Source organism: Ignavibacteriales bacterium (genome assembly GCA_026390595.1).
Lineage (GTDB): Bacteria > Bacteroidota > Ignavibacteria > UBA10030 > UBA10030 > UBA9647.
On sequence record JAPLFQ010000006.1, the window covers coordinates 57,672 to 115,342 of the forward strand.

Annotated in this window: 45 protein-coding genes and 2 tRNA genes (2 of these 47 cut by a window edge); 10 read left to right on the top strand and 37 right to left on the bottom strand. The window is 50.4% G+C overall.

All coding sequences use genetic code 11. The annotated features are described in order from the left end of the window. From NTU47_02145 to argF, 9 genes are all read right to left on the bottom strand, one after another. A protein-coding gene (locus NTU47_02145) for an NADH-quinone oxidoreductase subunit NuoF (protein ID MCX6132590.1) crosses the window boundary here: on the bottom strand, positions 1–666 show its beginning. It extends 1,092 nt beyond the left edge of the window; 666 of the gene's 1,758 nt are visible here — the first part of the coding sequence; it begins with the start codon at positions 664–666; its stop codon lies off the left edge, out of view. A gap of 8 nt (positions 667–674) precedes the next feature. Next, positions 675–1,181, bottom strand: coding sequence for an NADH-quinone oxidoreductase subunit NuoE (nuoE, locus tag NTU47_02150; protein ID MCX6132591.1), 507 nt, complete (start codon positions 1,179–1,181; stop codon positions 675–677). A gap of 10 nt (positions 1,182–1,191) precedes the next feature. Next, positions 1,192–1,683 (bottom strand): hypothetical protein, encoded by a 492-nt coding sequence (locus NTU47_02155; GenBank protein ID MCX6132592.1) that lies wholly within the window; start codon positions 1,681–1,683, stop codon positions 1,192–1,194. A gap of 251 nt (positions 1,684–1,934) precedes the next feature. Continuing rightward, positions 1,935–2,174, bottom strand: a complete 240-nt coding sequence (locus NTU47_02160) for a ferredoxin (protein ID MCX6132593.1) — start codon at positions 2,172–2,174, stop codon at positions 1,935–1,937. Between the two features lie 266 nt (positions 2,175–2,440). Next, positions 2,441–3,769: a PLP-dependent transferase gene (locus tag NTU47_02165; GenBank protein ID MCX6132594.1), complete on the bottom strand. Its 1,329-nt coding sequence runs from the start codon at positions 3,767–3,769 to the stop codon at positions 2,441–2,443. 8 nt (positions 3,770–3,777) lie between these two features. Next, positions 3,778–5,115 carry a cyclic 2,3-diphosphoglycerate synthase gene (locus NTU47_02170; protein MCX6132595.1) on the bottom strand — a complete coding sequence of 446 codons (1,338 nt, stop codon included), beginning with the start codon at positions 5,113–5,115 and terminating at the stop codon, positions 3,778–3,780. Positions 5,116–5,207: 92 nt separating this feature from the next. Next, a complete protein-coding gene (gene pyrB, locus NTU47_02175) occupies positions 5,208–6,125 on the bottom strand; it encodes an aspartate carbamoyltransferase (protein ID MCX6132596.1) in 918 nt (305 codons plus the stop codon). After that, positions 6,122–7,087 (bottom strand): carbamate kinase, encoded by a 966-nt coding sequence (gene arcC, locus NTU47_02180; GenBank protein ID MCX6132597.1) that lies wholly within the window; start codon positions 7,085–7,087, stop codon positions 6,122–6,124. Before arcC ends, pyrB begins: the two co-directional genes overlap by 4 nt. An 11-nt stretch (positions 7,088–7,098) precedes the next feature. Beyond that, positions 7,099–8,013: an ornithine carbamoyltransferase gene (argF, locus tag NTU47_02185; GenBank protein ID MCX6132598.1), complete on the bottom strand. Its 915-nt coding sequence runs from the start codon at positions 8,011–8,013 to the stop codon at positions 7,099–7,101. Between the two features lie 483 nt (positions 8,014–8,496). Between argF and NTU47_02190 the strand changes: the two genes are divergently transcribed. The 4 genes from NTU47_02190 (at position 8,497) to NTU47_02205 (ending at position 12,852) form a co-directional block, all read left to right on the top strand. Next, positions 8,497–8,570, top strand: a tRNA-His gene (locus tag NTU47_02190). Between the two features lie 103 nt (positions 8,571–8,673). Then, a tRNA-Glu gene (locus tag NTU47_02195) sits at positions 8,674–8,746 on the top strand. A 67-nt stretch (positions 8,747–8,813) separates the two neighbouring features. After that, positions 8,814–9,833 (top strand): site-specific integrase, encoded by a 1,020-nt coding sequence (locus NTU47_02200; GenBank protein ID MCX6132599.1) that lies wholly within the window; start codon positions 8,814–8,816, stop codon positions 9,831–9,833. 787 nt (positions 9,834–10,620) lie between these two features. Beyond that, positions 10,621–12,852 carry a T9SS type A sorting domain-containing protein gene (locus tag NTU47_02205; GenBank protein ID MCX6132600.1) on the top strand — a complete coding sequence of 744 codons (2,232 nt, stop codon included), beginning with the start codon at positions 10,621–10,623 and terminating at the stop codon, positions 12,850–12,852. Between the two features lie 479 nt (positions 12,853–13,331). Here the strand turns inward: NTU47_02205 and NTU47_02210 are convergent, their stop codons facing one another. The 4 genes from NTU47_02210 to NTU47_02225 form a co-directional block, all read right to left on the bottom strand. Then, positions 13,332–14,351, bottom strand: a complete 1,020-nt coding sequence (locus NTU47_02210; protein ID MCX6132601.1) for a tyrosine-type recombinase/integrase — start codon at positions 14,349–14,351, stop codon at positions 13,332–13,334. Positions 14,352–14,408: 57 nt separating this feature from the next. Next, on the bottom strand, positions 14,409–15,431 hold the full coding sequence (locus NTU47_02215) for an ATP-binding protein (protein ID MCX6132602.1): 1,023 nt from the start codon (positions 15,429–15,431) through the stop codon (positions 14,409–14,411). After that, positions 15,428–16,216, bottom strand: coding sequence for an AAA family ATPase (locus NTU47_02220; GenBank protein ID MCX6132603.1), 789 nt, complete (start codon positions 16,214–16,216; stop codon positions 15,428–15,430). The genes NTU47_02215 and NTU47_02220 overlap by 4 nt, the downstream gene beginning before the upstream one ends. 93 nt (positions 16,217–16,309) lie before the next feature. Next, on the bottom strand, positions 16,310–17,968 hold the full coding sequence (locus NTU47_02225; protein MCX6132604.1) for a metal-dependent hydrolase: 1,659 nt from the start codon (positions 17,966–17,968) through the stop codon (positions 16,310–16,312). A gap of 182 nt (positions 17,969–18,150) precedes the next feature. Here NTU47_02225 and NTU47_02230 point away from each other — a divergent pair, with 182 nt between their 5' ends. Then, positions 18,151–18,387 carry a ribbon-helix-helix domain-containing protein gene (locus NTU47_02230; protein ID MCX6132605.1) on the top strand — a complete coding sequence of 79 codons (237 nt, stop codon included), beginning with the start codon at positions 18,151–18,153 and terminating at the stop codon, positions 18,385–18,387. Between the two features lie 363 nt (positions 18,388–18,750). Here NTU47_02230 and NTU47_02235 read toward each other — a convergent pair whose 3' ends face one another. The 11 genes from NTU47_02235 to NTU47_02285 all read right to left on the bottom strand — a co-directional run bounded on the left by NTU47_02235 (position 18,751) and on the right by NTU47_02285 (position 34,414). Next, positions 18,751–19,290 carry a hypothetical protein gene (locus NTU47_02235; GenBank protein ID MCX6132606.1) on the bottom strand — a complete coding sequence of 180 codons (540 nt, stop codon included), beginning with the start codon at positions 19,288–19,290 and terminating at the stop codon, positions 18,751–18,753. 101 nt (positions 19,291–19,391) lie between these two features. Next, complete coding sequence (locus tag NTU47_02240; GenBank protein ID MCX6132607.1) at positions 19,392–20,495, bottom strand: DUF4373 domain-containing protein; 1,104 nt, start codon at positions 20,493–20,495, stop codon at positions 19,392–19,394. Between the two features lie 55 nt (positions 20,496–20,550). Then, positions 20,551–21,885 carry a hypothetical protein gene (locus tag NTU47_02245; GenBank protein ID MCX6132608.1) on the bottom strand — a complete coding sequence of 445 codons (1,335 nt, stop codon included), beginning with the start codon at positions 21,883–21,885 and terminating at the stop codon, positions 20,551–20,553. After that, positions 21,875–22,492 carry a TolC family protein gene (locus tag NTU47_02250; GenBank protein ID MCX6132609.1) on the bottom strand — a complete coding sequence of 206 codons (618 nt, stop codon included), beginning with the start codon at positions 22,490–22,492 and terminating at the stop codon, positions 21,875–21,877. Before NTU47_02250 ends, NTU47_02245 begins: the two co-directional genes overlap by 11 nt. 238 nt (positions 22,493–22,730) lie before the next feature. Beyond that, positions 22,731–23,744: a hypothetical protein gene (locus NTU47_02255; GenBank protein ID MCX6132610.1), complete on the bottom strand. Its 1,014-nt coding sequence runs from the start codon at positions 23,742–23,744 to the stop codon at positions 22,731–22,733. A 94-nt stretch (positions 23,745–23,838) separates the two neighbouring features. Further along, positions 23,839–24,225, bottom strand: a complete 387-nt coding sequence (locus tag NTU47_02260) for a hypothetical protein (protein ID MCX6132611.1) — start codon at positions 24,223–24,225, stop codon at positions 23,839–23,841. Beyond that, complete coding sequence (locus NTU47_02265) at positions 24,218–25,075, bottom strand: site-specific integrase (protein MCX6132612.1); 858 nt, start codon at positions 25,073–25,075, stop codon at positions 24,218–24,220. The genes NTU47_02260 and NTU47_02265 overlap by 8 nt, the downstream gene beginning before the upstream one ends. 876 nt (positions 25,076–25,951) lie before the next feature. Then, entirely contained in the window at positions 25,952–26,554 is a 603-nt protein-coding gene (locus NTU47_02270; protein ID MCX6132613.1) for a hypothetical protein, read from the bottom strand. Between the two features lie 39 nt (positions 26,555–26,593). Continuing rightward, the gene (locus tag NTU47_02275) at positions 26,594–29,809 is read right to left on the bottom strand and encodes a hypothetical protein (protein MCX6132614.1); all 3,216 of its coding nucleotides are present in this window, start codon (positions 29,807–29,809) and stop codon (positions 26,594–26,596) included. A gap of 12 nt (positions 29,810–29,821) precedes the next feature. Then, a complete protein-coding gene (locus tag NTU47_02280) occupies positions 29,822–32,530 on the bottom strand; it encodes a hypothetical protein (protein MCX6132615.1) in 2,709 nt (902 codons plus the stop codon). Positions 32,531–32,566: 36 nt separating this feature from the next. Then, positions 32,567–34,414: a VWA domain-containing protein gene (locus NTU47_02285; GenBank protein ID MCX6132616.1), complete on the bottom strand. Its 1,848-nt coding sequence runs from the start codon at positions 34,412–34,414 to the stop codon at positions 32,567–32,569. A gap of 1,047 nt (positions 34,415–35,461) precedes the next feature. Here NTU47_02285 and NTU47_02290 point away from each other — a divergent pair. After that, positions 35,462–36,310, top strand: a complete 849-nt coding sequence (locus NTU47_02290; GenBank protein MCX6132617.1) for a DNA/RNA non-specific endonuclease — start codon at positions 35,462–35,464, stop codon at positions 36,308–36,310. Between the two features lie 68 nt (positions 36,311–36,378). Here the strand turns inward: NTU47_02290 and NTU47_02295 are convergent, their stop codons facing one another. Beyond that, positions 36,379–37,365, bottom strand: a complete 987-nt coding sequence (locus NTU47_02295; protein MCX6132618.1) for a sigma 54-interacting transcriptional regulator — start codon at positions 37,363–37,365, stop codon at positions 36,379–36,381. Positions 37,366–38,051: 686 nt separating this feature from the next. On the opposite strand from NTU47_02295, the gene NTU47_02300 reads away from it, so the two are divergent. Next, a complete protein-coding gene (locus NTU47_02300; GenBank protein MCX6132619.1) occupies positions 38,052–38,255 on the top strand; it encodes a hypothetical protein in 204 nt (67 codons plus the stop codon). 741 nt (positions 38,256–38,996) lie between these two features. Here the strand turns inward: NTU47_02300 and NTU47_02305 are convergent. Both NTU47_02305 and NTU47_02310 read right to left on the bottom strand, forming a co-directional pair. Further along, the gene (locus NTU47_02305) at positions 38,997–40,049 is read right to left on the bottom strand and encodes a nucleotidyl transferase AbiEii/AbiGii toxin family protein (GenBank protein ID MCX6132620.1); all 1,053 of its coding nucleotides are present in this window, start codon (positions 40,047–40,049) and stop codon (positions 38,997–38,999) included. Beyond that, entirely contained in the window at positions 40,046–40,771 is a 726-nt protein-coding gene (locus NTU47_02310) for a hypothetical protein (protein ID MCX6132621.1), read from the bottom strand. The genes NTU47_02305 and NTU47_02310 overlap by 4 nt, the downstream gene beginning before the upstream one ends. 846 nt (positions 40,772–41,617) lie before the next feature. On the opposite strand from NTU47_02310, the gene NTU47_02315 reads away from it, so the two are divergent. Further along, on the top strand, positions 41,618–42,967 hold the full coding sequence (locus tag NTU47_02315; GenBank protein MCX6132622.1) for a hypothetical protein: 1,350 nt from the start codon (positions 41,618–41,620) through the stop codon (positions 42,965–42,967). 16 nt (positions 42,968–42,983) lie between these two features. On the opposite strand, the gene NTU47_02320 is transcribed toward NTU47_02315, so the two are convergent. From NTU47_02320 to NTU47_02360, 9 genes are all read right to left on the bottom strand, one after another. After that, entirely contained in the window at positions 42,984–43,844 is an 861-nt protein-coding gene (locus tag NTU47_02320; GenBank protein MCX6132623.1) for a hypothetical protein, read from the bottom strand. A 136-nt stretch (positions 43,845–43,980) separates the two neighbouring features. Then, entirely contained in the window at positions 43,981–44,679 is a 699-nt protein-coding gene (locus NTU47_02325) for a SprT family zinc-dependent metalloprotease (protein MCX6132624.1), read from the bottom strand. After that, a complete protein-coding gene (locus NTU47_02330) occupies positions 44,676–47,897 on the bottom strand; it encodes an HsdR family type I site-specific deoxyribonuclease (protein ID MCX6132625.1) in 3,222 nt (1,073 codons plus the stop codon). Before NTU47_02330 ends, NTU47_02325 begins: the two co-directional genes overlap by 4 nt. Before the next feature lie 2 nt (positions 47,898–47,899). Continuing rightward, positions 47,900–49,135 carry a restriction endonuclease subunit S gene (locus tag NTU47_02335; protein ID MCX6132626.1) on the bottom strand — a complete coding sequence of 412 codons (1,236 nt, stop codon included), beginning with the start codon at positions 49,133–49,135 and terminating at the stop codon, positions 47,900–47,902. Then, positions 49,113–49,436, bottom strand: a complete 324-nt coding sequence (locus tag NTU47_02340) for a hypothetical protein (protein ID MCX6132627.1) — start codon at positions 49,434–49,436, stop codon at positions 49,113–49,115. Before NTU47_02340 ends, NTU47_02335 begins: the two co-directional genes overlap by 23 nt. Before the next feature lie 145 nt (positions 49,437–49,581). Further along, complete coding sequence (locus NTU47_02345; GenBank protein ID MCX6132628.1) at positions 49,582–50,799, bottom strand: nucleotidyltransferase; 1,218 nt, start codon at positions 50,797–50,799, stop codon at positions 49,582–49,584. Next, positions 50,793–51,977 (bottom strand): SAVED domain-containing protein, encoded by a 1,185-nt coding sequence (locus NTU47_02350; protein ID MCX6132629.1) that lies wholly within the window; start codon positions 51,975–51,977, stop codon positions 50,793–50,795. Before NTU47_02350 ends, NTU47_02345 begins: the two co-directional genes overlap by 7 nt. Positions 51,978–51,982: 5 nt before the next feature. Further along, positions 51,983–53,515, bottom strand: coding sequence for a type I restriction-modification system subunit M (locus NTU47_02355; GenBank protein ID MCX6132630.1), 1,533 nt, complete (start codon positions 53,513–53,515; stop codon positions 51,983–51,985). An 8-nt stretch (positions 53,516–53,523) separates the two neighbouring features. Further along, on the bottom strand, positions 53,524–54,093 hold the full coding sequence (locus NTU47_02360; protein MCX6132631.1) for a restriction endonuclease subunit S: 570 nt from the start codon (positions 54,091–54,093) through the stop codon (positions 53,524–53,526). 320 nt (positions 54,094–54,413) lie between these two features. Here NTU47_02360 and NTU47_02365 point away from each other — a divergent pair, with 320 nt between their 5' ends. Together NTU47_02365 and NTU47_02370 are read left to right on the top strand one after the other, a co-directional pair. Next, on the top strand, positions 54,414–55,199 hold the full coding sequence (locus NTU47_02365) for a hypothetical protein (GenBank protein ID MCX6132632.1): 786 nt from the start codon (positions 54,414–54,416) through the stop codon (positions 55,197–55,199). Continuing rightward, a complete protein-coding gene (locus tag NTU47_02370; protein MCX6132633.1) occupies positions 55,196–56,395 on the top strand; it encodes a nucleotidyl transferase AbiEii/AbiGii toxin family protein in 1,200 nt (399 codons plus the stop codon). The genes NTU47_02365 and NTU47_02370 overlap by 4 nt, the downstream gene beginning before the upstream one ends. Positions 56,396–56,652: 257 nt before the next feature. Here the strand turns inward: NTU47_02370 and NTU47_02375 are convergent, their stop codons facing one another. After that, a protein-coding gene (locus tag NTU47_02375; GenBank protein MCX6132634.1) for a hypothetical protein crosses the window boundary here: on the bottom strand, positions 56,653–57,671 show its 3' portion. 445 nt of this gene lie beyond the right edge of the window; 1,019 of the gene's 1,464 nt are visible here — the last part of the coding sequence; its start codon lies off the right edge, out of view — the gene reads right to left on this strand; the stop codon is at positions 56,653–56,655.

Sequence of the window (57,671 nt, forward strand, 5' to 3'; positions counted from 1 at the left end):
ATATCCAAAATCGGCCCCGATGGCGTAGCCGGCGATGATCATTCCTTCCAGAACCGCATGAGGATCGCTCTCCAGGACTGAGCGGTCCATGAACGCTCCTGGATCTCCTTCATCGGCATTGCAGACGACATATTTCTTGCTGCAGGCTGCAGCCCTTGTAAGCTTCCACTTGGTTCCGGTCGGAAAGCCCGCGCCGCCGCGGCCTCGCAGGCCGGAGAGAACCACTTCGTTCACGACGCCGTCGGGCGTCATGCCCGTCAGCGCTTTCCTGATTGCCTGATAGCCGCCCTGCTCTCTATACTCGTCGATCGAGCCCGGGTCGATTTTGCCGCAGTTGCGCAGGACGATGCGTACCTGGTTTTCAAAGAACCCGACTTCCTTGCCCTCGCCGGACACAAGCCAATCGGCAATCGGACGGTCGTTCAGCACGTCTTCTTCGACAATCTTACCTACCCTGTCCGGCGTGACCTCGCCGTAGAGCCGCGGGCTTCCGTTTCCGTTGCCGATTTCGACGAGGACTTCGCGGTAGCACATCCCGACGCAGCCGGTCTCTTTGAGAAGAAATGCATCAGGGCGTTCCTTCAATTCTTCCTGGAATGCCTTATAGACCTTCTCACCGCCAGCGGAGATGCCGCATGTTCCCAATCCGATGGATACAGTTTTCATTCGAGACCTCATTCTTCGACTGCTTTGGAGACAGCGCCGACGCGGCGTTTTTCATCGCGAATCACTTTTCGTGTTTTTCCGGAGTCAAGCCGCCCGTGTGTCTCGCCGTTAATCGTAATGACGGGAGCAAGTGAGCAGCAACCAAGGCATGCTACCGAGAGAAGAGAAAAATTTCCGTCGTCGGTCGTTTCATCATACGTAATCTGGAGTTCATCCTGCACCGTGTCATAGACCGTCTTGGCACCGTTCACGTGACAGGCCGTCCCGTTGCAGATCTTGACCACATTCCTGCCGAGCGGCTTCGTCCGGAACTGTGCATAGAAGGTCACGACTCCGTAGATCTCAGCGGCGGGTATTCCGGTAACGTGGCTGATGTGGTCGATCGCTTTCTCTGAGACATATCCGTAGGTATTCTGGGCCGATTGCAGAAGCGGAATGAGGGCGCCTGCGTGGCCATCATACTTCCAGAGATCGAGATTGAAAGTTTTGAATTCGTCTATGAGCGGTTCTGCCATGGCTCAAACCTCAGAGTTGTTTCAGATTGATAACACGATCCTGTTTCAGCCGGAGGACGCCATCGATCGGGCGTATCTTTTCGTTGATTGTTCTGTCAATCGATTGAAACGTATTGCCGTTGACGGCCGCAATGACCTCGCCGCCATCCTCGTCCGAAGAACAGAAAGAAACCTCTTGCATTGAAGCGAGACGATCACGGACGAAAGCGAGCTTGCCATCTTCCACCTCGAGGAACACGAAGGAGTAGCACATGGCGGGGTTGCACAAGAACGTGCCGGATTCGTCAGAAAGTCCGATGACATGAATATCCTGGACGCCGCCGAGGCTGCGAATCTGTTCGAGCAGCGCGGTTGGGGGAGCGCTGAGTTTTGCGACAAGGTCGACATGACCATCGACTGCGTTCCAGCATTCCACGATGTCGGAGTTCTCGAGGAACTCGGCAGCCGGAACGAGTATTTCGGGATCCAAAAGCCGCGCAAGAAGAAGAGATCCAGGGCTCATGAGTGCGAACTCCTTTGCGATGTTTCGTGAGACTTTTGACCGAACGTCTAGAGGGGCGATGTAAGACAAACCGCAAAGGGCGCCACGGACCGCAAAGAAGTTATTCGGATCTTTTCATCCGCCCCAAAACTCAAATACTTGGCGCTCTTGTTTACCCCGACGCTCTTTGTCGGGGGCGGCCTTGCTTTCCCCGAACGATGTTGGTTCGGGGGAGGTTCATCGTTGTCTCTCAACTGGGATTTCAACAACCGCTAGAATGGCTCGCCGTCGTCTTTGATGCAGTTCATCGGGCAGAGTTCTATGGCCCGACGGATATCATCTTCCTCTCTCGGATCGGCAGGCTGCTGATAGAGATAGTAGTACGACGAGTCATTACTGTACATGAAATTCTGCAAGGCAAACGAGAAGCAAATCCCGCATCCATTGCATGCGCTTGTAACGAAGTACTTACCAGGTGCGTTTTCCTGAAGCCTGACCGCGATCGTCTGCATGCATCTCTCCTCCGGCTGAAAAGTCAAAACCCCTTGTGGCATCATAACTTGACAAGGATTGTGCCACGGAAATGGCGTTCCAGGGGTGTTGAACTGGCGAGTCCCTCGTCACATATCAACAGAAAACCAGAAGTATTCCTATTTCTGAAAGCAACATTCCAATATGTGGAAATGAACGGGGTGGAGTCGGGATTGGGAGGCCGTGAAATCAAATCGGCCTCCAACGGAGATTGGAAGCCGATTGTACGGTGGTCCTGGAAACATTGCTACATTTTTCTCAGTGCCTGTTCCAGATCTCGGATAATATCTTCCGCTTTCTCGAGCCCGATCGAAAGCCTTATTCCTCCCGGATCAATACCGCGCTTGAGCTGCTCTTCCGGCGGAATGCTGGAATGTGTCATTGATCCCGGATGCTCGATCAGTGTTCGGATGTTCCCCAGGCTGACTGCGAGTGTCATCGTGTACGAATTGTCGGCGATGTAATTCACCATTCGGTTCGCTTTGCGATGACGGTCAGCGGGAGACTTCCCCTTCGGTATGAAGTACATCAATACACCAGGAGAAAACTCTCCATCGTAGTTGCGCATCTGGTCCCGGGCGAGCGACCGTTGCCGGAACGAATCAAGGCCCGGGTAGCTTACCATGCCGATTCGCTTGTCGTCTTCCAGGAACTCTGCCACCTTCTGCGCCGTCTGGATCTGCTGCCTGAATCGGACGGCAAGAGAGGGCAATCCGTAGACAAGTATGGGCCATGCGCTTTTTGCGCTGAGCACTCCCCCGAAATCCTTCCGATAGAGAAGCAGCTGATCGTAACTCCATGAGGGTCCGAGCACGACACCTCCCATATCCGTGCCGAAACCGCAAATTCCTTTCGTCAATGACTCCACAACGAAGTCCATGCCGAGCGTTAAAGGGCGCTGGCAGTACGGTGTGGCGAACGTATTGTCAACGGCGGCATAGATCCTGTTCGGCTTACTCCGATTGCGATTGTGGCGTTTCGTAATCTCCGCGATGCCCTGAATGTCGATGAGGTCCATGGTGGGGTTCACTGGAGTCTCAAAATACAGCAACCGGGTGCGCGGCGAGATCGCGTTGCTGACGGCTTTCAGGTCCTTGAAATCGACCCATTTCACGTTGATGCCGTAGCGCGGAAACCAGTTCTTGAACAAAGAATATGTGCAGCCATACAACATCTGGTGTGCGATGATTTCGCTGCCGGTGCCGAGAAGAATGCCGCAGAGAGCAGACTCGGCAGCCATCCCTGTTGAATATGTCACGGCGCATTCCCCTTGCTCCGCAGTCTTGAGATTTTCCTCGAGCAGATCCTTGTTTGGCTCACCCAAACGGTCATAGATATAGATCGGGGCCTTCGACTCGACGTTCAGGTCCCCGGCATGATGTGCAAACTCAATGAATCCTTTCGCTCCGCGCTTCGTCGTGGAAAGGCGAAATGTGGACGAGGAGGAGATGGGCGGGATGACGTGATGACTATAGTCCCACTTCGGTGTGAACGATTCTCCCCAAATCAGGCGGGTTTCCGGCGCGTAGGAACCCTTCCTGACCTTTACTTTGCTGCCCGCCGTTTTCTTTGCCATGGTGCATTCTATCCTTTCAATGAAGCAACGAACTTGCCGAGGATCGACTTCAGATCAGGGGTTCCGATTTCTTCCAGTTCGTACGAAATCCGAACCGCCGGTTTGTTGAGTTTAACGATCCGCGCAAGGTTGATGGGAGTTCCGATGATGACCGTGTCACAAGGGACCTTGTTGATCGTCTCCTCGAGATCCTTCACCTGTTTCTCGCTGTATCCCATTGCCGGAAGCAGGATCCCGATGCCGGGATAGCTATCAAATGTCTTTTTGATTTCACCTGAGCAGTACGGCCTCGGGTCAATGATCTCCGACGCGCCGAATTTATGAGCTGCTACAGTACCTGCGCCGAACTTCATTTCGCCGTGGGTCAGTGTCGGTCCGTCTTCGATGACGAGCACTTTCTTTCCGGTGATAAGGCCGCTCTGATCCGCATAGATCGGGGACGCAGCTTCGATGATCTGTGTCGTCTTGTTGACCTTACGGATATTTTCGCGCAGAGTAAAGACCGCCTGCGGGTCGGCGGAATCAACTTTGTTGATGATAACAACATCCGCCATGCGCAGGTTGGTTTCGCTCGGATAGTAGGAGAGTTCGTTTCCGACACGGAGCGGATCGGCGACGACGATGGAAAGATCCGGTTTGTAAAACGATGTGTCGTTGTTGCCGCCGTCCCACACTATCACATCGGCTTCCTGCTCCGCGCTATCGAGTATCGCCTTATAATCCACCCCGGCGTAGATGATCGTTCCGTTGACGATATGCGGCTCATACTCTTCCATCTCCTCGATCGTGCATTGGTGCTTCTGAAGGTCTTCGATGGAAGCGTATCGCTGGACTTTCTGCTTCTCGAGGTCGCCGTAGGGCATCGGGTGTCGAACCGCTGCGACTTTGAGGCCGAGCTCGGCGAGCAGGCGGGAGACTTTTCGACATGTCTGGCTCTTGCCGCTTCCCGTGCGTACGGCGCAGATCGAAACCACCGGTTTCTTGCTTGGGATCATCGTTTGTGGTGCGCTCGGCAGCTTGAAATGCGCACCAGCCATCGAAGCGCGTGAAGCGAGGCTCATCACATGCTGGTAGGACACATCGCTGTAAGAAAACACGACTTCCTCAATCGCATGTCGCCTGATCAGGTCCTCCAGATCCTTCTCCTCATAGATTGGAATCCCGTCGGGATAGAGTTTGCCCGCGAGGGCAGCCGGGTATTTCCGTCCGGCGATGTTCGGGATTTGGGTTGCGGTGAATGCGACGACATTGTAGGGCTCATTGTCTCGATACATGACATTGAAATTGTGGAAATCGCGTCCAGCGGCACCGATAATGATAGTGTTGATGCGTTTCATTCCTGCCATACAAACTCCTTCTGTGATGTTGCCGTGTGTGATTGCGGTTGGAGAGTCGTAACAATTCCGTTGACGGCGGCGCATGCCTCGTCAAGACCATCTCATTCTTCATCGAAGAGCATCGTAAGCAGCGCCATCCTTACAAAGAGACCGTTTTGTGACTGACGGAAATACGCCGCGCGATGATCCCGGTCGACTGCAGCATCGATTTCCACCGAGCGCGGCAGCGGATGCATAATAATTGTGTTGGATCTTATCTGGTGCAGCATCGCGGGATTGATGTTGTATTGCGAGAGGGCGACATCCTGCCTCTTGAGGCGTTCACGATCGATGCGCGTTTGATACACCACGTCTACGGAGGGCAATACCTCGGCCGGGTCGGAGCTGAGCTGGTACCAGACGTCGCGTTCCTCAAGGTGGTCGATAATATCCTGCTTGATCTGAAGCTCAGGAGGAGCGAGGAAGTACAGTTTTACCCGTTCGAATTTGCTGAGCAGGTAGGCGAGAGATCGGACTGTCCTGCCGGTGTCCAGTGCGCCTATCAGAGCGACGGAAAGGCCGTTGAGCGTGTTGCACTCATTGTAGATTGTGTAGAGGTCGAGCAGTGCCTGTGTGGGGTGCTGGCCGCCTTCCCCGTCGCCGGCGTTGATAATGGGAATGGGGGAGACCGCTGCTGCTCGTTTTGCTCCTCCTTCTTCGTTATGCCGAAGCACGATGACGTCGCAGTAGTTGGCTATGATCCTGATGGTGTCCTCGAGCTGCTCTCCTTCCACCACGGAGGAGAACGCTTTCGCGGATTCGGTGGAGAGCACCCGACCGCCAAGACGGTACATTGCAGCTTCAAACGAAAAACGGGTTCGTGTCGATGGCTTGTAGAACAGCGTGGCCATGATGCGGTTTTCGTAATCGCGCGTGCCGCCGCGCTGAACGATCCGTTCCATCTGACGGGTTCGGCCGAACAGCTCCATCAGGTTCGGGACTGAAAACTGCTGCGATTCGATGACATGTTGTAGTTTCATTCTTCCTGCCCGTGATCTAGTGCTGCCGTGATATGCGTACCTGCTTTGCCGCGGACTGCTTCGACCAACTGGTCGCACGAGGTGATGAACACATCGCGCCCCCCATTGCGGACAAAACGAACGGCCGCTTCAACTTTTGGCCCCATGCTGCCGGCTGCAAACTGATTCTCGTTCAGATAGTGCTCCATGAGATCTGCAGTTGCCTGCCTCACAGCCCGTTGTGACGGCTGTTTATAATTGACGAACACCTGATCGACATCCGTGCTGATCACGAAACAGTCAATGCCAAGTCCGGTTGCGAGGAGGGACGATGCCCGGTCTTTGTCAATGACGCCCTCCACACCTGTCACAGAATGATCTTCGCCGACAAGGACAGGGATTCCGCCTCCGCCGAGCGCAATGACGATGATGCCGAGATCAAGAATCTGACGGATCACTTCCAGTTCGAGAATTTCGAGAGGCTGCGGTGATGGGACCACTCTCCGGTATCCGCGGGCGGCGTCTTCGACCATCGCCCAGCCGTGCTGCCTGATTTTTTCTTCGGCAGCCTTCTGTGTGTAAAATGGGCCTATCGGTTTGGTAGGGTTTGTGAAGGCGGGGTCATCGGGACTGACGCGTACCTGCGTCAGAATCGTCATCACAGGCATGAAAAAGCCGGCACGCCGGAGTTCACATTGGAGGCCCTGCTCGAGCATGTAGCCAATTTCACTCTGTGTGTTGGCGACGCAGACATCCAGAGGCTGGGTGTATACTTCGCCGGCTGCCCGTTCAGAGCGGAGAAGCGCGGCTCCGACCTGTGGACCGTTGCCATGCGTAATCACGACGCGCCAACCGTCAGCGACAAGCTGTGTTATTTTACGGGCCGTCTGATGAGCGTTTGCGAGCTGCTCTTCGATAGTTCCCCTCTCTCCGACCCGGATCAGAGAATTTCCGCCCACCGCAATCAACGCAGTTCGTGCCATACGTCCGTATCCTATTTCATCAGTTGAGCCATGACCGCCTTTTGCGCGTGCAGGCGGTTTTCCGCTTCCTGAAACACGACGGAGGCCGAGCTGTCGATTACTTCGTCAGTGACCTCGTCGCCGCGATGAGCAGGCAGGCAGTGCAGGAATATCGCGCCGCTCTTCGCTCTCGCCATCAACTGCTTGTTGACTTGGAAGGGCTGGAAGATCGCTTTGCGCGCCTCGGTTTCAGATTCCTGTCCCATGGACGCCCAGACGTCCGTGTAGATCACGTCCGCGTCCTTCACGCCTTCGGAGGCGTCGTGCACGACTTCAATGCGCGCGCCGGTTTCTTTTGCATCTTCGGTTGCGTACTGAAGTGCTACGGGACTTGGTTCATAGCCCTTCGGGCATGCAACTGTAACATGCGTCCCCAGCCGGGCTCCTGTGAACATCAGCGAGTGAGCGACATTGTTGCCGTCGCCGACGAAGCAGAGCTTCAGCCCCTTGAGTTCGCCTTTCAATTCCTGCATGGTGAGGTAGTCCGCAAGCGCCTGACATGGATGCGAATAGTCTGTCAGCCCGTTGATGATGGGGATGGAAGCGAACCGCGCCATATCGACGACGATCTGATGCGCGAACGTGCGGATCATGATTCCCTGGACCATGCGTTCGAGATTCTTGGCGACATCGTGGATCGACTCACGTTTGCCGAGACTGATTTCCATCGGCAAGAGGGAGATGGAAAATCCGCCGAGCTGATGGATTCCGACATCGAACGTCACGCGGGTGCGGAGCGAAGGCTTTTCAAAAATCATCGCGAGCGTTTTGCCTTTGAGAGCCGATGTATAGTTCTGCGGATGAGCTTTCATGTCAGCGGCGAGCTTGAGGGTCCCGAGGATTTCTTCCCGGCTGAAATCACGGATTGTCAGAAAGTCTTTTTTCATCGCTGTTTTGCTTCCTTGGATGTTTATGCACGAATGTTGATAATTATCGGAAGACCCTGACAACAATCGCAAGACGACTGGCGAACGATCGCGCGGGTACGAGCAGGATCTACATGCTCCGGAATGACATTCAGTGAGTATGGCTCAAGTTCTGTGCCACGCAGCCGAGTTCGGGATATGGAGGACTCTGGAACAGCCGGTGGAGTTTCGCATCAATACGTTGACAGAAGTTAACAATGGTTCCGGCAAGAAGGTAGGTCTTTCCAATAAAGGCCAACTATGTCGCATGTGTGAGAATCGCCGGGGTGATCGAGCTCGGGGTTTACCCGCGAAAATGCTATTGCCTTTCCATCGAAGTTTGCGTATTTTTATGAATGCGGAGCCTGTTATGAAAATAACGGGCTTTGCGCTCTCTGGGAAGGGGTGAAACGTCCGATTTTGGTCGCACATCGGGTTTTGAGAGCCTTCCTTAAGAAACACATGGCGGCCATAGTTCAGTAGGTTAGAACGCCAGGTTGTGGCCCTGGAGGTCGTGGGTTCGAAACCCACTGGTCGCCCAAGCGAATTGTCGATTTCGTGATTTTCGATTGTCGATTGATGTTGAAACCCATACCTGCGGGTATCAATCGAAAATCGATAATCTGCAATCGACATTTTTCTGCCCCCATCGTCTAGAGGCCTAGGACACGAGCTTTTCAAGCTCGGTACACGAGTTCGAATCTCGTTGGGGGTACAACACTTACAGCTGCTTTTCCCACCTGCTAACACTTCTGCTAACAGCAAATCCGCAGAGGTGTCCCATGCCCACCCTGTTCAAACGTTCGAACGGCATCTTCTACATTGTCACTGACGGAAAGAACGGCCGTCGCCGATGGATTAGTACCGGAGAACGCACAAGAGCCAGAGCGTCAAAACATCTGGAAACTTTTGAAGATAAGCCACGGCAGGCGAATCAACCCAAACGTCTCTCCACGTTCATCAGTGAGTTTCTCTCAAGGGTTTCGAGTTTCTACTCCACCGGCACGCTTGGAATATATCGGCACGCGCTCAAGTCCTTCCTCTCCACAGTCGGCGATCTTCAACTCGCGACAGTGTCCGCACAGCATATCGATCTGTTCCGGCAGCGCAGAATCAAACAAGTCTCTCCTATAACGCTGAATATCAACCTCAGAGCGCTTCGATCTGCCTTCTACTATGCCATTCGTTGGCAAATCCTGAGCTCTAATCCATTCACCAGAGTTCCTCTGTCACGGGTCCCCGAACGGGATCCGATATTCTTTTCGTCTGAAGATTTCAAACTGATCGTTGGTTCAATCAGGCAGGAGTGGTTCAGATCGATCGTGATATTGGCCGCGTGCACGGGAATGCGGAGAGGGGAGATTGTCAACCTTCGGTGGAAGGATGTCGACCTCTCACAGAAGGTAGTGAGAGTACATTCGAGTAGCACTTATCGTACGAAGAGTGGCAAAAGAAGAGTCATACCGTTGAACGTGATTGCACTACAGCTCTTAGAGCGGCTTGACCACAAGACATCCGAAGATTACGTGTTCACAATAGAGGGGAGAAGAGTAAGGGATCTGTACCTGAGCAGGAAGTTCAGCCAACATGTCCACCGTCTGGGATTTCCAATTGGCTATCACTTTCACAGTCTCCGGCATTCGTTTGCGAGTTGGTTGGTCCAGAACGGAGCCCCGATCTATGAAGTTCAAAAGCTAATGGGGCATTCGACAATTCAGGTTACCGAGATCTATGCCCACCTTGCGCCCAGTCAGTTGCACAACACCGTCGAGCGTCTTTCACAACAATTAACGATGAGTTAGTTCACAATCAGTAATTTGCTCAGGGCCCATGCGGCTCCATGTTCATCTCGCAGATGAAAACGTGCCGATCATCTCAGGGAGCTTTCTTATGCTAAATACTGTTGTCGCACTCTGATGCGCGTGAATATAGAACTTCCGGTTCTCTGAACTGCGGGTGAAAAAGCTGGAAATGCAGATGCCCGCTTTGTCTGAACCAAACAGGTTGAAGTAGGGAATCGGTAAGCCGCTGTTTCACTCGCAGAAAAGCCCTGAATCCTCGGGCTATTTCTCTAGCTTCCCAACTGCTCAGTCTAGCGAGGTGTGAGAATTCCCGCCCTTGTCTCGGGCTTCTTGGCTTGCAAGTGGCTGAATTCTATGACGAATCCCTGAAGAAGGTTGGTCAAAACAATCCAACTACCTAGCGAGGCCGTGTTTCCCTCGTGCCCACAAACAAGGTACAACTCCTTGCGCCCCCCTCCCCCGCATTGTTTCTGAGTCAATCCTGCAGTACGTTGGCAGGCAGCACCGTGGCATGCCTCTGAAAACCGAGTATGCGCTATGAGGCGAAAATGATCTGTCTAAGAGCCAAGGGAATAGAGATATCAATGAGTTACAATTGCACTTCTCTGTTTCATCAAAGGGGACGCAGATGAAAAGCACATTCAGATTACTCTTTTTGTTGTGTTGCCTATTCACCAGTTCGAATCCGTCGTATTCACAATGGGTGCAAACAAATGGACCTAATGGGGGTCCAATTTTTTCTATGGCTAGTAGCGGTAATACTATTGTTGCGGCCACTGAGGGGGGTATGTTTCTTTCAACGAACGATGGGGCAAACTGGAAAAACGTCAATAGCGATCACATTTTTTATTCGGTAGTTATCAGCGGCACGGATATTTTCGCTGGAGTTCCGTCGGGTGGAGGCGTATTTCTTTCAACCAACAACGGAACAAGTTGGACTCAGGTAATTGCGAACGCCAATGTTGCCTCTCTTACCGTGAGCGGTACGAATATCTATGCGGTTACTGGTGGTCGTGTTATTCGTTCAACCAATAACGGGGCTACTTGGTCACAAATTAGCAATGGCCTTCCTCTAACAAGCAGTGTTACCGCTCTAACTTCAATGGGTTCAAGTATTTTTGCGGGCGCTTCTGATGGCAGTGGCTATCTTTTGGCGAATAATGGAACAGACTGGAATCAAGTGACTAGTGGCTTTCCCAAGAATCTCTTTTCGCTTTGTACTAGCGGTTCAAATCTGTTTGCGGGAACTAATGAAGGTGTGTATCTTTCAACAAATAATGGCACCAATTGGACACCGGTTATTAATGGTTTGGTTGTGCCGGTAGATGGTATCTATTATATTCCGCGAGTGTTCTCCCTTGCCGTTGTTGGTAATAGTCTATTTGCAGGTACATGGGATGGCGGTGTTTATGTCTCAACGAACAATGGAACCAACTGGACACAACTCAATAATGGCTTGATTGATACTCATGTCCGTTCGCTTTGCGTCAACGGCACAAATGTCTATGCTGGCACTAATGTAGGCATGTTTCTTTCAACCAACAACGGAACAAATTGGACAGAACTGAATACAGGGCTGACGAACTCTGGTGTTCGTGCGCTAGTTGCTAACGGTGCAAATATTCATGCAGGTGCTCTTGGGGGCATGTATCTTTCAACCAATAAAGGGACAAGTTGGACGCTCGAGCTGGGTAATGCTGATATTACATCTTTTTCTACTCTCGGTGAAAATATTGTTGCCGGAGAAAGGAAGAAAGGAGTGTATCTGTCAACGAACAATGGATCAAGTTGGATGCAAATTAATAATGGCTTGACTAATACGAACGTTTATTCTCTTGCTGCTAGCGGTTCAAATCTGTTTGCGGGAACTAATGATGGTATATATCTTTCAACAAATAATGGAACAAGCTGGACACAAGTCAATAATAATCTAGGTGGGACAAGTGTTTCTGCCCTAGTTGCTAATGGCATAAGTATTTTTGCCGCTACTGATGGGGGTCTATTTACTTCAACGAACAATGGGGGAAATTGGAAACAAATCACTAATGGCTTACCCAGTGTTTGGGTTACTGCTCTTTCTTGCGTCGGTACAAATCTATTTGCCGGTACTCCTGATGGTATATATCTTTCAACAAATAGTGGAACAAGCTGGACACAGGTAAATAATGGATTCACGGATTTTGGTAGTATCATTACTTTAGCTATGTACGATACAAATCTATTTGCCGGAACCACTGGAGGTGTATTTCTTTCAACGAACTATGGAGCGAACTGGACAAAGGTCAATAGTGGTTTGGTAAGGACATGGGTTTCTGCGCTAGTTGCCAATGGCATGAATATTTTTGCCGGTACTGTTGGGGGTACAGGCGGTGGTGGAAGTGGAGTATGGCGACGACCATTTTCAGATTTTGGGATCACCGGTGTTGAAATTGTGTCGGCACCTCAAGCACCAACGCTTGCGTCACCGGCCGACAGCGCAATCAACCTGCAGTTGACCACGTCGTTGAGCTGGAATGCCGCCACCGGTGCTACCGGATATCACCTGCAGGCGTCGACATCCTCATCCTTTGCATCGACCGTGGTCGATGACACGACACTCACGACCACATCGAGATCGGTCAGTGCGCTGGCTTTGAGTACGACATACTACTGGCGGGTCCGCTCGAAGAACGCCGCAGGATTCAGCGGCTTCTCTAACGCCAGGAGCTTCAAGACGATCCGTACCACCGCAGTCGAAAAGCTCGATGGCTCAATTCCTACAGACTTTGTATTGAGCCAGAACTATCCGAACCCTTTTAACCCCACCACGATCATCCAATTTGCATTGCCGAACGGCTGTTATGTTTCATTGAGAGTGTTTGACTTGTTGGGGAAGGAAGTGGCGATCTTGCTATCAGAGGAGCTTGGACCGGGGTATTTCTCGGTTCGATGGCAGCCCGATGTTCCGAGCGGGACATACATCTATCGCTTGCAAGCTGGACAACTCGTGGAGACGAAAAAAATGACCCTCCTGCGTTGAGGCCGAGGACCAGGGGCCATATGGATGTAAGACTTCGGTAGGATTTCGAATCACGTACACAAAAAATCCCCATCAACACTGGGGATTTTCTTTTGGCGTTTTAGCTCCTGAATCTAGCGAGTTTAGCAATTCTGCCCTCTGAGCACAGAGAAACACCAGTTCCAATTTGGCTGCCGACTTGGACTTGCAGTTCAAAACTCCCTCCTGATAACACGATTGACGACACAGCAATAGTGAGCCTTCCAGCCTGCGCAGAGCCGAACCAGCGGCATAGAACTGTTGAACGCCTGACACCCCGACTGACATTGAGCTAGTCGGCAAATGTTCCGAGATGCGAAAGATCAATGTGTCGCGAACGTGGCAGGATTGGTGTACAAGTGTGAACCTGGCTTTGAGCAATGACTTGCGGCTGCTGATCCGTGCATGCTAACAGATTTGTTAGCAGCAACTTGGAAAGGCCCCTCTCCTCTACATTAAGATCAGTTCGTGAGCTTGTCGACATCGGGCAGTTGTAGCTTGCCCACGCTCTCTCGCAGGTATTCGTTTGACAAGTGTCCGTAGATCTCGGTCACAGCTACTGAACTGTGACCGAGGAGCTCCTTTACGACGGAGATGGGAACATTGGCCATGAGCATCCAAGAGGCGTATGAGTGGCGGAGCGAATGAAAATGCAGTTGTTCTGGCAACTCGCACTTCCGCACAAGACTCTTGAATCGACGGGAAATTGCATGCGCGCTCAGTGGAGCTTGCTGTTTGTCTGAGAAGACATAGCCCGTAGGTTTCCTCAGCGGCATGAAGATATTGTAGATATCAGCTGACATTGGGATTGTCCTCGGTTTGTAGCCCTTCACCACGAAATTGCATCGATTTCTGATCCGGATCGAACGCCGATCGAAGTCAAGATCTTCCCAACACAGGTTCACGAGTTCGCCCCGCCGCATTCCGGTTGAAGCGCCAAACAAGAGAAGGCGTCGAAACCCCACATCTTCGACCACAGAACACAGCTTGATGAACTCTTTCAAGGTGAGGAAGCAAGGATCCTTTGCGGGTACTCTGAGCAACTTGCACTTCCTTGCTGGATTCTCATCGATTAGTCGCCAGTCTACGGCAAGTTGAAAGGCTGCCCGAAGCGTGCGGAGATTGATGTTGACGGTGACAGGGGAGGCCTTGCGTAGCCGCGCTTGCTTGAATTGCTCAATGTCCAACGGAGTGATGGCTCTGAGCGGGAGGTTTCCGAGGGTCTCGAGCAGATGCTTGAATGCACGAGTATAAAGACTGCCAGTGCCAATGGAGAGATTTGCCAGAGAATACTGTTCAATGCGCTGCATAAAACCCGAGAGATTCGTACGCCTTGGCCTATCGAGGTGTGGTGCGAGCGAAGCGAAAAGCTCTCGGGCCTTCTCAAGATCCTTCGTTCCAAGGGAAATCCACCTGCTGCGGCCTTTTTCCCGATAGGCTGTATAATAAATACCATTGCTCCTTTTGAAGAATGATGCCATGACTCGTGTCGATCCCTCCCAGCAGTGACATCCACTTTCACTTTACATGCTGTATCGTCATCTGTATTTCTGAGGCCTGAAAAGGAAGAACGCTCTGAACACTCGGAAGATGAGGTACGCGAAAAATCCGAGTGTCGAGAAGTAGATGTAGAATTCTCTGTTGTCTGTGCCGATTGAAAAGATTTTGAAGATGGTGAAGATGCTGATGCCGAAAACATAGATGGGCCCCATGTTGAAGTAATGCCCCTCATCGACCTGACGGAGTTTGCGTATCTCCTGGGTGTCGAGGTACTTCTCTTTGGAGCCATGCCAAAGCATGTTCTTGATGTGGAACGGATTACCATTGGAAGCTTTGAGGATCTCTCTTCGATAGAGCTCTGGATCGATGATGTGTAGAGTATAGTTCTCGAAAAAGTAGTTGATGAGCTGAATGGAAACAGCCTCCGGCAGTGGTTCCAAGTCGATCTTGGTGAAGGATGCCCAGATACGTTTGAATTGGAAGTTCTCCTTCATCTGGACGACAGCTGCACAGACAAGGGCAACGTTTAGAATAGTTTCCAGAAACTTCTGCTGTGTTGGGGAGATCCTGTCCAAGTTGTCAAAGAAGATCAAATAGGGCTTCTGCGATTGGGAGATGCCCTCGAAAATCAAAGCTTGGAGTTTGTTGCTGCCAAGCCCAGAGAGCTGCTTTTTGGCTGTTGCCCAATCTGTCCGCTCGCCATCCAGTTCTACGTGAAGGTCCCCGAGATAGAAGAGGTCTTCGGCGATTTCCTTGATGCAATCGCCCAGCGGGCTTGAGTGTTCTATGAAGAGCATCTTGTATTGATCCGGTTTGATGCGAACACCCAGATTGCCACGCAGCTGCGCCATGATATTCGCTGAGAAATCGATGCGCCTGGTGTGGCCGGTAAGGATCCATTTCGCTTCAAGCATAAGTCGGCTCTTACCAATACCCTTGTCTCCTGCGAGCAGCGTGTGACGGCCTTTTGAGAGGTTCTTGACAAGGAGATAAAGTTCCTCTGTTCTTCCAAAGAAGGTCAGATCCTGACGAAGGTCAGATGGAAGGACTAAATCTTTCACGGCTTCACCCCGTGAAAGACCAGCCCAGTCTTTCGCATATAGAGCTGGCACCGAGGGGCTGTGGATCCAAATCGGTTCTTACTAGCGTAAAGGATGCGATGATGTTCCTGATCCTCCTGCACATCCAAATGGAATACAACATCGACTGCGTGCTCGAGGAGCTTTGGGCCAGCCGTGGTTCTGTTCTTGGTGACCTGTCCGACAATGATGAGAACGATATTCTGCTGCTGCGCTAGCCGCCGTAGGACATAGATGCACTTTCGTATCTGCATTGAACTTCCCGGCAGTGAGGTCATCGTATCAGAATAAATGGTCTGTATTGAATCGACAACGAGCATCCTTATCTTCGTCTGATTGACATGAGAAAGGACTGCACTCATGTTCGATTCGAAAAGGACAAAGATGTTTGGTGAGGTTATCCTCAGGCGGTCTGCACGAAGCTTCAGCTGCTGGACAGACTCTTCGCCGGTGACATAGAGCGATGGGATGTTCATCTTCTTCAACACCTGCATCAAGAGAGTTGATTTGCCGGCTCCCGGCTGACCTGTAAGCAGAACAGTGCTTCCGGGAACGAAGCCATCACCGAGCAGCAGGTCGAGCTGTTCAATCCTTGTCCTGATTCTTGGGACGCTGAAGGATTCGATCTTAGGGAGCGCTATGGGTCGTACGCCGTCCTTCGATATCACGGCCACTTGTTTGCGGAGAGAATTCCAGCGTCCGCAATCGGGACAGGTGATCTGGAAGTTTGGGAAAAAGGAGTTGCAGGAAGAGCAAGAATAAGACATGGTTTTGGACCTCCCCTCGGTCCCCTCCTAAATAGGAGGGGATGTGGACCTGCCCCTGCCCCGTCCTAAAAAAAGGAGGGGATGCGGGGCCTGTCAGTTCATTCGCTTGATTATGAATGTGACCTGGGTTTTGTTGTTGTGAGGAATCTGACGGATGTCCATCAGGAGACCGTTCACGGTTGAGTGAATTTCGGATTGCTTCTCGGCGGCATTTGCCTTTGATCTTAGTTGTCGATTGGTCAGGGACAGCTTGCGGATTTCCAGTGCGGTCCTGGACTGGGTGGCTGACCGGGATGCAAGAAGCTGCGACAGGGTTGTCTTGCTCTTGTGCCACTTCAGTTCCGAAACAGTAAGCACGCGATCAGATGTAAACCCTCCTTTTGAAAGCTCTGTTCGTTGAGCGTGTTCTGTCGAATCAATTCTTGCAGCCTGTTCCGCATTGACGATCTTCTGATTGACTTCTGAGAGGAAGGTCAACTTCTGGCTCTCCAGCGATTGTATCTTGCCTTCGTTGAGGCTGATCTGATCCTGGAAGAACTGCGCAAGGTCCTTTCTTGCAAGGATCTCTTTGTCCCTCACGGTGTCCCCCCTCGTTTTGCAAAATTGTATGGATTCCTTCGGATCGAGCGTGACTGAGATCTGGGTATAGTTCTCAAGCCTCGGCAAGGTCAAACCAGGCGATGATTGACTCTCCTGGTTCTTGCCTGGGAGAATTGATTTCACGGTCAGGATCCCTTTTGTGATGAACACGTACTCGAGATTGAACGTGAGAATATCCCGGTACCTGGCATAGCTGAACTTGACAGTTCCGCCGCCCCCCGTTACAGGACTGAATATTCTGATGTTCTCTGGCAAGGATACCTTGTCTGTTGTGGCAAGATCACCGAAGAGGTAGTTCTCGACTGACGTATCGATATAGGCAGTGATCTGGGAGAGAAGTTGGTTGCTTAGATCGATGCTTCGCACTGTCGAACGGACAGGAGTGCCCCTTTCGCACAGTATCTTATCTGCGACAAAGTCGGCTTCGAAGTCCTTCCCTAGCGTGTGCAGGTCTCCATCAGCTCCTTTGAAAATCAACGTGGAGGGATTGAGGGCTCCTATGACCTCAACAGTGCCGCTGAAGGGATGCTTGGTGAGCATGTTGTAGGCAGTGGCGTTGGCAAACACAAGGTTATCCCGGGAGAATTCATTGTAGTCCCGCACAGCTGACTCGATGTTCTTCTGTGTCGACCTTATGAAGCGCTCATATCCTTGGTGTGCAATCAAGAACACGGGAATGCAGCCGAGGAGGAAGAAGATTCCCAGCATCCGATCCATTTTAGAGCCGGTTTGCAGCCGGTAACGATGGGGATTGTTGACCTCCAGTGGGAACACACATTTAGAGCTTGAGAGCGGATAGAAGAGCTTCACGCCGTGAACGGTCATCGTATCCAGAAAAGGATGTGAGGAGTAACCCGCAAGAATGCAGACAAAGATGTCTGCATTCACCAGCCGGATAGGCAGAAGCAAGACCGCAAGACCGACCATGAAAGCAACCGAATGAGTGAGCGTGCGGTGGCCAAATCGTCGCTCAAGAAATCTGGACAAAGAAGGAACAACCCTGCCTGGATAACTTGCTGCTGTGTCAATGTCGGGCAATGTCGAAGCGATCGCTATGATAAAGGCGTTGGATGCACTGAGCGCGACACCCGTCGTCGTAAGCAAGAGCAAATACAGGAACTCGGCGAATGTGATATGTGTGGGGGTGGTCATAGAAGAGTATTAAGTATGTGAGTAGTGGAGTAGGAAGTATTTGAGTAGCAAGTATATGAGTGGTTGAGTTTGAAAAACATGAGGGTGCTAGGCCTTTGATTTGGAGTGAGACGTAGTCAAACTTGACAACGATGCGGTTGGTGGCTATATTACAGTGTAATACACCCCGGAGAGGACTATTTATGAGACAAAGCAAAGTCGTGACCGTCTCGATTCCACCGAAGCTTCTGAAGCAGGCGGAGAGACTGGCGCAGAAAGAGCAACGGACGAAGAGTGAAGTCGTGCGTGACGCACTGCGGTTGTATCTGAACCTGCAGAACGACAAAGGATTTCGTCTTGCAGTACGAGAGCGCGCAAGGGCGCTGCAGCTGCAAACTGAAGATGACGTTGAACGCATCGTTGACAAAGTGCGGAAATAGCTTCTCATGGCATCCCTATCGTTGGCGTTGCAAGAGTTTTCGCAGAAGCGCCGACCTGGTCCGTAGTATGCTGTTACGCTTCTGAAGGTCAGACGGGAACGTCTGACCGACCAATCTTGCCTCCGTTCGTCACTCTCGCTTAGAGCACTCTGTTGGGAAAGTCTGCATTGCACAAGCCGAGTGACTCTGTTCTGTTTGCTCAACGTGATTGGATAGCACTCTGATCACCCGCTCCAAGTCACGTTGCGTGACGATGGACTCCCCGCCTAATTGCTCGAGCTCGAGTGTCCTTGACCAGGAACAGAGAATCCTTTGAATCGCTTGGTGGGGAATAGTGTTTGACATGGGCTTTCTCCGAGATGGTCAGTCCCGCTCTTCCGGCGAACGGTATTCGAGCTTGAGATGCTGAAAGATTTCCTCTTCACTTTGAACAGATATGAGGGTGCCGCTGCTCGTGAGGAGGCCGCTCCCGTCAGCTTTCAAGTGCATTTGAAGTTCCAGCGCCTTGCGGGCCAGTTTGATGTTGTGTTGACGACTCCCCGTGCGAATGAGGAGCAAGGTCCACCAAGTTTGCTCGGTGGAAATGTAGAGGTCGATGGGGATTGTGTCACCGTCGATTGATTTGAGAAAACGTTTGATCTTTGAGCCGTTGGCATCGAGTTCCATGTCGTGACTCAGGCAAAGCTGGGATAGCTGCTTATCGAGCTGGTCCTCTTGATAGGGACCTCCGAAGAGGGTCTCATCCTCCATTTGGATGAACCTCGGGATCATAAGGAGATCGATGTCGTTGACAGCTATCTTCTGTCGCCGAAGCGAGCCGACGATTTCGATGCGAGCGCAGGTGGCGGAGATCTGGGCGATGAAGTCGTTGGCGATGTCAAGAGCGAAGGTGTTGGGGAACATGGGTCGATTCCTCTCTGATTTTGATGATGGGCGTTACGTGTAACGCCCTTACGGCTTAGATCCGCCCGCGCATCGGGGGATCGGGCGAATGCGATTCGCCCTTACGGAGGGTGATTATCACGGACGCGGCGGCGGAGCAGGGATGCCACGCTGTTCTCCTCGTCAGCGGTGAGCAGCTGGACCCAGGGGTGAGTGCCATCGCCGTTGCCATGGAGGCAGGTCCACATCCAGCCGAATGGATTGGTGATTCGAGTTTTCGCACTGGCTTTGAGCATCAAGTGCACTGCACGCAGTACGAGTTCGGCATAGTGAGTCTTCTCGCCGAGCAAGTTGTAGGCGCTGTAGCACAATGTCTCCTTGTGTGTCTGATCGCCTCCGAGGAAGAGTTTGCGGAGTTCCGGCTCAGTCGGATTCCAATCGAACTTGTTTGATCGGCCATCATTCCAGTCGGAAAGTTCGGAATGCACCTTGGCGCTGTATTCGAAGAATGCATCCTGAGAGAGTTCGATCAGGTGACTGTAATTTGTGACAAGGCCCTGTTGACAAGATGTGGATATCAGATTTTCTTCATTGGCGTCTTTAACAAACATGTTTCTTCTGTTTCTATTCTCCTTCTGTATCTGTTCTGCTTCTGTTTCTAGGTGAACTTTTCCGGACTTTGTCCGAAGCGACTCCAGATTTTGTTCGGACAGTGTTCGAACACTGTTCGAACTTTGTTCGGAGTTTGTCCGAACACTCTGCGCCCCTTCTGCTGCGCTCAGGGCATGCCTTCTTTGAATTCGTCGCGTATAGTCGTCTGCACGCTGTTCGAACGATGGGCTGTATAACACGTTGAAGCTCAACCACTTCTGCTGATCGAAGATGCCGATACTAACGCAGGTGCGGATGACGGCTGTGAGTGTTTTTGAGGTTGTGAAGAGATTTTTTGCCAGAGTTTTTGCAGGAAGTCTCGGAATTTTCGGGAGGTCGACGCTGCTGTCGAACAGGTTCTCGGATTCTTTGCGGGGATCTTCCAGAAGATTCGCGAAAGATTTGTCTGATTTTTTTGAGAATTCCATGATTTTTAAATGAAAAGTGTCGGAGTCTTCGCCGATTTCTTCCAGAAGTGCCCAGAAAATTGCCCAACCCTCCAGGCCATGTTTAGCTGCAAGCATCCGGAGCTTCGGATCGTGTCGTGCTGCGCAGTCGTGATGAAACCATTTCATGGCGTTTAGTTCCTGTTGTTGACCCCCCAACCCCCTGAGAGGGGGAGGAATGGGGTCATTTCTTGAGCCGGTAGTAAAACTGTTCGACTTTGTCAATGACCTTATGCTTCTCCAAGAGTTCGTATTGCTTGTTGTAGAGATCGGCAACCAGTGTCAGGGCGGCTTGGCGAAGACGGGATCGCTTCATGAATGAAGCGCCTCCTGCGATGTCTTCAATGAGGTCCAAAACCAGGATAGCTGTGTTCTCATCGAGCAGTTGTAGATCGAATTCGGGTGTAAGAATTCGGAGTTTGCGTTCCGCTTCAGTAATGACCGTGTCACATTTGTCGCCGAAGGAATCGAATACTTGCTGGCGAAAAGAGCGAAAAGTCCGATCGAAGAGTTTGGTGTAATCGGAAAGCTCAGGCCGAGGTTCGTTGTGCTGAGGCACCGTGAAACTATGCTTGGAACGACGTGTGATAATTTTCCTCGGGGGCCAAGGATCCCGCCCATGAATGGGCGGGCAAGGGCGAGGCATTGGGCCTGAAGCCGCTGAATGCTCAGATTCCTGATGCGTGATGACAAATGAAGCAGCTTCCGGGTTGGCATCGATCTCAGGAGGTCTATCCTCGGCGTTGCGCGGAGAGTTCAGAATCTGATTCAGGAAGACTGTAAAGTCCTCTGTCTCCTTTTCACGGGCGGCTGAGAACAGGTCATCAGTAGATTGGTCGAGGGATGCGTGAGGAAATCGCATCTTTACCTGTTCAGGAGGCATAGCCGACTGGTTGGTTGCTGGTGCGGGAGCGCTGATGCTTGAAGCATGTCTGGCTTCGATCAGTTCTTTGTTCTTCTCGATGTCGTACAATAGAATGCGGCCGCGCTTGAATGGGGGGCTATACTGCGTCAGATCGTCGGCAGAGGCCACATCTTTCAGGTCAATCGACGGAAGAAGATGAATGAACTCGTTGCATTCGATGATCCCCTTCCTGCACTTCGTGCTCGTCAGGAGCGTGTGAACCTGTTTCTTTGTCAATCCATCCAGCTGGACCTTCAGGCAGGGTTCATAGACAAACGTTGAGCGGAAGCGATCAAGAATCTCGCCTGAAGCAGCAAAGAGATACACCCGGGTGCTGTCTTCTCGTCCGGAGTGTTTGAAGGTCTGCAGGGCAACATCGAGGTGAAGTTGAAAGCGCAAATCGCAGTTCATTCTGGCGCACTCGTAAATGTGTGAGCCACGCAAGAAGAAGAGATCGTAGAATCGTGAGGAAGCTCCATTTATGGCTGGATCTTGTATGGTGTAGGCAATCATCATGAACCCCAAGGAGTCATTCCATTGAGACTGAGCGAGCAAGAGCGGATTGAGGTGTTTTCCCGGGACATCGGCGATGATTTGGGTGGTGTCATTGAGCATTGGACCCCCCAGCCCCCCTTAAGAAAGAGGGGGTAGGTTGGCTTGATAGCTTCAGTTGCAGCTCTGAGTGCTGTTGGTGGATTCGTTGGATGGATCGCTGGAGGCTCAGGAGTTCCAGTTTGGTTCTCGCGAGTGCATCGTATTCGATTCTTCCTTGCTGGAAGCGAAGCTCGTTGAATTGGAGCAACTCTTCGACTATTGAGAGTTCCTTTTCGAGTGATTCGGATTGCTCCTGCAGTGCGGCGAGTTGCTGCTCGAGTAATCTGCGAACATGAATGTTCTGAATCGTTCGGAGCGATAGAGCCGCTTTGAGTCTCTCGAGATCGATGATTGCCTGCACATGCGTTGGAGATAAAAAGACCTCGTTCAGTGAAATGCTGAGCGTCAATCTGTAAGCATCCCGAGGCAGAATGTATGGTGTGAAGGAAGTCGGATCGATGAACATCAGGTCGTGCATACCGAGGCTGGCCGACAAGTGAACCTGGGGGATGAGCCGACGCCAGAAACTGGTTTCATTCACCTTTTCTTCTGCCTTCTTGATGTCGAGCCGCAAGATGCAAAGCTCGAGACTATCCATCGTACCGACATTATATAGAGTGTCGTCCAAGACGATCTGTGAAAGCATCCTGATGGGGACCGCTCCAGCTCCCCCAGCCTCAGCTGGAACGGTCGGACCAACTTCGCACGATGAGCGTAGTTGGTTTTTCCCATTCAGGATCCCCCACCACGGGACCATAAGAGTGAAAACAAGTATGAAGGATAGAGATCTTCTTCGTTGAAGCATTGTGCACCCGTTGGTGATGTGGTACTGTGAAGTAGATGCTACTTCGTTCTCCGGACTGCTGCTATGCCACGATCGGTCGAGGAGGCCTGGGGCCTAATATTGTGACCCCAGACGCCAGACTCGGCCGAGGAATGTTGCCAGGAGCAACTTGGCCGGAAGCAGCACTCAAAAACTCCGCGCCGATATGACGCCTGATCCCAGGAATGGGAGGTTTTGCTATCGGTCCACAATTGCCAGAACCCAATGATGGCAGACCAGAGGTTGTTTCGCGTGTCACGGTTCCATCTGCCTCTCCGTGTGTGCGCACCTGGCTCCAAGAACCGTCCGGATATTCCGTTCTGGTGATCGTGCTTCCGTCAGATTGACCATAGCTGCTACGCAGTTGAACAAGATTGCCATCCCCATCCGTTACCTTCGAGAGTATCTTACCATTTGAAGCGTAGCGAGACGTTATGCGAATGGATCCGTCCTGCGGATTGATGACCCTGGTGACGACGGGGAGCCGGAATGTGTATGTCTGAAGTGTGCCGTTACGCAACACATGAGTGACAATGGTATCGGTCTGAGTGCCGTACATTTCAGTAACAGTTTTCTGCTGCGGGTTGTCGCTCAAGTGATCTGCATAGGAGGCATAGCGCTTGGATTCGGTGACGATGTGGCCATTCGCCTTACCGTATGTCTTTCTTACGGTGATCAGCAGCAATCCTTTGGGACGCGCATAGCGCTCGGTGACAACAGCACCGTAGCCCCCCGGGATGATCTGACCATAGATGTATACCGTGTCAGTTGAGGTAATCGACAGAATCGTCTTGTTCCCTGGTGCTGGATTGCCCGAGAGTCGTGCGCTGGGACCATTCCGAAAGGAATCTGACCAGTCAGCGATAGCCTGGACCTCATCCAGTGCCGAGATGAGAAAGTCCTCACCGGTTGCCTCGAATTCGTAAGGCGGAATGTCAGGCGCGTTGGTGGATGAAGGGATTTGGAGACGCATCTCACAGGCAATGAGAGTAAGAGCGGCGAGGATGAACGAGAAGAACGTGAACGAGAGCTGTTTTCGATTGGGTGATGGGTGCATGGGAACCTCCGATAGTGTAGTGCGCGGGGGGCGAGGGATGAGACCCCCCACCCCCCTATCCCCCCTTGAGAAGAAAGGGGGGAATGGTGCGCTGTTAGTAGTGAAAGACAAGAACAGTGGATTCGAACCGTCGGTCCTGGATCTGGATGACACCGATATAGAGACCCGGAGGAGCGAACAGTTGATCGTTAGTATCGCCGAGCCAAGTGTGGGCGTGTGAGCCCTTTGATTCGGCAGCGTTGAGCACGAGAGTTTTCACGAGGAACTCCTTTCCATTTGAATCGATGGTGATAATGAATGCGTTCAATGTCGCAGGGCTCTTGAGCGAGTAGCGGATTTCTGAGTTAGCTTTGAACGAATCGAATGCGCTCGGAGCGAAGCGCAAGCTGCTCACAAGATCCGGATCATCGAGCTGTGAGGGATGACTGCAGCCGATGAGAAGTTCCAGGATCACACATGTTCGGAGCAGAGCGTTACGCATTTGGGGAGCCAGCATAGTTGTGGGTCTGTCCGACAGTCAGCACTTTCTGAATGAGCGTCTCTCTGGCCTCTGGGTGCTGCTGCAGGTGCGCGCAGGTGTCACGCAACGTCTTGTGCGTGCAGTCGATGCCCAGAGTTGAACCCAGCTCATTAAGCGTATGTCTTATGGTCATTCTGTGGATAGGCTGGTCGGAGAAATTCTCCAGGAAGACGAAGTCGGACACGGTCTTTCGGCGTTCCAAGTATGCTCGGAGTTTGCGGAGCATGGCCAGGTGGAGTTGAATCGTGGACTTTGTGCTGATAATAAGAGAGACAGACTTGTTGGTGGTCCGAAGCGAGGACAATTGAAGCGTACAGAGTCGATACTGCGGGACGTCATAGAAGAGCATCAGCGATACGATGAGTTCGTCCCGAAGATAGCGGAGAACATCAGATTCCTCCCCCGAATGTTGGCGTCTGTTCAGATAGTGATATATGGCCACAATCTGGTCGTATGAGAGAAGGGCGCCTCTGACCGGGTGAACAGTGAGCGTCGAGAGGGGATTCTGTTGTATCGATCCCTGCTGGACGAGGAAAAGGAAGAAATTCTTCAGCGCAAAAGAGGCTCGTCTGACGGATGGAAAATTGAGTCCGGACTTTGCCAAGCCAAGGAGGTAGTCCTCCACGTCCTTTGTTTGAATTGCCATGATGGAACTGAGCTTTGCTGATCCTGTGTCCTTGGCATTTTGGCGCAAGAAGCTATTGACGTCCGAGGTGTAGGCGCTGATTGTTCGATCCGACATGTTCTTCCTCCTGAGATATCCGATGAATGCAGCCAGGGTGGATTGGATTTCGTTGGCTGTCTCCCTCATAGGCATTTGTGCCTTCTCCGAAAAAAACTCTCTAATAGGCAGGCTTACTGCGTATTCGCGCAAATAACTGTCTCTGAACGGGAGTCGGTTATTGCATAACTCGTTGTGAACCGGACCCCGTTATTCGTGAAGCTGCCAGCGTTTCGTCATGCATCGAGGCGGGCTTCAAAGAACTTGGCGACCAATTAATGGGTATGAGGGCGCGATTCCTATCAGGCAAATTGCCTGATATTTTTGGGGAACTTCTGGGACGGGGGGAGATCTGTGGTGGTGAGAAGTGAGAGCGTGGGAAATGCTTTGGAGGTGAGACGTGAGATGGCAGGACGATGCTGGAGCGAAGATGGTGAGAAGTGAGGGCGCGCGAAAAGCGATGAGGGTAGGACGGATGCTGGAAGAACACTTTGTGAATGGTCAATTGGTGAGTGGTGAGACGCGGAGTATTGCAGGTGGCAGAAAGGGATGGGAGACACCGCGTTTGGGAGATATCACATATTGAAGATTTGAAGGGCCGTGAGAACGAAGGTGGGAAACACCGAAAGAAGTAGGAAGAAAGACGAATTGTAAGTGGTTGACTAGTGAATGGACTGAACGAAGGTCAATCGAAGTTGCATCGGGCGATCATGTGTACGTTTGGAGTCCCGATGAACTGCAAAGAGATGTTGCAGGGGGGTGGGGTTGAGTTCTTAACAAGAAACGGTTGAGCAAGCCGATTTGGTGCTCGCGCTCGATCTGAATACGGATTGTCGGCTCGAACGTCTGCGTGATGATTTCGTGGGTTGGTGTGGCGCCTGCGCACTTATCTCATCTCGTTTCCTCTATTACTGTGGCTGCAATCGCAGACATGACCAGGTCGGCAGCCAGGCCTGGCAGGTTGCATCACTTCGCTTTGCCCGTCTTTAATTGGGTCTCTGATGTGGATCTGTTAAGTTCTATTTGGCTTTCCATAACCTGTTTTTCCAGCACTGACCGTTCTACGGCTATTCTCTTCTGCTCGGTTCTTTCAGCAAGTGCGGCTACACCAAAACGATTCCAATTGACAACAACAAGCGTAATGACCAGAACTAGGGTGAGTCCTACTTGGAATATGAAACTCCAATTCGACAGGTCTGCTCCTTGATCCTTGCTTTTCTCTAGGTCCTTCTTCAGTTCTGGAGAATAACTAAAGGGAAGCATTTGATGGAGACATTCCTGGTACTCAATGGCTCGAAGTCGATCCTTTCTGTTTGATTGCATTATGCCAGCACACCAATAGTAATGTAGGGAAAAGATCATTACGCCTATCGCGGCTAGTGATATCCTTCCAAGAGGAATATCCGGAAACGACACGAGGGTGAGTGAACCAGCAATCGCAAGGATAATTGCGGTCCAAAATGCCATGGAGACTTGAATTTCATACCTACGACGTTCATTGAATTGATCCCAAGCTCTTTCTTGAAGTGCATTGACCGCATCGAAGTGTCGCTTTTCGTTGTCGTCCATGGTCCCCCCTTTCAAGACTACATGTGATAAATTCTTCGGTCAAGCTAACGGATCAAGTTCCTCAAGAAGCTTCTTTGCCATCATCATCTCGGTCAGCTGAGAAGCTTTATCTTCGCCTTCCTGTGCCAGAAAGCGCAATGCTCTGGCGACACATTCTTTCGGTTTTTCGTACTTAGCTTTGTTGGTTGACTCTTCGAGATTTCGTTTGACTGTCCGGCCTCTGAAGCTCTCGAGAAATTTGATCAATTCGTTCTCATCCATTGGAGCGGGATCATTCGGAAGGACGAACCTCCGCCGTTCGTCTCGCTTTAGAAAACCAAACAACTCGGCCTCGAAGATAAGTCTACGCTTCTGGTCAACTATGTCATGATCTATGAGTGCTTCCGGATATGGAGAGTAACCCTGATAGCGTATCTTCTCGATTGAGTAGGCTCGTTTAGCATCATTCTCACATAGATCCTTGTGACAGGATTGTGCAGACTTTAGCTGACTAACCTGAAAGAGAGGAAAGCCGATCGTAAATCTGTCAATTTCTAGAACATTTTTGTCCCCTGTGGAATAAAAATCCTCTTTCTTGCGGCTGAACAATTTCTCCACCAATTCAGGGACCTGAGACTTCTCCTTGTCTTGGACACAAATCGCCACCTTTTGTTCGGCCTTTTCCACATCTGCAACTACATCCAGGTGACATAAGGGGGCAGCCGATCGAAAGAGGCTCCTGATTTTTGAGTCAACGTAGACCGACGTGACTGTGCGCTTAGCTGGTCCTTCAGGAAAAATGAAATCCTCGACGCATTTGCTTCGAATAGAAGCAAACTCTTCAGCCACAAATTGTTTCAATGCGTCCTCGAGAGATCCATCAGTTTCTTGATGCAAGTGCTTAATCACGTAAGAAGAGAGTGGGACCTTTCGAAAGTGTTTTTCCAAGGATGGCGGTGATTTGGTGTAGAATGTGTCGACTAGTTCGCTTTTTGTTAGAACACTTTTCTTCGACAGGGTATTCGGAAGATTTTTCGTGGCCCACAAATTCAGAGCCGCCAATTGGGTTGATTGAAGCGCTTTGATGAATCCCTCGATGTTCTCGGTTATCTCAAATAGTCGATCTCGGAAGCTTTTCGCCCACATAAGTGCTTCGTTGTGAACCAAGTGTCTCCATCTGACCAGTGCCTTACTATTGAATGCGTCTACCAACTGGACCATATTACTCTTTTTTCTGCTACGCAGATCTTGGACAAGGAGTTTTGTCTGCCTGAATTCACGACCCACTTTCCTCTCAAAATACAGGAATGATACAATCGCGTACACCACAATACTGCCTAAACATATGGTCCAATTATCCAGAAAGAAGCCTAGGAACTTGGCGAAGTCCAGGATGCCAAAATACGACAAGGATATTCCAGTTAGAAGGATAATGGCTGTAACGCAAGCAGGAATTGTTGCTGCAAGCATCCAAAAAATCCTACGCCTAAGCTCTGCAAGAGCTTTCAAGTGTATCTGAGCCTCTTTCAAGGCCTTGTCTGCTTTGTCGACGTTTAACCTTGCCTCCTGCACTTCTTCCTCACTTTTCCTTTCCTCCTCTTCCTTGAGAATCATTCTCTCATGTAGATCGTCGATATGAAGGTTGAGCCTCGCGATCTCGGACTTCAAGTCCTCGAATTCATCAACAAGTTTCGTCCGCTCAAACGCAATCACTTTGCTATTTTCCAGTAGCTTGGCCTGATCCAATTTCAGTTTCTCTATATCTGCCGGACTCTCAGCTCGCTCAAGGAGCTTTGATACCCTCACTAGTTCTTTTTCGCACTCACCAATACGTCGATCCTTGGCTTTGATTTGCGCATCAAGTTTGTCGAGCGAGCCCTCTTTGACATCCAGACCCAACAATACCTTGTAAAATGAACGGACCGTTTTCTCGACCTCATCAATAGTATGGTTCATCTCCAGCGAGTCACCCCGCAGATATCTGCTATCTTGGCCTTGCAGGGAGCGGAGAACGGCCACCGAATAACCCAATCCCCTCTTCTCTGTGTCCACGTCTACCGAGATCGTATTCTCAAGCGCCTGTTCTTTGGCGTGCAGCACCGCTTGTGACTGGGTCGACAGTTTTTCAATGTAGTCGTTCAAAGTCCGTTCAGAGAACAGCTTGAACTTGTTTTCAACGTCAGCGTAGAACAAGTTTGGGATGATGCTGTCATCTTTCGGAATAGGATGTGAGAATCCTTGATAGATTGCATTTCCCTTCTCCTCTTTCGACAGGAGATCTGTAATCGATGTAATATGTTGTGCCGCAAGAAATTCTCTGCATCCCTCAAACACAAGACTGCGATCGAACTGTCCTTCTTCGAGATCTGTCACCATGGGCTTGAGCAATTCAGCGACAGCATACGAGCAGAGGAGATCTATTATCTCTTTTTCTGGGAAGATGATTCTACTGGATCCAAATGAGCTATAGAAGCGGCCACGTTGCTGCAACTTCGTTAGAAGGATATGCCGGAAACTCAGATCGCCAAGGACAGGATAGGCGATCATCGACTCCACTGTATTTGTCACTACACTTAGTACTTCGGCAAACGTTCCGACCTGGCTGTTGTCCTCGTTCTTGCCACTGAGAAGCCAAGTTAGACCGACGTCGAACATTGCATCGCTTTGACTCACTAGGTTCATTCCCAGCTCATAGTCTAGCTCGGAAAGAAATTGAAACGTTCTCGCCAATTCGATTCGTTTGAGTCTAGCGTCCGAAGTCCCAGAAAGATCTGCCAAAAGCACAAAGAGCGAAACCTGTGAATTCTTGGGTATCCTTCGGTTCTTTTTCATTACTTCGAGAATACCTAACAATGGAATCGTAGTCGCAGATCCCAACAGATCAAAAGAGGGGGCAAATACAAAGACCTGCACGTTTTCAGTTTTGATCTCGTATCCCGCCTCTTCGAGCTCTTGATAGAACCGTATTCCTGTCAAGGCCTCAAAGTGCGAGGCCAGGATATCGCTGATATCTTCTTCCCGACTGACAAACTCTCCATAGTTACACTCATAGGGATTTGGGTGTTCCACATCGGCTAGGTTCTCGATCGTAAGCAGAGTTGAGTCATCTGAGAGCCTAAACATTCTTCCAGAAGAAGTTATCCCGATTCCACTGACGATTTTGGAAACAAGTGGATTCACTTCTTTAACAAAGCGATAACACTCAGAGGCCGCTTCGACGCCTCGTTCGCCTAGCCCCAGCAGCATCGCGGGCTTTAGAACATTTCTAGAGGACATATGAAGGAGTGTCTAGAGTGATTTCAGAGACTTGACGTAATCGTCAATATCTTTTATTTCTAGGTCAACCTGTTTCTTGATGTCATCACCTGCTCCGGTAGCACCGCTTATGAGTTGATCTCGATATTTCGCCAGGTTTGTTGCCACAGAATCGTTCCCAAGCCGCTTCGCCTGTGATTCAACAGATTCCCTTATCTCACGAATGAGATCAACATTAGACATGAACATCTTCATTGCTTCCCTTCTTCCCTGGGCTAGCTTCACCATGTATTTGTCAACAGCATTTCCCATGCTTTCCGATCTTGCATAGTAGTATTGCCCCTGTTTGCGAATGAATCCAAATCCTAGATCTTCTGGGGCCAAGGCAATTGACCAATATCTTCTTCCTTGCTCATCGTCAGATTCCGGGAACAGATCTGGGAAATTTGCCTCCATGTTCTTATCCGTGTGATAATTGAAGGGGGCGTTTTCGTCAAGATAGTCTTCTCGGAACTTTGCGGCACGATGGATGGTGAATCCTGGAATGGCAACCTCGGTCTTGAAGAAGATGATCCGATGTGGATCTCCAGTAGCGACGCATGAAGGGTTTTCAATTGAGCCAGTGAGTTTGGTAAGCAGCTCTTTCCTTCGCATTATCGTCTCATCCTTATCCGGTACACCGAACATGTAGATCGTCTGAGTCTTGTTGCGCGCCTCAACCGTATACTGCCAGAGGGGGGCTGCCATCTCATCCAGATGTGTGACTATTGATGCGAGTTCGGCTTCTGGGAGTTTCTTGAGTTCTGTTTCAATGTCAGTGTCCACCAGTTGCTTGACGACCTTCTGCTCACCACAATACTCCAAAATGACTTTCTCGACATCAGGTGTTTGCATATCGGGCCATTCGGTGATGCTTCGGTTGGAGTTCTTTAACCAAGTGATGAAATCGCTCAGATTCACAGTCCCGGTCTCAGTCTTGCTCAGTAAGTAGTCATCCAAGTTAATGGCAAAGGCCTTGATCTGCGGTTTCTTCCCCTGTGCTCTTTGAATATCATTACTTAACGATTGTGTAAGCCTCGACAAATGGCCCTTTATTTCATTTACGCGAGACTGCCATCCTTTCATTTCCGCAAGGAGATTTGAATAGAAATCAGCACCTCTTTCACGTCGTTTCTTCTCTCTGAGCTCCATTGCCTCGTTCATCGCATTGCGTTGATAATTAGCGCAGGCCTCCTGAACGGCCCGGGTGGTTCCAAGCATTTTCGTTTCGGCTTTTTTAACGTCCTCAACGAGAACGTCATATTTTGACTGGGTCTTCTTACGTCTTACTTCGTATTCATTTCTTTCGTCGAGCATCATTGATTTGAATGCATCGAGTCTCCCACACAATATGTTGACGAACTTCTCAGAATGCGTTATCCCGTACCCCGAGTTGATTCGTTCTTCTAGCTCCTTCCTCAATGCTTTGAGCTTCTGCTGCAACAAGTTGTCAAAGTTCTTGTTCGCTACCTGAAGGGTTTCTTCCTCAGCTCGATTAGTGTAGAGGGTCTTTGTCTCTATGATGCGCTGAGCCGCCCCTTTTCGAGCATCTGGCAACTCAAAGGCACGCAACTTGGAAGGAGGAATAATGGCGTCGATCACATCATCCCTGTCCCTATCTTCTCTTATGTTCATCACGTCGATAAGTGACTCGACTTCGTTTGAGACGTCCAAATTGACTTCACCCTCATAGATGTTGATCAACTTCAATGCAATTTCTCTTGATACTAAATCCGCAAGTCTTCTGCCATCGTAGAAAACCTCGCTGACGCCGAAACTTGAGAACAGTGGCCTTTTCCCTTGGATTTTTTTCAACCCTGAAAGGACGCTGGTAGCGTTATCGAGCGTATCTGAACTGCCCTTCGCCAAAGCACCGCAAGAAAGGAGCAAGCCCGTCCCTAAAAACTCCGTGAGGTCCTCTATCTCACGATACTCCGTATTCTGTTTGTTTATGTTGTCCACGAGGTAAACCAGATTAAAAGGAGGTTTTTCCATGCTGATTTGCTCATCACCAAATCCATACTTCTGGTTGATGGACTGACCTTCGAGGCACATGTAGTACTCAAGCTCTTTCAAGGCTGCGTAGGCATTCGGTTCAACATTGTCTGTAAAGGGATGCGATTTGAAAATGCTAGGCAACAATAGATATCCGACAATCTTGTCATTGCTGTCGAGGCCACTGTTTCTGAACAAGAACGCCACGTCAAGAAATGTGCCGCTCCCGGTACCGCCTCCTAAAGATGTCACGATATTTATCGAAATGTGCTTCCCCATGACTTCGTATTTGTCGTTCTGGACTCGTCCGACGCTAAAATCACGAACTTTGCCCACGACATTTCGGATTGCCGACAGCACACTTTTGCTGTTTGCGAACAGAGCCATTCTTCCAACCCCACGAATTTGCCCTGCTCCATCAATCGCGGAGCGAATGGGCACACCGTGATCTGGAAACCACTTTCTGATGTCGGGCTGAGTTCTTATCAAGCCAGCGGCATCCTCGACCTGGATGGGTACGAACTCACCACCTTCGAGCTTTTCACCATCGGGTTGATAGGTTGGTTGTGTGGTATCAAACACCAAGAACTTAACTGTTGGTGGTATGTCGCCATATACTTGCCGAAGCTTACGTTTGACGTTCAATACGGCGTCTCGCCCGGTGCCTCCAAGCCCAACCATTATCGATCTACGAATAGAATAAGGCATGATCAACCTCCCAGATTAAGCATCTCGTACCTGTCGTCAGTCCGGTTTCGGAAGACGAATGTTGTTGTACCTAATTTTTGCCCGAACGACTTTGCCAAATTCAATCAGCTGGCCATCAAAGATATGCTCAGTGAATATTGGGGAACCGTCGACCTTCACGACGCTATCTTCGCTTGCAGTGATCTTGATAACGCGTCTACCCAAATAAGTGGCAAGCTCCATGCGAAAGCCACCGTCGATTTCAGCTAAGATGTCACCACCGGCACCGACTTTGACTTCTTTTCGACCTCTCAGGCTATGCGTGTCCTGTTTAGCTTCCGGTTCGAGAACCTCGAGTTCACCTTCAAGGACTGGGAACCACGTAGCCGATAGGCTTTCTACGCCCTCAATGGGACCGACTCCTTCCTTCAAACAGTACGCAGTGTAAGCCAGAAGTAGCAGACAAAGAAGAGTCGCAACCACAGCAAGCATCCAAACCCACCATGTCCACGGAGGGGACGCCAAATGGAAACTCCAACTCAAGCTCTTTGCTTGAGGATTCCCTTTTACGTCATCAAGCCCGGCCCCCTCTATCCGCAGGTTTTGCCCTTCGAAAACTATCTGGCCGCTGTAAGAACCAGCGGAGAGATCGGATTTGCCTCTGAAAACGAATACAAGCTGTTTGACCTCTGAACCAACCAACCCTTCAGATCCGTGTATCTGAAGTATTGAAAGGTCAGTTCCTAGGTCCAAGTGCTGGGGATTGGCGTCATTCTCCGTCACGCGGACTTTCATCTTTTCACCGGCCTGCTCCGCTTGTAGGTTAAATCGAAGGAGAAAGGTCTTCTTCGATTCAATCACTTCGTCCCGAGCGAGCTTCTGGTCTCCCAGAGAAAGTGGGAATACACCACCGCTTGCAGGGACTATTTGAACGATTCTTTCCGGTTCAAAAAGGAACCCGACTTCAATCTCATCAGGCACGACAATTACCAAAGGGTCGCTCGATACTAGGTGGAAACGGCCGGTGTAATTGCCCTCTTTCATTCCTTGTGAGTTAACAAGCGAAAAATCCAAATTGACGTTCTCGGCTGGATAGAACGTGTGTGGCGAGACGTCTGCATAAGCCCCTTGCGATTTTAGGTTGGCGAATTCAGGTTCTATAGTTACGGTATAGTTGGTGGGCAGTGAATCCTTTGCGCGAACTATGAACTTCTCTATTCTTGTTGTTCTTGGCGTCTGTTTCAAGTTGCCGAAGTTCAATAGCGGTATCACGGTTTCAACTTGGATTATCGGATGAACATTGCCAGCTCTTTCCTGGACATACTGCATTCTTTCGAATTTCTTGAACTGTGCTTCTTTGTTAGGATCGCGCGGAAGTCCAAGTTCTGTGTAGAAGAGCCAATCATCCTTGCCCCGTTTGAGATTGAAGTGATTCAAAATACTTGAGAGAGTCCATCCTTTGCTAACATTGTCATCGCCGTCCGTGTAGACAAAAAACACGACCGGCCTTTGTTCTTTTTCTTGTTGTCGCATGAGGTCGACAGTTCGAAGCACTTCTTCGACCGAATTGAAAATCGCTGTGGCCTGGCCGCCGGCGTTCAAAGCGTCAACATATGCCTGAATTGCATTGGCGTCCTGGACGCTATTGACTTCGAATGTTTTTACCCCAAGGGTTTTTTCAGCGAACGGAAAAAGGAGAACCCTTGAGCCAGGTTGAATCTGAGACACAAATTCCTGAATAGTTTTTTTGACCGACGGGAAAATATTAGTATGTCCGGCTTGTCCCACCATTGAAGCCGAAACATCAATTAGGAACACGTAATCAACGCGCGTCACTTTAGCCTGAGCAATTGTGGCGGACGGCAAGGCCACTGTCAAGAATAGCGTTAACGCGAAAAGTCGCATTATCTGGCTCCTTAGATCTCTTACAAGACAGGATGTCATTCGGGTTGGTGTCAGAAAAGAAATGATCGGTTCAATCCAGACTTCATAAAGGCTGTGGCACGAGTGTTCTGCTGGAGCTTGCGGAGAGCCGGAGAAAACACCAATTCAGTCAACCATGAGCCTCATGTTCATTGCAAATGGAAACAAGAGTGGCACACAACACGACGGACTTCCTGCTAATCGGATGAGTCCTTCGTTTCTTGAAATTGGAGGATCCGTCCAAGAATTGAGCCGTCTCAGGTGGATCAAACCTAATCTAGCTCTCCTGCGAGTTTCATTGATTCAGAACGTGGTGTCGAAGAATGTTGCCAACAACAGTAGTGTACTCAAGAAGTGAGATGTCTTTGAAAGAATCAATAGGTACAAGTACCGACAAGTTCTTGTCGTCCGAAAAACGTACAAATATTTTCGGAATATTACCGCACAATTGCCCCAACCAGTGTCTACTGACCTTAGTAGGATAGTGCGAATGATTATTAAGCGCAATATTGAAAAGAACGTTTTGTGCCCAAATAGGAACGACTATCGAGGTTGCCTCAACTCCTTGTTAGGAATCTTTATACGAATTGGAAATAGTATAGTGGTGGTTCCTCAAGTGAAGTGAATGGCAGAGTACTATGAATTTCGTGAGGACTCACTTCTTTTGGCAAATTGAAAACGGTTTGGATTAGGAAAGGATGATGTCGGCTTTGGAGAGACAGGGTTGCCTAGTATATTACGAAATTGTCGTGGTGGGCATGAATTGGCGTTTGTGAAGCTATCTCAGTAGATTTGGCCAGTCAACACATGCGAAAAAGCAGATCGCTGTTTCGTGAGGAAGAGGATAATCTTGGTCGGATCAGGTAGGAATGTGGTAAGCGAGCTCAAGACTGAACGCTCTGAGATTGCTGGGCTTCACTTTTCTGGAGGGCGCTCAGAACGAGGACTCACCATATCAGGTCTTCTGCGTTGACCAATTAATTGGATTGCTGCACGACTACCGTATCACCACCGCCTCAAGGGACCCCAATGAAGAGATTCTTTGTCCTCCTTAACGTGTGCATGATGTTTGTCGCCTGCAACGGTCAAACCAAGAAAGTGCATCGGGCCGGAGACGCTACAGCCGTAAGTGCTGATACGTCGATGCCTGCGCCTCTTGTCGGTGATGACAATGTGAAATATGGATACCCAGGAGGCAGGGGCATCGTTCTCAGAAAGCAATTCTATGTAATCCTTTTCGACACGACAACGCTCGTTCCCGAATGGGTTACTTATCATCTGACCAAGGAAGACCTGCAAGGGAACGTCAACCGCGAGGACAAATTTCGTCCTGATCCCGATCTTCCAGAAGGGAAAAGATCCGAGCTCAGAGACTTTGAAAAAAGTGGGTTTGACCGAGGCCATATGGCACCGGCTGCCGATTTTAAGAGAAGTGACGAGGCAATGTCGGAGACCTTCTTCTTGTCAAATATGGCACCGCAGCGTCCAAACCTCAACCGAATCTCCTGGTCGCATCTGGAGGATGAAGTCCGGAAATTGGCGAAGAATCATGGGAGCATTTGGATATTCACAGGCCCTTTGTATCTGGACAGCCTCGAGCACAAGAGTCTGCCCAAAGAACACATCGGCCCAGACAATGTTGCAGTCCCGACGCACTTCTTCAAGGTGATCCTTTGTAAGCATCCGGATGGGCTGCGCGAGATGTTCGCATTCATCATGAAGAATCAATTGGGAAAACTAGCGGGAAGCTCGAAGGATTACACTGTTACCGTTCGGAAGGTAGAAGAGTTATCGGGATTGAACTTCTTTCATCGCTTGCCGGATGATGAGGAAGAGCGATTGGAGACCACAGGTGCGGTGACGTGGCCGGTGCAATAGAAGTGGGGTTGCGGCGGATATTTATCGACCGACTGTTTGCGGCTGGGATGAGGGTCCAACAGATCTTCTCAAGCGGGGATGGTTTTTCGGCGGAACGACCGTTCGCTAATTCCTAACGATTGTGCGGTCTTTGGTTCGTGTCCGGCATTCTTTGCCAGTGCTCGTCTGATGATAGCTTCTTCAATGACTGACAGAGACTGGGGGAGAGAGAACTCGGTTCCCTCATCGATCATCAAGATCATTTTCATCACCTCGAGATTTTCCCTCTCCTGAATGGATGTTTGAGGATTGACCACCAGGACGCTGCGGATGTGGGCCTTCAACTGGATGACGTTTTGTTCCCACCGCTGTTTCTGAAGTAGTTTGAGAACCCCAGCTTCCAACTTTCCGTCGCTTTTAATGCCAAGTCTCACCCGAACGCGTTCCGGGTCCGGTAGGTCCCAGCTATCCAGAAACTGATTCAAGAAATGGTTGACAAGGAGAGGTATGTCTTCCTTTCGCTTGCGCAGGGGTGGGACAGTAACGTGTTCGTATTCTCTGAGTTTGAGGAAAAAAGGATCGGTAATTCTGCCCTCGCGGTAAAGAGTACGCAATGGTTGCCTGAGAGTGAAGATGACTCTGCCGAGCACGAACTGGGGTGTGTTGGATCCAAGTCTCGTGACAGTCCTTGTTTCAAGTGCCTCTGCGAGCTGCTCCTGTAAGAAGGGATCCGCATAGTCGATGTGCTTGAGGACGATTGTCGATGGGGGCTCGAGGCAGCTAGGGTGGTTGGTGTTGAGTTCAGGGGGACAAGCACCTACAAGCTCCAACCTTTGATCGCGTTCGCTCAAGACGCTGAAGTTGACGGAACTCAGTTTCAACGACCTCCGAGGGCCGCGGGCATGGATGGCTTTGGCAAGAAGTGTCTTGCCGACACCGGTCTCGCCGATGATCACGAAGGGCTCAGCCTGGGCGGAGAGGTAAGGAATTCTCGCTTTGAGCCTGGTGATTGCAGGGCTGCGTCCTATGATTTGCAGGGAGTCCAGGGTTCCGGTCCGGATGAGAGAGGAGAACACGGATTGACCAGCAGTGTGGCGGCAAGAGGAAGATTGTCTTGCGCCGAATGGTCTCTGGACTCAGAAGGTCTCTGGACTCTAGACTAGATTTTGAAGAAGGGAAATGATTGCAGGGTGAGCTACTATCCTGCTAAGTGTGTGGATCCGGTGCTGAGAATACCAGAATCGCGGTGAAGTCGGGGTGTTTGAAACAGAGCATGTTGTTGAATTGTGAGATTTTGGACAAAATAAACGCGGTGCAAGATAGTGAAGACAAATAGGCCAAAGCAAATGCAAACGATTGGCAGTTTGAGCGGTTGAAAAGAAGGGAACACCTTGGAATAGAAAAGGCAGGATGTTCGATTGGGTGTGACGCCACATGTCAATACAAGGTAGCGTCAGTCATTTCTCTTGCTTCTCCAAGAGAAGGAGACCGAAATCATGACGCTCGTGTTTGAACCGCCCCCCGATTGCCGGAATGTCGGTGCGTGGAGTTGAGCAAAGCCGGTGTGGATAGGAGGAGTTTGCACCGAAATTAAACGCACGGGGTTGTTCCGCCCATCGCGCCAGCCGATGATTTCGGGGCTAGGGGCAATTGAACAACCGTGAAGAACAAAATGCCAAGCGATTGGTGCATAAATGCAAATGGGAAAGCTTTGCATTGCGATAAGCGACATCGTATCTTCAGAGCACACAAGGGGAGACATATGAAGAAGGTTCTGAATCCGCTGAGCTTCCTCAGCATCGGTGACAAACTGGAAGGACGGTTTCCCTTGTTCTCTTCGCCGGCGCCAGTGGAGAAGGATGACAGCAGGGACGCCGAAGGAATCGTTGTGTGGCCTCCGGAGGACTCAACAATCATTGAATCCGGAGAAAAGGGGACGAAAGCAGCCCGGGCGTTATGGAACTAAAGACCAACGGAGACGTGCGGAGCCTTTTGAGACACTGGACAAAACCAGAACTTCAGCATTTACCTACCTGGGGCGAATCCCATCGCGGGGGAAAGACAGCGGCCATGGTGGTGGGGGCCGGTTCATTCTCGCCTTTCCCCCCGCGAGTTAATTTCTGCTAAAGAATTAGGATTCTTCTTCCTCAATGATGAATTCAATCGTGGGGGGAGAGACATTGGTGTTGATGCGGACATACTCCCTTTCATTGTTCTTGTGCTTCTTAGTTTGAACCTTCACCACCCCGCCGCTAATTTCTGCCCGGACGTATCCAAAGCTGTTTACCAGAAGTTCGTTTGAGTTCCTAGGAACTGGGACAGGTGTGTCAAACGGGAGCGTTGTACGCTTGAAGACCTTGGTTGAGCCCATATTCAATCCGATCTGATTGAAATGAAAAAGACCTAAACCGACGGCCTGGATTCAGGCTGTCGCAGCTTAGGTCTCTGGACTCAATGGTCTCTGGACTCGGATAAGATGTTTGAACGTGACGCGGGGGAAATATAGCGAGTGGGAGAGGTAAAAACAACCACCGACGGTCAGCGGGAGTGAAGAATAATCATTGCTGCTTCAATAGCAGGAATGGGCTGGCCTCATTAAAGCGAACGTTGATGGATTGGGAGCTCATTACTTCTGAGGGTCGCCAAGCCTGGAATTGAGCCATCGGAGAAGAGATGTTTAATCTGAGATCGGTTTGTTGATTCTATATCATTGCAATAACTTAGAAATTACCCACCAATAATAGAAAGCCTCGGGGTTCGTGTTCTTGAGTTTGTTGAACGCTAGGAGATTCCCAGTCAATTGCTCATTTCGAAAGTCCTCGATCTTCCCTAGGCCGAAGCGATATCGATCCAGATCCGCCTCCAGCAGTCGCTTCTTAAGGACCGTGGCAATAAATGCAGCCCTGGACGCAGCGACTTTTGCATCAGGAAGCGCGAATCGTTCCGTCAGCAGGTAAGGGTGAACTGCTTTCATTCCGGCCCGCAGTTCGGTACTTTGCGGAGTGTCTGAGAAGCCTTTCAAGTCGATCCGACAGATTAGCTGACTCGTTGCGATGATGTCATCAAGGACATCATCGGTGGTAAACGACGTGTTGCGATACGTGTTCTGCTGTGAACGAACCCGTTCAAAGGTCGAGAGAATGTCGTTGGGAAAGGAGGCGTTGTGCACAAGCTCTCCGATATCAAAGAGCTGTTTGACGATTTCCAGTGCCTTGCCTGATTCATATAACACGCCAGTCGTGTTCGGAGCATAGGCAGTGAGCTTGTCACCGAGGATGTCGTCCAGCGCGGGAACCGTTACCTGAAGGCGTTCTTTGGCGTGAAAAAGCTCATTCCGTTGGAGGTACGTCTTCTGAAGATGGGCGTATGAGTGACTATCGCGGAGCATGTCGATCAGTACGTAGTTTACGGACGGGACGAAGATCGATTCATAAAAAAGTTTGACGTGTGTCGCCGGGACTTTTCCCGCACGAATATCTTCTTTGACGCTCGTGAACCTGGTGCCCCGAACGGCGTTTGAAAGCGTGTTGAGCGGGATGTCGCCGACGATGTCTACGTCGATCGAAAGGCGCCTGACTTCGGGGAGGAGCAGAATCAGCGCTGTACCCCCTTTGAATACGAACGGATGCTCTAATCGCGAGAGCACACCGAGGGCCTCAAACGCATAGAGCGTCTTCTCAAGGATCTGAGGGCTTGCCTGAGGATATTGCTTGCGAAGGTTGCTGATCCATTCTTTCGAAAAACATGTCTCGTCGATCATTCACACACCAAGTTCTTGTCGGCGTGATGAAGGGCGTTCACCAGATTGCGACGCATTTCCCGGCGTCGCGCATATCGCAGCATGCGGGCCATGTTGATGCGACCTGAGTCGAGAATATTCCGTGCAACCCGTTCGTACTCGGCGTTATCCATCAGCATAAGTCGGTCTTTTTCGACAAACAAGTCTACAAGGAGTTTTTCGATCGAGGCGTAATGTGCTTCGACAGGGGCCTCTGTGATGTTCGGTCGAAGAACGATTGTGCGGTCTCCTATCATGAATTGTTTCGCTGTTTCCGCTTTCCCTGGATTGGCGTAAACGTTAAAGTTCTCCCCTCGCAGATACTCAAACAGAGGCATCACGTCATCGACGTCAACGTTGAGCAAGGTAACAAAACGTACTGGTATGTGGTGTGAGTATCCCTGTATCTGAGCCGTTGTCCAACACGAGAACGGAAGCAGTGGAAATTTCTTCGAAAGGAGAGTGACGAGGTCAGAGAGGGGGCTCGTATCCAGGCTGAAGGGTTTTTCGATTGTTGAGTACCACCCGTATCCGGCGTCATGAATCACGCCTTTTGCCTTCAGGTCGTAAGCATATTGGCGCACCGTTTGTGCCTTGAATCTGAGGGATTTCCGGGTGAGGTATTTCCTCAAGGCCTCTACGGCGAAGTACTTTCTGCCGGTAGTGAAGTTCAATATAGTGCTGCGGATATCGAGTGTTTTCATCACTTGCTTACGGTGGTGGTTTTGTATGTATATCTGGCAGATAGACGTTCTATCTGCCACAAATATATTCGATTAACGGGACACTCGCAAGAAGCGAACGGAGGTATGGATCAATGGCACATAAAGACATATGTGCCGATGCTTTAGAGCGACAGGAAGGCCTAAAATCTGCAGGAATGGGCAATTTTGGCGAAATGACGAGAATGACGGGGAGCAGCCAGTAGGGGGGAAAAACACACGGGCGAACATCGAGAGACGCTTTCAACTCATATGTGCTTGCCAGCGGCTTACTTTGATGCTTCGAGATGAATCGTGGATGAATCGGGTTCACCGTAAGAGGACCAGTTGCACTTCAGAATGAAGTGAACCAAGATCGTGGATTGTCGATGTGTCATCCAGGAAGAGTCGCGCCCATCGCCCGATTTCTCAGATACTCCCTCGCACGTCGGGAGCATTCGGAGATCACGGCCAAGTCCGAAAGCAGCAAGCGAAGTCAGACCATTGCTACTGATTGGTTGTCATGGGGAATAGGAATCGGCTGACGGAAGCAGCAGGTGAAAAGGTGAACATATAAGGCCCTCCCGCATTATCGGAACCGTTTTCTCATCGTAAACGTTCGCGAAACAGAGAAATTTTGCGTGTTCCAGGGTCTCGACAAGATCCTCTGAAAGCAAGCGCATTTCCAGAAATCCAGGCAAGGTTTTAGTCCAATACTACAAATCAAAACAACCAGACCACTGCAAGGACCCGGGAGACAATGTTCTTGAGTTGTGAAATACTCAGGATGTCCGCTTGTCTAGATCAATTGGGTCTCTTGTGAGGGTTACATCATGAGGAGGGTGACAGATGCCTTCTATCCAGCTCCAACAGACTGACTACGGCGGATGCAAAATGACGCCGAAGCCGAACAGTACGATCACGCTCAAGAGGGCATTACCGGACGGTCAGTGGACGGCTCCTGCCAATCCGCCGAAGACGTTTGAAGGGAGACCGACTGCAGGCGGCAACGATATCACGCTGAACCAACCATGGGCTGAATATCAGATCGACATCCGTGCGAACCTCATCGACGCGATCGTCGCTGCACTCCAGGGGTTGTTCAATAGTTTCTCCACGTTGCTCGCCGGGGAGATCAACAAAGGGGTAAGTGACGCGGCAGAGAGGCTCCGAGAGCTCATAGGGGACAAATTTCGCGAACTTCAGATCACCTGGACCTGCGAATTTGAAGTTGACACTGCAACGACGGTCCTCGTTATCCACAGCCATGATTACAACGTGCAGATCACGAAGACGGTCGCAACCGCCAAGGACAGAATGAGCTGGTTGATGGATACGCGCTTGCGGATCGCCGGCCAAATGGCGGACGGTGCCCGCATACATGTAAACGGCAAGGCAACGCAGGTAGATTCGGCAGAGGCACATGACATGGTATCCGTCGGACCGGGGACACACACTGTGGAGTCCATGTCGAGGATCCGGTTGGACTGTGAGGGATTCCTGCACGACATAGAAAATATCTTCAACGAACTCGTGGCGGCGATCCAGGAAGGACTCAATCTTCAACAGGCCGTGGCGGATTTCATCGCCCAATGGATCAGGGACCACACCACCACCACCATATTCGTCGGCGGGCCACCTTCAGCCGACGACGTGGAGGCGGAGCGGAAGCGAAAAAAGGAGGAACTGGAGGCGAGGATCAAGGCCGATATTAAACGGTGCGCTGACACCATCTACAAGGAACTGATCAACCTGTTGCAGGAGTACCGCGGTCAGGTCGCGATTGATAAGAGTATGGTCGAACTCGTATGTCTCAGTGAATCCGGGATAGGGAGAATTCGGACGGCTCTGCACAGTGCATCGAAGAAAGAGGTTGACAAGAACAAGGACAACAAGGGCAAGACCAGAAGTCAGATACTCAAATCGGATGAGCATGGCATGTTGATTCCGGGAAGGAAACTCATTGCGAACGACGATTGGCTGGCTATGGGGCTGACCGGAGCCGATTATTACTTCATGATTGTGCCTGCAGATCAAGTCGAGCGTCCAGTTAAGATAACGGCGTTCACCAGTCGAGCCGTGGCACCCGAGGAAACAGACGGTCTGCACATTGAGTCTCCGTTCGGTGGGGCGAACGCCGAAATAACTAAAACGACCAAGGAGGGAGGGGGGAAAGGCAAGCCGACGAATCAGGGGTAGCGCTTTTTGAGACCGATCAGGCCTGAGAGTTACCTTCATCCTTGCGTGGTACAGGTGGGTCTTGGCCTGGTCGGTCAGATGTGAACGCAGCCAAGGCACCCTGATTGAGACGATTGATGATCTGGCTGAAATATACCCGGTCCGGATCTTGCGCGGCAATATCGGTTTTGCGTGTCCTACTCACGTAACGGCCAGAAAATTGTCGCGACACGATCAATCCACTCCGCCCAGTTATCGCAATTGGCATACTCAGGTAGATTATTCCGGCCATGGTTTGATGGTGGAGGTTCTTGTACCACATTTTCTTTGTATCATCGTGTGCCCGTTTCAAAACATCCATCGCTGCATCATGACCTTCTTGCGCCGTATTCACCAGCAGCGTCTCAGAATTTGGGAGAATTCTTTTGGTGACGCAAAGAACACCTAAGCCACGAGCGGCTTTCTCCAATTGATGGTTCTGGTATCTTCTTTGCAGTTGATGATGAATGTCATTGATTGTCCCGGCAATATCAGTTCCCGATGGTCGTTTGCATTCAACGTAGAATGCCGACTTCTCATCGCTGACAACGACATCGGCCTCACTGTCGAAATCCACCGTGAACCCGGCTAATGCAAAATGGGCTGCTATGACCAGCTCGAAGGCGGTATTTCGTGGTTTGTGAGAAGAGCCATCTGGTTTCTCATCTACTGCGTGTTTCGGACCTTCAAGTACAACTTTGAGTTTCTCGATCAAGCTCGGAGTTTGGATACGAGAGAGCCCGAGGTGGATAAAGATAAGATCACTGGCCTCGGCGGCTGTATCGTATGCCTCGCGATGAAATGAAGGGGGAAGGGAGAGTCTTCCTTCGGCGAGCTTCAACTCGTCGCGGTACTTCAAGAAACGCGACCTTGAGTAGTCGAGACCGAGTGAGCGAACCCAATCGAGAGCTCGATCAAGATCTTCCAGAAGGCTCACTCTATGCAATAATGGAATATTTGTCATGTAATCGAGGGCGGCGACTAAAGGGAAGCACTCAAGCGAGAAACCTCTCCAATCGATCCTTCCAGAGTTCCCAATCCGGCAATATCCGTGCCTGAAGGTCGACGAAGTCTCGATTATGATTCCTATGAACAAGATGACAAAGCTCGTGGACGATAACGTATTCAATGCAGCGTCTTGGAGCTTTGATCAGTTCAGGATTTAGTATGATTTTCCCCTTGGTGGTGCAACTTCCCCATCGTTTGGGCATTTCTCGAAGTTGGAGTTCGGTAGGTTGAACATGCATCGTTCGGAAACGGGGGAGCCACACTTCCAGGATTTCTTCGAACCGACACTCGGCATGAAACCAGTACCATTCCTTCATCAGGGATTTTACATCCGATGGCTTGTGCGACACGACAGTGAAGTACTTTCCAATGAGTCTCACTAACTCCGTTTTCCCCTTTTTGACTTTAAGCCGGTATTGCTTTCCAAGGTAGAGGTGGGTCTCTCCACTCAAGTATCGCTTTGGAGGTTGCTTGGGATAGAATGCAAGGAAGTAGTCTCGCTGTTTCAGGATCCAAGGAGCCCGCCTTCGGACAATCTGATCAACCCTGACCGCGGGAGCACCTGCAGGAGCTTTTACCAAGACCTGCAACTCCGGAGTGACGGTAATTCCCAGAGTCTTCCGATGATTGAAGAACAGCAAGTACTCAATCTTCTTCGAGCCAAATTCAATACTTCGCTTTGTCATTTGTAGCGCACCTTCGCGACTTCCAGGCATCTGTCGGCGATCTCATCTATCTCGTCGAACGAGAGGTCCTTCTCATACTTATCCCTTACCTCGTCGATCAAGAAATCGCCGATGGATATGAGAATCCGGCCCGTGATGTCGGTCTTGTCCTGCCAGTCGATGATCGGCTTACCGCCGTCGAATACCAACTCACGCATCGTTGCGTCGATCGTAAGCGCCGCTGAAATACTAACCTGCTTCAGGATAACATCATCCTGGATCTTTGATTCGAGCCCTGTGCTACAAATACCATAAAAGGCTCTTGCAATATCGTGGTTCAACAACTCTGATGGAATGTCTTTGTCTGTGTGCGATATCACTGCATCCATGATCTCTTTGGTCTTCACCAGGTACTGTGCCTCCGACAGGCGATGTTGCTCGTATGCTCTGATGGCTTCTTTCAACATTTCGGAGAATTTCTTGTAGAAAGCGGGATCTTCATCCATCTTCTCCGTGATGTGCCGTTCCGTGCGCGATGCGATTTTGTCGGCCCGGGCAGCCTCACCGATCGTTTCCTCCAATTCGTGCTGGAAAGCATCCGTATCGAAGATATTGACAAGCCGAGTGATCGGCTTGACCTCATCGGACTGGATGTGCTTGTCGACCAGTTTTTGGATCTGGTCTTCGTATGCCGAATAGTCTATCACATCGGAATAACGCCGCGAGACGGAAGACCTGAGACCGAGGAAGAACGCAGCATCGTCTTTGTATTTCTTCATCGTGTCTTCGGCGGTATCATGGTGGAATTCGATCGTTGATAAGGCCAGTTTGAGGGCACGGGAGTAGCTCGACAGGCGATCATAGAACATCACCCTCAACGCTTCATCGCGGAGTAGACGTTCGAAGGCCTCCTCGTCTCTCTTATTCGCGACGGTCTTGAAAATATCCCATACCTCCGAATGCTTCTGTGGTAGTTTCTTGATCTCCTCCTTGATATTTGTAACCGTGCCGGCGAGATCTTCGTGATCATACTCCTGCAGTCCAGAGTAGTTTTGCAGAGCTTGATCGAGTTCGCTCAGCACGCCGTAGTAATCAACGATGTACCCGAAGTCCTTTCCCGGGTAGACCCGGTTGACTCGAGCGATCGCCTGCAGGAGTGCATGTTCCTTGAGGTTCCTTGTCAAGTAAAGAACGGTGTTGGCTGGGGCGTCGAATCCCGTGAGAAGTTTATCGACCACGATAATAATTTCCGGCTTCGGCTGATATTTGAACCGGCTGATGACGTTCTGCTCATATTTCTTCGGCGTTCCATGCTCCTGCATCATGCGGTCCCAGAACACCTTCACGCGTCCGACACTCTTGCCGTATGCTGTATCTTCACCCTCGCGATCATCCGGCGGTGAAATCAGAACTTCCGTGGAGACGATTCCGATTTCATCGAGATAGTTCTTGTAGCGGATCGCGGAGTCCTTGCTTTGGCAGACAAGCTGCCCCTTGAAGCCAGTTCCTTGCCAGGCGTCGCGGAAATGGGTGCTCAGATCCCATGCGATGGCATATATCTTCTGATCGGCGACATTCAGTTGCTCTGCGCGGGCGAATTTCTTCTTTAGGTCCGATTTTTGATAGTCAGTAAGTGGCTCTGAGACTTTCCTGAAGTACGTGTCGATAGGCTTCTCATTCACCTTCTGAATTGCATGTCTTCCCTCGTAGAGAAGTGGAACGACGGCTCCATCCCGGACAGCGACATCCACTGTGTAAGTGTCGATAAGTCCGCCGAATCTGGTTGCGGTGTTCTTCTCCCTCTTCATGAGCGGGGTGCCGGTCATTGCAACGAAACATGCGTTTGGCAACGTCTTTCGCATTTGGATATTGAAAGACCCATACTGAGTGCGGTGGCCCTCATCGACCAGGACAAAGATGTTCGGCGAGTCGAATGATCTCTTGGCGTTCTTGAGCGCTGCCTCAAACTTGTTGATGATAGTTGTGATGACAGCGTCACTTTTACTCTCAAGAAGCTCGATGAGGTTCTGGCCGGTGGCGGCATTCTGAACGACCATTCGGCATTTCTTGAACGTACCGGTGATCTGCTCATCGAGATCGACGCGGTCTGTGACAAGGAGTATTTTGGGATTGATAATCGATTCATCCAGAGCGATGGCTTGAGCCAACATTACCATCGTCAGCGACTTGCCGCTTCCCTGGGTGTGCCAAATGACACCTCCTTTGCGAGTTCCGTTTTCGATTGTCCGGATCCGGTTCATCGTCTTCTTCAGGGCGAAGAACTGCTGGTAGCGAGCGATCTTCTTGACACCAGCTTCGAAGATGATGAAATTGTGGACCAGGTCGAGAAGGCGATCAGGTTTGCAGAGTCCGAAAAGATACTCATCCTGGGCTGTGGGGATCAGGTTTGTCTTTTCGAGCTCGTCAAAGTATTGCCGGACGTATCGAAACCTCTCGGCGAAGAGGAGTGCTTTTTGATCGGGTGTCAGAGGATTATTCTTTAAAAGGTGAAGCGATTCCTTGTAGGTTTTACGTGCCTCATCCTCTTCGAGCCGTTCGTCCCATTTCGCCCAATACTTTTCCTCGGTGGCGTTGGTTCCGTATGCTGCATGATTTGTTGCAAGCCCTATGACCAGCTGCGCATAGACATAAAGGGGGCGAATACCATCCTCTTGCTGGTTTCTCAGATGTTGTGATATTGCCTGTTTAAGGGAGTCTTTCAGGTCGGGGCGTTTGCACTCGATGACAACAAAGGGGATACCGTTCACGAAAAGAACGATGTCAGGACGGTAGTGCTCATCGCTTCCTGAGCGCATTACTGGGAATTCTTCGGTGACGTGATAGACGTTATTCTTAGGATCTTCCCAGTCGACATACTGAAGCGTATAACTCTTCTTGTCACCGTCGATCGTCTGTTCCAGAGCTTTTCCCAACGTGAGCAGATCATAGACATATTCGCAGGTGGCCATGTAGCCCTCCTGCAGTGGAAGGTCCCTGAGCGCCTCGATGCCGGCCTGGATATTCTGTTGGGAGAATCCGAAGGCGTTCCCTTTGTACTGGAAGGTGTTGAGTGTCTCCAAGCGCTTGCGCAGAATTCCCTCAAGGAGAACGTTCGATGTCTTTCCAGAGCGCTGCTTCAGAGCCTCTTCAGGGGTTAAATACGTGAAGTCGAGGTTCTGCAGGAATTGTAGCGCAGGGATTTGACTGATGTGGTCTTCTTTGAAAGAGGGTGTTTGCATGATCAACTCGTTTTAATTCGTATTTGACCGGTCATCAGTTTCTGCATCAGGCCCTTCCGCTGCTCGATAAGGGCTTCGAGTTTCCGTTTAAGCACATCGAGTTCCATGTCGGTCGATCCGAGGACGGCAACGATAGCCATTTGTTCATCCATTGGCGGAAGCGTCAAGTTGATCTTCGAGAATTTTACCCACCTCAGCCCGCCCCTCCGGTTAATTGAGCCCTCCATCCTTTTTTTGTACTGGTGTATGTACCTCGGGGTCTTTAGGAGAGCAAATAGAAATTCGTCGTTCACGGATTTGGTTGTCTTGAATACGGTGTACATGGGGCTGATAAGTGCTTCCCTATATGATGCCTGATAACCTATGGAACCTTCTTCGACATGATTGGTTGCATACGCAAAGGCGCCTTTCGGAACAACTTTGTAGGTGCTGAGATTGTCGCTGAACATCTTTCTGCCGAAGTACGCAAGCGAAGGGACGAGTCCATCATGCTTTGTGCAAGAAAGTACAACGAGATCCTTGTTGGTCGGGTTTTTGATTGCCAGTTGAGAGGCGACCTCGCCAATGACCACGGTGGACCAATTTCTCCTGAAGCCCGGCAATCGCATATTGCCGATGAGTAGTCGTTGCATGAGAGCTTTCTTGCGTCCTTCTTTTTCAGAGATCAGCTGCGCTGTTTTGGAAATGACGGCGTCCCATGTCAGCAGAATCTCCACTATGGCCTTTTGTTCTTGCAAGCTGGGAACTGGCGCAAGTCCAAGAAGCAAATCATTTCTGCTTAGTCCCGGTATGAGACCTGACGAAACACTTTCGAATCGTCTTTCTCTTGACCTCAGGAATTGAAGAAGGAAATCGTTATTCCAGCCGGTTGCTCGGATGGCCATTAATTGGCGGCTGATGCAGTAGTCAGCGTCCGCTTCTACAATTTTTCCAGACCCAGCTCCCTTAACAACAATCAGGATGTCACCTTTCCTACAAATTGTTGTTGGCTTGTCTGTCCACTTTGTGGATTTAATGACCCCTTCTGAGAAATCGGCGGGGCCGGTGAGGTAGGGGACTCCGATACCAGAGGTGTTGCAGTCTTCCGAAAGGACATGCTGACCCGAGAAGAGATCTATTCCTTTGGACAATGCCTTCAAGTCCCATTCATTCGGAATCCATCCGAGGGGCGTGTGCCTGTATCCGCGCCTACGAGCTACGGCTGTCCGAGTTGCCTTAGCGCTTGATTTCACTATCATCGAACTCGATCTGCTGGTTGATGGATTGTTTTTCCGACTCGGGGATATGCTGGATCCCACCTCCATGCCACGAGCCAGTAGCGAGCCAGATCTCATAGTGGAGCAGCCACTCGGATGTCCAGGGAATGATGGTATCGCCAATGTACATTCCGGAATTCCATTCCCTCGCTCTCCGGTAATAGAGACACAGTCGCTGTTCCTCAGTACTGTACACATGTGGCAGTCTGGATTCACCAGGAAACAAATCGAGTTTGGGACTGGCGACGTAGACATCGGGATGTTGGCCCCGAAGGTAAATCACTTCAATGTCGTATGAATTGCTCAAAGGCGATGGAGTGACTGTGTGGGTCCATACCAACTGATTGTGATGTAAAGACAAGTGGGAGCCAGGGAACAATGAACGTATTCTGGCTTCCTGCATGGCGAAATTCAACGAGCGCTTTCGGTTACCGACCATGGAAGCTATGCTCCTTCACGGATGAACCAGCATTTCCTAGGACTCCCGTTACTGCAGCCATCTTGAGTGCCCCGGTTTCCCTGAGTCGGCGAAGATTATCTCCGTAGTTGCTAAACGCCTTGATGACCGCATTTTTCCCGAACGGTTTCTCAAGAGATTCACGGATCCTGTCCATGCCCGTCTGGGCAAATGTGCGGTCGATGTCAGCTGCCACTTGCCCCATCCACTTGTAGAAATTGGCTTCCTTCTGAGGCTCAGTCGGCCATTTGTCGGCGAAATTCTCCTCGAGATTTACCGGGTTTGGGATGTGCTTCACGACCTTTCGGTGAACAGGTGAATACAATTCTCCGATATGGGTTGGCATTGTTCTGACCACATTGACCAAGGCATCTGAGACATTGGTCTCCTTGGCGTATGACATTGCAGCCAGGGTTGTGATGATGATGGAAATAGGTTTATCTTTGTCGCCATTGAACATCATGTCCCGATGGCGCTTCAATATTTGAACAACTCTCTGGAGCGGTAGTTTATCCGTTCCATACGCGGGAACTGGCTGAACTGACTCACTCAGTCTCGCCGACTTTTCAAGGGTGAGCGATGCTTGTCGTTCGAACCAAATTCCATATCCGAAGGGATTGCTTTTCAACCATGCCTCGGGTTCGATGGCAGTCCTATAGTTACTCTCTTCCTTGTCTGTGATGCGAATGGCTAATTCTTCATAACCAGCTGCCGCGAAAGTACGAAGAGATTTCTCGAGAACTAATTTGTAACCGCTGCTCACGAGCGAGGGGAGGATGTCGACATGAAACTTAGAAGCATCTGCGTAACGAAGTGTCCAGCACCTTCTACCGTCAGGAATGACGAGGAGTTTCTTTATGGTTTCGTTCCCCTTGAGTCGGTTTCCCACTATGTTCTTGAGATCAAATTGCGTCCACTCGGGCTGTTTCCCTTCAAATCGACAAACAACATCGATGTCGAGCTCGTCATTCTCATTCTCCGGTCTCGTCATTGTTCCGAAGAGAAAGGAACCCTGAGGCAAGATCTCCGGAAGATATTTCGCGAGCGGGGAGCCTTCACGCGCAAGCCAATCGCCGACAAACTGATAGCTCGTAACCGCTGCATCGTGTTGGCTCTTCGTTATGTCTAGAGTCTTGCCGAGTTCTTCCAAGATGTCGCCAAATTGCTTAGACTGTTCCGATGTTAGCATATTCCCCCCTGTTCGCTTTGTGAGCCTGCGTCACCACTGTCACCCCTATTGGAGTTGCTAATTTCCATCACCTTAGTGAAGCCACCTGTTGCCTGATTCTGATCGTAGATGATTAGAGGAAGGTCTGCCTTTGGCATCCAGACCCTACCAAGTTCAACAGCTGCAGAAACTGGCATTGCGGGGCACACATGAATCTGTGACTTTTCGCCGTGTGCGGCTTTAATGCGATCGAATGCCCGACGGCAGATCATGCGAAATTGCGTGAGCAATTCTCTTGTCTTGAGAAAGTCGTTGTTCGGATTGTCGATCGTGATTGTCCAGATGCAGGACTTGTCTGACAAGGTATCATGTATACGCTGATCCGTAACCGTTGCGCTCAGTGACACTTTCAGCACTGGAATGCCGATTCTTTGCTTTGGCTCGAGGAGGAGGATCTCTTTTGTTTCAGCTTCTTGTTGCCAATTCCAAGTTGAAGGTTCGCGATGCCGTTGGTAAACATCTGCCGGATAGATATCAGAGAGAAGCGTCCCCAATCGAATCAGGAGGGGCTGTGGTGCCAGGCCGAATATGGAAAAGTGCTGAACTTCGTCATTGCCCTTGAGCGTGGCGACCTTTTGTCGGAAGAGTGCCTCAAGGTTCTGATTTTCTATCAGCCAATACTCAGGAGTCCTGTCCTGCCAAGAGGTATTCTTGAGACCCAGTTCGATAGGCCTGGTTTGTGCTGGATAACGATTGGGCAACAAAGCCGCGTACGCTTCTGAAGTGGTGAGGGGTGTTCCGTGCTCCCCAATTTTTGCCCCGTAGAATATCACATGGCTTCTCTTGTCGATTCTGATGGAAGTGAGCAGTTCGATTCGTGCTTCGTGATCATGTTTCATTTTTTGAAGCCGCGGAGCTGGATGGCCGGCCACATCCACCTTATCGATAAGACGATGGTGTTCGTCGCACATCAACATAAGATTTGATAAATCGTTCTTTAGTTTAGGTGATAGAACGGCGTCTCCTCTGGGTCCGCCAGGTTCATCGGCGAGGATGTGAGCTATGTAGGCTTGATTGAATTCGTATTTGGTGAGGCCGTCAATGTAAAGTGATTTGTTGCAGCCATCATATTCGCATCTGCCGGCGGCTTTGCCCCAGAGGATGAGTTTATTTGCTTGTGAAATTGAAGTGACTGACATGGTTGTTATAGTCCCAGTTTAGCCAAGTGTCTTTTCATTTCCTTCTGAACGCTCGCCAGCTCCTTTTCCAACTTGTCAATCTTTTCTTGAACTGCCCTAATGTCAATTTCTGCGTCTTCTTCGAAAGTGTCCACATACCGAGGAATGTTGAGGTTGAATTCGTTGGCCTTGATTTCATCAAAAGTGGCGACGTATGAAAACCCCTTCTCTACTACTCCAGCGGGAAGCTTAAGTGAATTGAAGCGGCGATATGTGTCAACAATGTGTTGGATATCGTCATCGCGAAGTAAGCTCTGGTTCTTCGCCGCCTCAAAACGCTGGCTCGAGTCGACAAACAGCACATTGGTGTTCTTTCCTTTGCCACGATTGAAAACCAAGATGGCAGCCGGAATGCCGGTCCCGAAAAAGAGGTTGGATGGGAGGCCGATCACGGCTTCGAGAAGATTTTCTTCGATGGTCTTCTGGCGTATCACCCCCTCTGAAGCTCCCCGGAAGAGAACTCCATGTGGTACAACAACACCTACTTTTCCCTTTCCTTCGTATGTCGTTTCAATCATGTGGCTGATAAAAGCCCAATCGCCTTTGCTTTTCGGGGGTAAGCCTCTCCAGAAGCGATTGTATCTGTCGTTGGCGGCCTCTTCGACACCCCACTTCTTCAGGCTAAAAGGAGGATTCGCTACGACAGTATCGAACTTCATGAGAGAGTCTTCCTCCTTGAGCTTCGGGTTTCGGAGCGTGTCACCCCAGCGCACGGTCGCGTTATCAAAGCCGTGAAGGAACATATTCATGACCGCCAGGGCCCAAGTGCTACCGTTTGCTTCCTGACCGAAAAGCGAGAAGTTATCTGAACCGACTTCCTTGCCAGCTTTGATGAGAAGCGAACCGGAACCACAAGTCGGGTCCGCAATCCGTGCTCCGGGCGCAGACCTCGTTAGCCGAGCGATGAGCGTGGAGACCGCCGGCGGAGTATAGAACTCACCGGCCTTTTTGCCAGCGTCTGACGCGAAATTGCCAATAAGGAATTCATACGCATCGCCGATGATATCACGCCCCTCTAAATGGGAGGGACGGAGATCGAGCTCGTCGATGCTGAAGTCGATCAACAGGTGTTTGAGGCGTGCGTTTTTATCTTTTACGTCGCCCAAGTTATTGGAATTGAAATCGATGCTACGGAAGATCCCCGAGCCATCTTCACCACCGAGTTTTCCGCGATTTGCTTCTTCGAGGCCGCTCAGCGCGATGTTGATTAGCTCCCCGACGTTTGATTCGTTACGATGTTCAAACAGGTAATCGAACGTGCAGTTTTTCGGGACGACGAACCTCTCGTGCTTCATGGCACGCGCTACACGCTCTTTGTCATTCTTGTATTTTGTCATGTAGCCGGCGTAGATGTCCTTGTGGACATCGCTCACATATTTGAGGAACAGCATTGTCAGGACATAATCTTTGTACAGCGAAGGATCAATGACTCCCCGGAAGGTGTCACATGCTCTCCAGACGATGCCAGTGATGTCGACTTTTGTAATTTTGTTTTTCATGGGATGGGCTATTCCTGATGAGCAAGGGTGATGAGTTTTTCTTGTAAGAGCTGATCTGTCAGAGTATCAATCTCAGTGCGAAGGTGCTTCTCCTTGTAGCGAAGCGCTGAGACTTCCAGAATAAGTTGCTGTGTCTCGAGATCAGGGATGGAGATCTTCAAGTCGGCGATGGACTTCATGGTAACCGCCGGAATAAACGTCCCCTTTGCAAAGGATTTTATCTGCGTTTGTGTTTGGGGTTGGTTCATGAACCAGCAGACATACTCAGGAAGAACCTGTTCCTGATATGTCGGATTTACCCTGATCACGATGAATGAGGTCGATGCTATTGCGGGTCCGATTGTGTCGTCATGCACGACTGCAAAGTTGCGTGAGCCTTTGGAGGCAAAAAGGATGTCGCTCCGAGTGAGGAGATCTTTCTGAAGCTTCTGTGTAACCTCAAGAGCCGGCTTGACCCTGGGATCAAACCTGCCCTCCGCGTCGAAGTGACCAGCCTGAAGGTAGAATGCCTCGGCCTGGCCCGTGGGCTTGGTGAAAACTCCGCTTCTCAGATTTGCGATTTCTTTGATATATGTCATGATTATGTTTTCGAGTACCGTCGCTACTAATATACTGTATGGATTGTGTTTTGTCAAGTTAATTTTGAGTACAGCACTTACTAAGTTGGCAGGACTCCGCTAGACTCTTGCGTCCTCTTGCATCAGATCGGATTACCTTGATATTCTGAGTACAATTAGCGTACTTGCAAAGGATTGTGGTACAAACGTGATGTACCACAAACTTGAGTACAACCTGTGTGCTTGCAAAGCTTTGAGGTACAACCGTGATTTACCACAAAGTTGAGTACAGTAGGAAAGGCACAAATGCGAAGAGTACAAATCTGAGGAGAATAGATTTCTTGAACAACAACATTGAAACGAAACTTGCCACGTTGCGAATCACTTTGTCCCATAAGAAGCGATTCTCTGTAGACGACGCGTGCAAAACGCTTGGGCTCAAAAGATCGAGCACTCTCTGGATACTGAGCAATCTCTCGAGAGCTGGGGGAATCGCCAGGGTGGAGAGAGGGATTTACACGTTTGATCAGAAGAGCCAATCCCTGAGAACGCCGAGCCTAAGCGGCGAACTCGCAAGGGCAATCGATGACCTGAGACAAGGGGGGATATCATTTGTACTGACGGGGATGGATATCTTATTGCCGTTTGTTCAACATCAGCCCACGAGAATATTGCACATGATCTATACGGGAACGGGGGCAGGATCTTGGGCAGAGTCTGTACTCAAACAATCATCTTTCACACCTGTACTAGACCCGACCCGGCAAGAAATCGAGAAGGTGCTCGAAATCATTCCAGAGAGATCCGAGCTTGTTGTGTTGCGTGAAAAAACAAGCCGATTAGGAGTGAGTGATTCACTTGCCTCCATCGAAAGGGCATTTGTCGATCTGTATGTCGAAGCGACGCGCGAACTGATACCGTTCTCAATACAGGAGGTGGCTCACATTTATCTCAATATGCGGTCCTCGCTTTCCCTCAACACGTCACAAATGCTGCGCTATGCCCACGACCGGTCGATCAGGCAGGAGATGAAGCATATTATTGAGTTCCCTGGAGGGTCCAAGTCAAGGATCTCAAGCGAACTCGCTCGGAAGTTTCTGAAGACTCTAGAGGCAATAGAACGATGATAAACTACGACGCTCTTATCCACAATCGAAATTACTTCGAGCGGGATCACATTGCAGCACGCCATACACAGTACCATTTTACGCAAGCGATAAAAGTCGAGACGTTTTTGTGGGATCTCGAGCTCTTTGGGCAATTGCAGCGAAGGTTGGGAGAGCGGGTAGCCCTGAAGGGCGGAGCAGCGGCGCAGTTGTATTTGGCTCCTGAAAGACAACGAACCAGCGTCGATATTGATGTGATCTATCTCGGTTCTGCCTCAGGGATACCGGATGTGCTTGCATCGATACATAGGGATCTTGGCGAGGATGATCTCTATTTCAAATTCAATAAACATACTCCCTTGAACCCTAAGACCGTTCTTCCCCTTGAGACGTACTATGTGACGGTCCCAGCCGTGACTGCAAAAGCGCCGATCAATATCAAGCTGGACTTCCACTTGATGGACACACTTGAGCTACCAGTGGTTGAACTGGAGGGAGCAGCTGCGTTCGTCGTTCCTCTTGCATTCAAGCCACGATGCATTTCTGCCTCAGCCCTGCTTGGGGACAAACTCCTCACGCTTGCGCAGGGAAGTGTCGGAATACCTCCGGAGCGCGAGGACGACATACCGAAGCAACTCTATGATCTTCACGAATTAAGCAGGATAGTCGATACACGGGACGTGAGCACAGTAATTCGTGCAATGGGTACGCTGTTTGCCCGAGAGTTAGCTGTCCGGACAGAAAAGGTTACCCTGCTGGAAGCTCTAGGGCAGATGATAGTCCTTCTGGAGAGATATTCGGGTTTGGACTCAGCGAAGAGCGATAAGGCGGCTAGGGATGCCATCCAGAATTTCAGAAGCAACTACGAGCCGCGCCCTTTCAGGAATCCGATTGCTTGGGGAATAGTCTCGAAACGGCTCCAGTTGCTGGCTCGGTGTTTCTTGGACGGGGCGCAACACCCGTTGACATATCTACAAGACGTCGATCGAATGGTCGCTTTAATAGCATTTGAAGATGAGAGGTTCGAGAAGATGAGACCGGCACTGAGGGAGTCGTTGAGAGTGGATTTTATCGGCATTCTTAAGACTCAAGGTCACGACGACGTGGCGAAACGGCTAAAGAACAGCCTCCCGGAGAGAGTTCTTTGGGAAGCGGTGACACCGACAAACCTCGAAGTGATTGGGGAGAAAATCGAGGCGCGGACGAAATCGATTTAGATGAGTTCCCGGTCGGCACGAGCGGCATGCTTGCCGTCGTAATCATCATTGTCATTGCGATTCTCGTCGTCATGGTGCTGGTGATTGTCATGGTGGGTGCGGGCGGCATCGGCATGACGGGTAGAGGAGTTGGAGACTCTGAGTGAAGGATCGGGGTGGCCAGAGGCGACCCCGATTTGTCAGAGGTGTTACGCCGCCTTGGACTCCGATCCAGATTTATGCTCACGTCGCTTGGACTAAACTGCAGCTGCGATTTGCTATGGCTTGAAATGCTCATTGAAGATCTCACGAATAGACCCGAGGTTGGCTTGATGCAGTTTTGAATCAATATCGGCGCCGCTGTAAAAACGAATGGGTTGCTTCTGATGTTCCTTTTGCACTTTCTCGATCAGCGTCGTCGCTTGTTCGTCGTAGCCTGACGAACTATAGAATTCAAATCTCTTCACCTGCGGGAGGGAATCAGCACGATTCAGCCAGCCTTTGATCCTTGTGAGAGGCGTGGCGAGCCATTCAGTTATTTCTGCCGCCGTGACTTGATTGTTGGGCAACTTTGCTTTGCATTCTATGCAGACCACCTCGTTCGGCTTCACAGCCTTGATATCTATTTCCGCAGGCTTCCTATCAACAGGAGAAACTATCTGTTGACGCATATCTATGTTGTACCCATCATTAGAATATAGGCGAGCAACAATGAACTCCAAGAGAACCCCTCGGAGGTTCAGCGAAGCACCTTCGATGCGAGCGATCCGTTTCAGAAGAGCGAAAACGTTCTCAGGATCATTCACGACAGCTGCAGCGGCATTCTCAATTGTCAGGATGAGTTGGCGAAGGTCATGGGCTAGTTCCTCGCCAAAGAACGTTGCCGGACGGGCCAAGAGTATGCCCCGTTTTCTCAGTTCATTGAGTGCGTCGGTAGCGTAAGAGTCCGCTATCAGCATAGCAATGAATCGGCGATGTCTTTGATGCAATAACACATCAACTTTTGAGAGGAATGGTGTTAAGTCATCGCGCGATATTTGTCGATCTAGAATAAAATCGGCGACGATGAATCCATTGATCTTTCTCCGTTCGGCCCAATCTGTCAAACCGGTAAGGTAACTTGGCCCTACAATATCCCACTGAAATGGGCCGAATTGTGGACCTTTAATTCCTCTGACAGCGGTTGTGCCAAATGACGTTGCCGCGGTTTTTGTTAGCCAATCGTGGAAAGATGAAATTACCACCGATTCTACTATGAGCAATGCCTTATGATGAGTCGAAAGCTCGGAAATAGTTG

Excerpts from the sequence above, each read along its gene's own strand:
- nuoE (MCX6132591.1), bottom strand. The coding sequence starts at position 1,181 with ATGGCAGAACCGCTCATAGACGAATTCAAAACTTTCAATCTCGATCTC.
- NTU47_02155 (MCX6132592.1), bottom strand. The coding sequence starts at position 1,683 with ATGAGCCCTGGATCTCTTCTTCTTGCGCGGCTTTTGGATCCCGAAATA.
- NTU47_02160 (MCX6132593.1), bottom strand. The coding sequence starts at position 2,174 with ATGCAGACGATCGCGGTCAGGCTTCAGGAAAACGCACCTGGTAAGTAC.
- NTU47_02165 (MCX6132594.1), bottom strand. The coding sequence starts at position 3,769 with ATGGCAAAGAAAACGGCGGGCAGCAAAGTAAAGGTCAGGAAGGGTTCC.
- NTU47_02170 (MCX6132595.1), bottom strand. The coding sequence starts at position 5,115 with ATGGCAGGAATGAAACGCATCAACACTATCATTATCGGTGCCGCTGGA.
- pyrB (MCX6132596.1), bottom strand. The coding sequence starts at position 6,125 with ATGAAACTACAACATGTCATCGAATCGCAGCAGTTTTCAGTCCCGAAC.
- arcC (MCX6132597.1), bottom strand. The coding sequence starts at position 7,087 with ATGGCACGAACTGCGTTGATTGCGGTGGGCGGAAATTCTCTGATCCGG.
- argF (MCX6132598.1), bottom strand. The coding sequence starts at position 8,013 with ATGAAAAAAGACTTTCTGACAATCCGTGATTTCAGCCGGGAAGAAATC.
- NTU47_02200 (MCX6132599.1), top strand. The coding sequence starts at position 8,814 with ATGCCCACCCTGTTCAAACGTTCGAACGGCATCTTCTACATTGTCACT.
- NTU47_02205 (MCX6132600.1), top strand. The coding sequence starts at position 10,621 with ATGTTTCTTTCAACGAACGATGGGGCAAACTGGAAAAACGTCAATAGC.
- NTU47_02210 (MCX6132601.1), bottom strand. The coding sequence starts at position 14,351 with ATGGCATCATTCTTCAAAAGGAGCAATGGTATTTATTATACAGCCTAT.
- NTU47_02220 (MCX6132603.1), bottom strand. The coding sequence starts at position 16,216 with ATGTCTTATTCTTGCTCTTCCTGCAACTCCTTTTTCCCAAACTTCCAG.
- NTU47_02225 (MCX6132604.1), bottom strand. The coding sequence starts at position 17,968 with ATGACCACCCCCACACATATCACATTCGCCGAGTTCCTGTATTTGCTC.
- NTU47_02230 (MCX6132605.1), top strand. The coding sequence starts at position 18,151 with ATGAGACAAAGCAAAGTCGTGACCGTCTCGATTCCACCGAAGCTTCTG.
- NTU47_02235 (MCX6132606.1), bottom strand. The coding sequence starts at position 19,290 with ATGTTCCCCAACACCTTCGCTCTTGACATCGCCAACGACTTCATCGCC.
- NTU47_02240 (MCX6132607.1), bottom strand. The coding sequence starts at position 20,495 with ATGAAATGGTTTCATCACGACTGCGCAGCACGACACGATCCGAAGCTC.
- NTU47_02245 (MCX6132608.1), bottom strand. The coding sequence starts at position 21,885 with ATGCTCAATGACACCACCCAAATCATCGCCGATGTCCCGGGAAAACAC.
- NTU47_02255 (MCX6132610.1), bottom strand. The coding sequence starts at position 23,744 with ATGCACCCATCACCCAATCGAAAACAGCTCTCGTTCACGTTCTTCTCG.
- NTU47_02260 (MCX6132611.1), bottom strand. The coding sequence starts at position 24,225 with ATGCGTAACGCTCTGCTCCGAACATGTGTGATCCTGGAACTTCTCATC.
- NTU47_02265 (MCX6132612.1), bottom strand. The coding sequence starts at position 25,075 with ATGAGGGAGACAGCCAACGAAATCCAATCCACCCTGGCTGCATTCATC.
- NTU47_02270 (MCX6132613.1), bottom strand. The coding sequence starts at position 26,554 with ATGGACGACAACGAAAAGCGACACTTCGATGCGGTCAATGCACTTCAA.
- NTU47_02275 (MCX6132614.1), bottom strand. The coding sequence starts at position 29,809 with ATGTCCTCTAGAAATGTTCTAAAGCCCGCGATGCTGCTGGGGCTAGGC.
- NTU47_02280 (MCX6132615.1), bottom strand. The coding sequence starts at position 32,530 with ATGCCTTATTCTATTCGTAGATCGATAATGGTTGGGCTTGGAGGCACC.
- NTU47_02285 (MCX6132616.1), bottom strand. The coding sequence starts at position 34,414 with ATGCGACTTTTCGCGTTAACGCTATTCTTGACAGTGGCCTTGCCGTCC.
- NTU47_02290 (MCX6132617.1), top strand. The coding sequence starts at position 35,462 with ATGAAGAGATTCTTTGTCCTCCTTAACGTGTGCATGATGTTTGTCGCC.
- NTU47_02300 (MCX6132619.1), top strand. The coding sequence starts at position 38,052 with ATGAAGAAGGTTCTGAATCCGCTGAGCTTCCTCAGCATCGGTGACAAA.
- NTU47_02305 (MCX6132620.1), bottom strand. The coding sequence starts at position 40,049 with ATGATCGACGAGACATGTTTTTCGAAAGAATGGATCAGCAACCTTCGC.
- NTU47_02310 (MCX6132621.1), bottom strand. The coding sequence starts at position 40,771 with ATGAAAACACTCGATATCCGCAGCACTATATTGAACTTCACTACCGGC.
- NTU47_02315 (MCX6132622.1), top strand. The coding sequence starts at position 41,618 with ATGCCTTCTATCCAGCTCCAACAGACTGACTACGGCGGATGCAAAATG.
- NTU47_02325 (MCX6132624.1), bottom strand. The coding sequence starts at position 44,679 with ATGACAAAGCGAAGTATTGAATTTGGCTCGAAGAAGATTGAGTACTTG.
- NTU47_02330 (MCX6132625.1), bottom strand. The coding sequence starts at position 47,897 with ATGCAAACACCCTCTTTCAAAGAAGACCACATCAGTCAAATCCCTGCG.
- NTU47_02335 (MCX6132626.1), bottom strand. The coding sequence starts at position 49,135 with ATGATAGTGAAATCAAGCGCTAAGGCAACTCGGACAGCCGTAGCTCGT.
- NTU47_02345 (MCX6132628.1), bottom strand. The coding sequence starts at position 50,799 with ATGCTAACATCGGAACAGTCTAAGCAATTTGGCGACATCTTGGAAGAA.
- NTU47_02350 (MCX6132629.1), bottom strand. The coding sequence starts at position 51,977 with ATGTCAGTCACTTCAATTTCACAAGCAAATAAACTCATCCTCTGGGGC.
- NTU47_02355 (MCX6132630.1), bottom strand. The coding sequence starts at position 53,515 with ATGAAAAACAAAATTACAAAAGTCGACATCACTGGCATCGTCTGGAGA.
- NTU47_02360 (MCX6132631.1), bottom strand. The coding sequence starts at position 54,093 with ATGACATATATCAAAGAAATCGCAAATCTGAGAAGCGGAGTTTTCACC.
- NTU47_02370 (MCX6132633.1), top strand. The coding sequence starts at position 55,196 with ATGATAAACTACGACGCTCTTATCCACAATCGAAATTACTTCGAGCGG.